Genomic DNA, 57,671 nt, shown 5'->3' on the forward strand with positions numbered 1-57,671 from the left:
CGTACAAGTGGCCCATCCCGGAGAAGTATCATTACAACACATGGATCGCGGAACGGACCAATCGTCTGCTGGAGAGCTGCAAGGAGGCGGACGAACCGTTCTTCCTCTGGTCGAGCTTCTTCGACCCGCACCCGGAATACCTGGCGCCTGAGCCGTGGGATACGATGTACGATCCGGACAAGCTGACCATTCCTTCCCTCGTTCCCGGGGAACACGACCGCAACCCGCCCCACTTCGGCCTTACGCAGGAGGACGATCCGGACTTCTCGTATCTCGCCGAGACGGGCTTCGGCATTCACGGCTACCGCTCCCACCACTATTACGAGTACGGAGCGAAGTTCCGCTTGACCGAAGACGACAAGAAGAAGCTGGTCGCCGTCTACTACGGCATGATCAGCCTCATGGACAAATATATCGGACGCATTCTGGACAAGCTCGACGCGCTCGGGCTGGCCGACGACACGCTTGTCGTCTTCACGACGGACCACGGCCACTTCTTCGGGCAGCACGGCCTGCAAGCCAAAGGCGGCTTCCACTACGAGGATCTAATCAAGCTGCCGTTCATCGTGCGCTACCCCGGCAAGGTTCCCGCGGGCGCCCGTTCGAGCGCCATCCAATCCCTGGTCGATCTCGCTCCGACCTTCCTGTCGTTCTGCGGCCTGCCGATTCCGCACGGGATGACCGGCGTCGACCAGCGGGACGTATGGCTTGGCAAGAAGGCGCGCGCCAGGCAGCACGCAATCTGCGAGTTCCGCCACGAGCCGACGACGATCCACCAGAAGACGTACGTGGACGAACGCTACAAAATCACCGTCTACTTCAATCAAACCTACGGAGAGCTGTTCGACCTGGAGCAGGACCCGGGCGAGCTGAACAATCTGTGGGACGCTCCGGAGCACGAGCGGCTGAAGGCGGAGCTGCTGCTGAAGTACATCTGGGCCGAGCTCGGCAAGGAGCCGCTGGCGATGCCTCGTATTCACCACGCTTGAGATTGCAGACAAAGAGGCTGCCCCCACGTTGGGACAGCCTCTTCCGGGTTTGGAGAATGGCTTTTGCGGTTTTATATGATTTTTCACATTCGGCGGCTCGGATCGGAGGCAATCGCGGCGTTTTATGCGGTTTTTAGCATATATCCGGCAACTCGAGCCGAAATTTTCTCCATGTACGCTATTTTTCGCATAGAATCGCCCAAACTGCCCGCTATCGCGCTGCGCGAATGTGAATTTTCATATAAATTCCCGTGCTCCGGCCCTCCGCCCTTATTCAAACTCGATTCGGACCGTCTTGATCTCGTACGGAGCCAGCTCGAGCCGCGGCAGCGAGGATTCGACCTTCTCGCCGATCGGGCGCTCCAGCAGGTCGGTCTCCCTCCAGGAGCGAATCGGCAGGTCGCTCGCCAGCGCCGCTTCGCCGCGGCCTCCCTTGTACTCGTGGAAGCGGACGATCAGCGCGTTCTCGTCCTCCGCCTTCTTCACCGCGTCGATCACGACGTCGCCGCAGGTCGCCCGGATCAGGGAGAACGCCGCAGGGCCAGCCGCCCCTTCCGTCGCGTAGGCCGGCTGGTTCAGCAGCGAAGCCGCCTGCACGGTGCCCGCTTCCGCCCAACCGCCGCGATGCGGATACAGTGCATACGTGAAGCGGTGCTCGCCCTTGTCCGCGTTCGGGTCCGGATACGTCGCCGACTTGAGGAGCGACAGCCGGATCACGTTGTTCTTGATGTCGTGGCCGTACTTGCAGTCGTTGAGCAAGCTGACGCCGTACCCGTGCTCCGACAGGTCCGCCCATTGGTGGCCGACCGTCTCGAAGCGCGCGTAGTCCCAGCTCGTGTTCCAGTGGGTCGGCCGCTTCACGTTGCCGAACTGGATGTCGTAGGTCGCCTCGGTCGCGCGGACGTTGACCGGGAAAGCGACCTTCAGCAGTTGCTGCCGCTCCTGCCAGTCGACTTCCGTCTCGAAGTCGATGCGGCGATGGTCGGCATACGCGATCATGCGCTGGCGCACGGTCGAATCCATATAGCGCCACCCGAACGTCACAACCGCCCGCAAAGCTCCCGCCTCCGCCGCTGTCTCGACCAGCACGTCTACCTCCCGCATTTTCTCCTGGTAGAAAATATCGATGTCCCAAGCCTCGAACATCTTCGGCTTATCCTCGAACACCTGGAGCACATTGCCTCGTTGTCCCGGAGCGAGCACCTCCCTCCCGGCTTCCCGGTCGAAGATGCGCGTCAACTGGCCGTTCTCGTTCCATTCGATCTCGTAATACGGCGTGGCAAGGCTGCGATTGCCGACGGTGAACGGCGATTCGGCCGACTTGGCCGAGTCCGATGCCGATGCCTGCTTGACGCTGCGGCGAATCGTCGCGAAGCCGAGCGAAGGAACGCCCTCGACGCGCACCCTCCGCACATCCCCGTCCCGCTCGAACGCAAGCTCTTGTCCGTCCGCATCGGTCCACGCCTCTTCCGCTCCCTCCGGAACGCCGTCGGATGGAAGCGAAGCCGATGGCACGTCGACCAGACCGCTGAACGGCCACGAAGACGGATTCCAGACGGTGTACGCATCGGCGCCGTCCGCTGCCTCCGCAACAAGCGCCTGCACCGCATCCGCACGCACCTGCTCGAGCTCCGTCCGCGCTTCCTCATACTCCGCCCGCGAATCTTCGTACACCTCCGGGATCGAAGAGCCGGGGATAATGTCGTGGAACTGGTTGCGCAGAATGGTTTTCCAGCTATGGTCCAGCGCAGCCTTCGGATAAGATGCCCAGTCTCCGGACAGCGCCGAGCGGAAGGCGGCGAGCCATTCCGCATCGCGGGAGAGCAGCTCCAGCTTGCGATTCATCCGCTTGTTGTGCGCCTGGCTCGTGTACGTTCCGCGGTGGTACTCAAGGTACAGCTCCCCGTCCCACGTATGGACGTAGCTGTCGGTGTCCGCGGCGGTCTCCTGAAGCTTCCCGAAGTACTCGTCCGCCCGGCCCGTGACGACACTCGGCAGCCCTGGCAGCCGGTCGAGCGCCCGCCGCATCTCCAGATGCTCGCGATTGACGCCGCCGCCCCCGTCCCCGTAGCCGTAAGACAGCAGCAGCTCCTTGTTCCAGCCCTTGTCGCGGTACGTATCCCAGATTCCCTTCACGCTGGCCGCGTCGATCTGCCCGTTGTACGTATACCACCAGTTCGAGCTGTCCTCCGGCGTCGTGACGAAGTGGGTCAGCACCTCGCTGCCGTCGATGCCGCGCCAGACGAACGTGTCGTGCGGCATCCGGTTGTACTGGTTCCAGCTTATCTTCGTCGTCATGAAGGTGCCAATGCCCGATTTGAGCAAAATCTGCGGAAGAGCCCAGCTATAGCCGAATACGTCGGGGAGCCAGAGGTACGTGCATTCCTGCCCGAATTCCTCCTTCAGGAACCGGGTTCCGTACAGCAGTTGGCGCACGAGCGACTCGCCGCTCGTCAGGTTGCAGTCCGCCTCCAGCCACATGCCGCCCGCCGCTTCCCAACGGCCTTCGCGGACGCGTTCCTTAAGCTGCGCGTAGAGGTCCGGGTAGTCCGTCTTCAGGTAGTCGTACAGCTGAGGCTGCGTCTGCAGGAAAACATACTCCGGATAAAGCTCCATCAGCCGAAGCACGGTGCTGAACGATCGCGCCGCCTTCTCGCGGGTGTGCTTCAGCCGCCACAGCCAGGCGACGTCGATATGGGTGTGCCCGATGCAGCGCACCGTGATCGACGACGTCTTCGGCATCGCCGCCACCGCGTCGTTCAGCGACTCCTCGGCCGCGGCGACCGACTCGTAGAACGCCGCCGACCCGGGCCGCGACCAGTCGATGAGCAAGTAGGCGCGGTCGAGAGCCTGCAGCAGGTCGCCTCGTTCCGGCGCGGTCGCGGCCAAGACGGCGGCCGTCTGCAGGATCGCCTTGGACAGGTAGAACAGCCGGTCCGCCGCTTCGTCCAGCCACGCGATCTCCGCGCGCTCCAGGCGATGCTCCTGGATCTTCGGCACGCCGCCTCCCTCAAGCCCCGACCAGAGCCGGAACTGCAGCTTGACGGAAGAACCCGCCGCCTCCGCAGGCAAGAAAACTTCCTTATGGTTCGAGTCGACGCCTTGGTAAGGAACGCCGTTCACGTAAATCAGCGACTCGAAGCTGTCGTTGTTGCCCGGGCCCGTCTTCCCGAAGTCGAACACGCCGACGATCCGGCGATCCGCCCACTCCGCAGGCAGCTCCGCTTCGGTCTCCAGCCACAGATAGCGGTCGCGCCCTTCCCATCGGTCCCGCAGCGCAAGCGTCCCCCAAGCCGCATCGTCCTCGGGCGGCCTTGTGCCAATCTCCCCGGCTTCGTCCTCGCGCGCGCGGAACTGCTTGATGACAAGCGCGTCGCGGTACCGGTACGCCTCCAATTCCTTCATTCTCGCTTCCAGCTTCTGTTCGGTCCAGAACATAAAGTTGCCTCCTTGGTCGGATAGGGATATAGTGTGTTGCTGCGTGTTGCGCGTTGCTGCGTGTTGCGCGTTGTGCGTTGGTGCGTGTTGTGCGTTGGTGCGTGTTGTGCGTTGGTGCGTGTTGTGTGTTGCTGCGTGTTGTGCGTTGGTGCGTGTTGTGTGTTGCTGCGTGTTGTGCGTTGTGTGTTGGTGCGTGTTGTGTGTTGTGTGTTGGTGCGTGCTTCGTGCTGCGGTTTGCGAGTTCTTTGGTGTGTGTTGAGTGCTGTGTGTCGCGTTCTCTGTGCTATGTGTTGCTGCGTGCTGCCTGATGAGGTTTGATAGTTATGTTTTGTGTCTTTGCCCGTGGTACATCATGCGTCCGGTGATTGGGGCTGTTTGCGCTTCATCTCATCGATAACACGTGTTATCATCCGAGAAAAAGCGCGTTTCCGCCCATACGTCCCGTCTCGCGCCGGGAGAGGCGGCCACGCAGCGATTTTATGTGATTTTTCACATTCGACCCCCCGCCAAACTACGCGATTTACCGAACGAATGTGATTTTTCGCATATATCGAGCACATAGAGGCGGTCATGCGGCGATTTTATGCGGTTTTTCACATACATTGCCCGCAAACCCGCGCGATTCGCCGAACGAATGTGGTTTTTCACATATATTCTGCGCACCGCTGCCTGATCGAGCCAATCGGAGCACCCCGCATTGTCCAACATCCCCGCCAGCCCGTTGCCATCGCCGCTTCACCCGAGTCGCCCCGAGCCACCCGAGCCACCCGCTCATCCGAGTCGCCCCGGCGCCCCCCGGTTCACACACTCTCCCCGGCGAAAAGCTCGGCCCGGAACAAAGCCTTCACACCACTCCGTTCCCCCGCCGCCGGATCGGGCCATTCCGCCCGCGACCCCGGCCGACTCGTCAGCATGGCGATCAGCCGCTCCGCCGCGTTCCTTCCCATCTCCGCATACGGAATCTCCATGCAGGCGATCGAGGGCAGCAGCTGGCGATTGATCCGCAGCGTATTGTCGAGCGCCATCAGCCGGAAGTCGCGTCCGGCCCGGAGTCCCCGCCGATCCGCCTCGCGCAGCAGGCCGTGCAGGCCGGTCGACCAATTGACGAGCAAGGCCGGCATCCCGCCGCCTCGCTGCAACCGGTCGTCCCAATAGCGGACGATCGCCGCCTCGTCTCCCTCGCGAATCGTCACGACGATCGGCTCGCCGCCGAATTCCTTCATCGCGCCCAAGTACGCCTCGCGGCGCTCTCGCTCGGCCCATTCTTCCTCGCCCGGCGCCGACCAGAACAGCAAGTAATCCGGGAGCGACGCCCCGCGGCTCTTCATCCAATCGAACGCCTCCAGCACGCTGGCCCGATAATCGACATTGACGGAAGGCACCGCTTCCTGCTCCGGATAGCCTTCGATGGACAGATAAGGCACCGCCGCCTCCCGGGTCGCCTCCGCCCATTCCTCGTCGTCTCTCCCGGCCGAATCGAGCGTCAGAATGCCGTCGATCCGCCGCTGCCGATACAGATTGAGCAGTCCGCCTCGCCCTCCGGCCGCCTTCGTCTCCTCGCCGTAAATCAAGACGTGGTAGCCGAGCTTGACGCACGCCTGCTGAATGCCCTCCAACGCCTGAAGGAACAAGGGGTTCGTCGTGCTCCCGCATACGGCGATGCAATGGCTGACTCCCGTCCTCATTCCGCGCGCCTGCGCATTCACCTCGTACCCAAGCTCGCGGATCGCCTCCAGCACCGCTTCTCTCGTCTCCGCCGACACCCCGATGCCCGGAGTTCCGTTCAAGACGGCCGAGACGACGCTGCGGGACACCCCGGCTCTGCGAGCCACGTCGAAGCTCGTCACTCGGTTTGTCGGCTTCAATCCGCCACCTCCCTTGTCCCTGCCCATCAAACTGTCCATTGAACTGCCCATAACCCGTATAACACTCAAGTTGATAACACGTGTAATATAACATGCAACCCCCTGTGTTGAAAAGAGGTTTTGGTGCTAATCCGTCCTGCCTTGCCGCATTCCCCCTCATCTGCGTAGTCTGGTTGCCTTCTTCCGCCCATCGCGCCGCTTCTCCGCCAATACGCGTAGTCTGGTTACCTTCTTCCGCCTGCCACGTCGCATTCCCGCCAATGTGAGCAGTTTAGTTGCCTTCTTCGGCTCGCCGTGCCGCATTCCCGCCCATGCAGCTCGCCGATCTTCTCGCGCTTACCCGCTCGACGCTCAATGCTTGATGCGCTGCGCCCGGCTGCGCCTCGCCGCCTACAGCATCCGCGACAGCTTCCGGTACTCCCGCGGCGAGATGCCCTCGCCGGAGGAGAAAATCCGGCTGAAGTAATGAAGGTCCGGGTAGCCGACGCGCTCTCCGATGACTTCGACGGACCAGTCCGTCTCCCGCAGCAGCCGCTTCGCCTCGCGGTGCCGGATCGCCTTCAGCAGCCGGCCGGGCGGCATTCCCGCCACCTGGCGGAACAGCTTGGCCGCGTAATCCTCGTTCAGCTTAAGCTCCCGGGCGATCCGCTCGCTCGGCCAGGCCGCGGCGGGCGCCTGCTCCATCCTCGCGATCAGCTTGCGGATGCGCTCGGCGTGCAGGGAGGCGTCCGCCCCCAGGCGGGAAGCCCCGGCCCGCGACAACGCAACGAGCACGTTCAGCATAAGCCCCCGGCAGACCGCCTCGCAGCCCTCCGATCGCATCGTGAACTCGAGGGCGATCCGGTCCATCCACGTCAGACACTCCGCCGGGCAATCGTAAACGACGCGGTTCGATAACGGAGGCGTTCCCCCCGCATCCGCCTCGCGGGCGAATCGATCCGGATTCGCCTCCCCTTCGTCCGAGACGACAATGTCGCTCTCGGAGGCCGCGCTTAGCCTGCCGTCGAAGTCGAAGTGAATGCCCAGGAAGGTCGCCTCCGCCGCCGACTCCGTCGCGAGAACCTCGTTGCGATGGGGCACGCCCGCAGGAAGGAATATCAACTGTCCTTCCGTCACGACGTGAACGGCTCCCAGCATCTCCGTCGACAGCGCGCCCTTGATCACGCAGATGATCTCGAAATCGTACAACCGGCGCTCCGCGAAGCGGCAAGGCTTCAAGGTTTGATATTGGGCATAGTGAATGCTCGGCGACCATTCCTTCCAAGCCATCGCTTGCCGTATAGGGAACAACAACTCGTTCACGCGGCATCCGTCCTCCTCGTCACCCGTCGGAATTCCATCTCTGTCTATTATATCGGAATCATCCAACTTTTCTCCACTTTCGCTAAATCCCCGGGCTGGGCCGGATCTTATAATCAGAGGTGAAGAACGAATCGGCAAGGAGGAGATCAGGTGAGAAAAGGAATCAACATTTGGTCGTTCCGCGAAGGAACGTCGATCGCAAGCGCGGTGCGCACGGCGGCGGCGGCGGGGTTCGACGGGATCGAGCTGTCGCTGAACGAGACGGGAGAGCTTGGCCTTGAGGCGACGGAGAAGGAGCTGCTCGGCATTCGCAGCCTGCTCGCCGAATCGGGGCTCGAGCTGGCCGGCCTCGCCACCGGGCTCTACTGGTCCTACTCGATGACGAGCGAATCCGAGACGACCCGGCAGAAGGCGATCGACGTCTGCAAGAAGCAGCTCGAGACGGCGGCGATTCTCGGAGCGGACGCCATTCTCGTCATTCCGGGCGCGGTCGGCGTCGACTTCATCCCCGGCAGCGAGGTGGTCGCCTATGACAAGGCGTACGAGCGGGCGCTCCAGGCCATCTCCTCGCTCGCTCCCGAAGCGGAGAGCGCAGGCGTCGCCATCGGCATCGAGAACGTCTGGAACAAGTTCCTGCTCTCGCCGCTGGAGATGCGCGGCTTCATCGACGCGGTCGGCTCGCCGGCGGTCGGCTCCTACCTGGACATCGGCAATATCGTGCACAGCGGCTATCCGGAGCATTGGGTCCGCATTCTGGGCCACCGGATCAAGAAGGTTCACTTCAAGGATTACCGCAGGGCGGCAGGCGGCCTGCACGGCTTCGTCGACCTGCTCGCGGGCGATGTCGATTACCCGGCCGTCGTGCAAGCGCTGAACGAGGTCGGCTATGACGGCTATGTCACCGCGGAGATGATTCCTCCGTACGCTCACCACTCCGAACAGATCGTCTACAACACCTCGGCGGCCATGGACGCCATTCTCGGAAGGAAGGGATTCTGATGCTTCGCGTCGGCTTGATCGGATTCGGTTTTATGGGGAGAATGCACTTCGACAATTACGAGCGGCTCATGGCGGAAGGCCAACCGGTCCAGCTTAAGGCCGTCTGCGACATCGCCATCGAGCAGTTGAAGAACGGTGCGGCGAATGGCAACATGGCCACGTCCAAGGACGTCTACGACCTGTCGGCGTACGCGCTGTACGAGAGCGTCGAAGACATGCTGGCAAACGAAGAGCTCGACATGATCGACATCACGCTGCCCACGTACCTGCATGCCGATCTCACTTGCTCCTTGTTGGCAAAAGGCTACCACGTGCTCTGCGAGAAACCGATGGCGAGAACCGAGGCGGATGCGCGGCGCATGGCCGAGGCGGCGGCACGCTCCGGACGGCGGCTGCTGATCGGGCAGTGCCTGCGCTTCTGGCCGGCCTACGAATACCTGAAGGAATGCGTGGCCGACAAGCGCTACGGCGAGACGACCGCCGGCTACTTCTACCGCGGCTCCGAACCGCCGAAGGGCTGGTTCCTGAACGGAGAGCTGAGCGGAGGCTGCATGCTCGACATGCATATTCACGACACGGACATGATCAACTGGCTGTTCGGCAAGCCGGAGCGCGTGTCCTCCCTCGGCCGCAAGGTGCTGCCCGGCAGCGGCTACGACGCCGTGTCGACCAACTACCGCTATCCGGACGGCAAGGTCATCAACGCTCAAGCGGATTGGACCTACAGCGGCGACCACGGCTTCGAGATGGGCTTCCGCGTGAACTTCGATAACGCCACCGTTGTCCTTGGCCCGAAGGGCTTCCGCGTCCATCCGGCCGACGCCCCGTCCTTCTCTCCCGAGCTCTCGGAGGACACCGGCTACTATCGGCAGCTTCGCAGCTTCATGGAAGCCGTTCTCGAGGACAAGGCGATCGACGCCTGCCTTCCGGAGAGCACGGCCGACTCGCTGGCGATCGTCGAAGCCGAGATTCGCTCGGCCGACTCCGGCGGCGAATGGATCGAATTGCCCTAATCGGAAAATCGGCCCTTGGCGAGCTTCGCCAAGGGCCGATGCATGCGGTGCGCGCTCACCGCGAACGGGCGAGCAGATACAGGAAGTACGGAGCGCCGAGCACGGCGACGACGATGCCGGCCGGGAGCTCCGAAGGCGCGACGATCCATCTCCCCGCCGTATCCGCGGCCAGCACCAGCAGCGAACCGAGCAGCGCGGCGGTCGGCAGCAGAATCTGGTGCCTGGAGCCGACCAACCGCTTGGCCATATGCGGCCCGAGCAAGCCGACGAAGCCGATGCCGCCGCTGACGGCGACGCACGACCCGGCCAGGGCGACCGCCGCCAGGAGCAGCTTGAATTGCTCCCTCGCCACGGTCACTCCGAGGCCTGCCGCCGTCTGCTCTCCCAGGCCGAGCACGTTCATCGTCTGCGCTTTGCAGATCACGAAGGGCAGCAGAACCGCAACCCAGGGAAGCAGAGCGAGCACGAACCTCCAATCCGTCCCCCAGATGCTGCCCGCCAGCCACGACGCGACAACCTGGAATTTCTCGGGGCTTAGCCGCAAGGTCAGCAGAATCATCGCCGAGCCGATTCCCGAAGCGACGCCGATTCCGTTAAACAGCAGGCGGGTCGGCGACAAGCCTTCATAGCGTTTGTAAGCGAGCGAGTAGATCAGCGCGGCGGTGAGCAGCGCCCCCGCCAGCGCCAAGGCCGGCAGCGCGAACACGTGCACGGCCTCCGTTCCCGGGTAGAACGAGATGAAGAGCATAACCGCAAGGCCCGCCCCGGCATTGATCCCGAGAATTCCCGGGTCCGCCAGCGCGTTGCGGGAGATTCCTTGCAGCACGCAGCCGGAGACGGACAAGCCCGCTCCGATCAGGACGGCAATAACGATTCGGGGCAAGCGGAACTCGTAGAGAATAAGCTCCTGCTTGGCGTTCCCTTCGCCGGCCAGCGTTCGCAGCACCTGCAGCGGGGACAGCCGGATCGAGCCCGTGTTCATGGCAAGCAGGAACACAACGAACACAAGCGCTCCGAGGACGACAAGCAGCGCGATGCTTCGGCGTTGCCTGCGGCGTTCCTCCGGAGATGGAGAGAGGGCTTGCATCTACAGCTCCCTCCTTTCCCGGCGGGCCAGATACAGGAAGAAGGGAACCCCGATCAGCGAGATCAGTGCGCCGACCGGCGTCTCGTACGGAATATGGACGGTCCGGGCCGCCAGATCCGCCAACACGACGAGCAGCCCGCCGAGGACGGCCGAGCACGGAATGATCCAGCGATAATCGACGCCGACCAGCTTGCGGGTCAGATGGGGAACAAGCAGGCCGATGAAGCCGACGGCTCCCGCGACCGACACGGCCGCGCCGGCCAGCACGAGCACGATCAGCATGCCGGCCAGCTTGACCCTTGTCGTTCGCAACCCCAGCCCCCGCGCAACGTCATCCCCCATACTCAGAAGCGTAATCGAACGGGAGAGAACAATCGCGCAGGCGAGCGCGGCGGCAAGCCAGGGCGCCATGATCTTAAGCTGCTGCCAGGTCGTCCCGGCCAGTCCGCCTCCGTAATACCGGGCGATGTCCTGCCCCACCCGATAATAGAGAGCGATGCCCTGGCTGAGCGCGCCGAGCAGGGCGCTGAAGGCCGCGCCGGCCAGTACGAGCCGGACGGGGGTCAAGCCGCCGCGGGCGATCGAGCCGATCCCGTAGACGACGCCCGCTCCCAGTCCCGCTCCCAGGAACGAATACAGGATCAGGGACGAATACGCCATTCCGGGGTAGAACGCGAAGATGACCGCCAGCACGAATTCGGCGCCCGCATTCAAGCCGAGCAGCCCCGAATCCGCCAGCGGATTGCGGGTCATCCCCTGCATAATCGCTCCCGCGACGGCGAAGCAGGCTCCCACAAGCGCGGCGCCGAGCACCCGGGGCAGCCGGAGCTGCCGGATGACCTGGTGCTCCGTCAGCTCCTTGTCGAAGCGGAAGATCGCTTCCCCTACGACCCGAAGCTTGATGTCGGCGGCGCCGAGCGAGACGGAGACTGCGATGCTGAACGCCAGCGCGGCAAGGCCAAGCGTCAGAATAACGCCGGCCGCCCGGTTCAAGAACCGGCCCGTTCCGTAATTATCCGCGCCAGCTCCTGCACCTGCAGCCGCAGGGAGATCGGATCGTTGCCCCAGAACAGGTCCGGATCGAGCTGGAACACGCGGTTGTTCTTGACGGCGTCGAGGGACTTCCATACGCCTTCGTCTTCGCCCCATACTTCGGAGATCATATCCCCTTGATCGAGGAAAATATAATCGCCCGCATAATCGCCGACCACCTCATAGGAGATCTGACGATACTCCTCCTTGCCGATCATCTCCGCCTTCTGCTTGGCCGGAGGGTTCAAGCCAAGCTGCTTGTAGATCGCTTCGCCGCCGCGATAGTTGCCATCCCCGTAGACGTAGAAGCCCTTGTCCACAACGAACACGCCCATCAGCGCGAATGTATCCTCCGGCTTCACGACGCCGCCGATCTGCTCGCGCGCCGTCTGCACGTCCTTATCGAAGTCCGCGAGCCACTGCTCCGCGGCGTCCTGCTTGCCGAAGATGTCGGCGAAGTAATTCACCGCATCGTGCACGTCCTTGAATTCCCCGTACGGAATCGCGATCGTCGGGGCGATCTTCTCGTATTGCTCGATGATTTTGGCGTCGGAAGCGGGGTTGATCCAGGTAATAATCAGATCGGGATCGAGGTCCAGCATCTTCTCCAGCGATCTCTCTCCGGTATTCTCGATCCCTTCAATCTGGTCCGCGATGACCTTGTTCTCCAGGTCCCACTGCGTCGATCCTACCGGCTTGATGCCCAGCAGCAGCAGGTTCGGCAAGTAGCCGTCGGTCACGACCCGCTGCGGGTTAACCGGAATCTCGACGTCTCCGGTGACCGTCTTGATGATGCGGGTGGACGATTCGCCGTTGGCCGAATCGGTGGCGGAGCCGTTCGCGGCGCTGCCCGCAGCGGAAGCCGTGGCCGCCGCAGCGGACTCGCCTGTGCCGGCGGATTCGGCTGCGTTATTGTTCGCCGCATTGTTGCCGCAAGCCGCCAGGAGCAGCGTGAATGTCAGGAGCAGAGCGAAGACGATTCGTTGTGCATGCTTGTTTTTCATAAGACCCTCCATTAATAATGATTCTCATTGTCGTAGGACAAAACCTATTATAATGGGGGTCTTCCGCAGGCGTCGACGTTCATCCGTTGGTTATCCAACCGGGAAAATTGTTGGGTCCGACGAGAGCCGCTGCCCTTCCGCAAGGAAATTCGCCAGAATATCGAGCTGCCGGTCCAGGGAGACGCCGTCATCCATCCAGAAATCCTTCAGACGGATCAGATGAATCGCCCTCCCCTCCCGGTAGAACCTCTGCCAGACGCCGCGCGACATCAGCTTGACTCTCGCCGCTTCCGTGTCGTCGTCCGGAACGATGACGAACATATGCGATGCGGCGTAGGCGGGCAGCTCCGGCTCCTGAACGAACAGATGCTTGCCGCGGGCGGTCCCTTCTTCCCGCACCCGCTCGGGAGGTGTCATCCCGAGCAGCTCGTACAGGCCGTATGCGGAGCGGACGGTGCGATACGGAATGAGCCAACTGTCGTTGTAGCTCAGCTCGTAGATGGCCGCCGTCTCGTGCGGCTTCACGAAGGCCGAGATCGCCCGTCTTGCCCTCTCGGCCTTGAGGCGAATGGCGGCGATCCAGCTCTCGGCTTCCCCGGTCCGTCCGAGCAACCGCCCGAGCGCCCGCACTTCCTCAAGCTTGTCCATCGCCCCCCAATCGAGCATCAGAACCGGCGCGATCTTCTCCAGCTCCCGAAGCGTCTCCGGGAAGTTGTAGAAGTACGTCGGCGCGACGATCACTTCCGGCTGCTGCGGCTTTAATGTCTCGATGGAATGCAGCTCCTCCATGACGGCCGTGCCGCATAAGTCTTCCCACAGCAAGGCGGACACCCGATGCGTGTCGCGCACAACCGCGACCGGCTTGACGCCCAGAGCCAGCGCCGCCCCGATGAATTGCATGGCCGCGACCCGCTCGGGCCGTCTGCCCCGCCGGAACTCGCTTGCCGAGAGGCCAACCGCCTTCTTGAACGACTTCGCCAGATAGGCGCCGTCCGAGAAGCCTGTCTTAAGCGCGATGTCCTGCAGCGTATCCTCCGTCCCGAGCAGCAGCCGCTTCGCCTCGTCCAGCCGAATCCGGTTGAGGTATTCGTTGAAGCCCCAGCCCGTCTCCTTGCGGAACAGCGAAGAGAAGTAGCTCGGGTTGAAGCCGCACAGCTCCGCCATCGAGGAGCGGGTAAGCGAAGCTCCGTAATGGAGGTGGATATGGGCAATCGCCTGTTCGATCGCGGGGTCCTTGGTGGGGAAGATGGCCGAGTAAATATTGACGACCAGCACGCTGTGCATCAGCTCGTCCAGCAGCAGATTCAGGCGCGGAGCGGCCTGAAGGGACACGGCGAGCCTCGTTTCTTCTATTAAATGAAGGAGAAGCGGCATCGCCTGGCGAGGGAACTCCATGACGCTTCCGCCTGGCGGCAGGGAATCGCGCCAGATCCGATACACCAAGCGGTCTTCCGCCTGCTCCGTCTGACGGTAGCTCTCGAACTGGACGACATGCAGCGGCCCGAAGCCCGCTTCGCCCTCCGCCTCGATCGTCCATTCCGTCTCCGAATCCCGAAGCAGAACAAACTTCCCCGCGCCCGCCCGGCGGACGGAATCCGCCGCTCGGACGACGATGTCCGACGACGGCACCAGCAGCGCCGGCGAGTCGAACCTGAACGAGACCGGCCCCTTCGTTCCGCTGTCCGCAATAATCCGCGCCTGTCTCAGTTGGTAGATGATAGGGTTCATGGCAGCATTCTCTCCCGGGCAGCATAATCATACATGATAATGATTCTCAATCAACTATAGAAAAAAACCGCCCCGCTGTCCAGCGAGCCCCCCGCCTTCTTGCGCACCGGCTTTTTCTCCGCGCAGTCTGCTCCGCTCCCCCACTCTTTCCACTCCCCCGCCTCCTCCGATCCTCCGATCCTCCGATCCCTCACTCCCTACCTCCTCCGATCCTCCGATCCTCCGATTCTCCGATCCCTCACTCCCCTACCTCCTCCGATCCTCCGATCCCCCGCGATGTCCTCCGCCCCCCGAGCCGGCCACTATTGCGATTTTATGCGATTTTTCACATTCATCAGCTTGGATCGGAGGCAATCGAAGCGTTTTATGCGGTTTTTAACATATATGCGGCGCCTCGATCCCGAAATTTCGCCATGAATGCGGTTTTTCGCATACATCCGGCATTTCGCCCCCGAATTTCCGCCATGTATGCGATTTTTCGCATAGAATCGTCCAACTTGCCCGCCACCGAGCCGCACGAATGCGAATTTTCACATAAAATCCGGCACCCGGCGCACAAAAGGCCGTCCCGAAGTCCGCGACTTCGGGAACAGCCCCGTTCCTTCTAATATAGATGTTCGGATGACGACCCTACACCGCCACATGCCGCTGCGAATACTCGTACAGCTTGCGATAGTGCCCGCCCTGCCGCAGCAATTGCTCGTGCGTGCCTTGCTCGACGATCTGCCCGGCGCTCATCACGATAATGCGGTCCGCTTGCCGGATCGTCGACAGCCGGTGCGCGATGACGATCGTTGTCCGGTTCTGCGAGACGATATGCAGCGCCCGCTGGATCAGTTGTTCCGTATGGGAGTCCAGATTGGCGCTCGCCTCGTCAAGGATAAGCACCTGCGGCTTGAACACGATAATTCTCGCGAACGAGACCAATTGGCGTTCCCCGGCGGACAAGCCGCTGCCTCTCTCCGACAACAGCGTATCGTACCCTCTCTCCAGCTTGCGGATCATCGCGTCCGCGCCGACGAACTCGCAAGCGGCGATCGCTTCCTCGCGGGAGATCGTCTCGTCGAACATGCGAATGTTGTCGATGATGCTTCCCGAATACAGGTACGGCTCCTGCTGAACGAGGCCGACCATCCGGTGCAGCTTGGCCTGCGGAATATCCCGCACGTCCGTCCCGTCGATGCGAATGCTGCCCTCGTTGACGTCGTAGAACCGGCACAGCAGGCTGATCAGCGAGCTCTTGCCCGCGCCGGTCGAGCCGACGACGCCGATCTGTTCGCCCGGAGCAATGTGCAGATTCAGGTTGCGAAGGATCGGAAGGCCTTCCTCGTACGAGAACGAGATATTGCGGAAGTCGATCTGCCCACGCGCCCGCGCAAACTCCAGCTCCCGCTCCCGCCTCGATTCCGTCCCGAATTCCGGCTTCGCCGCGTCCCCCTCCGCAGCCTCCTTGTCCTCCACATCCGGCTTGCTGTCCAGCACCGTCCAGATGCGCGAGATCGCGACCGTGGCGGATTGCAGCGTGTTCCACTGCTGGGTAATGGTGTTGATTGGTTGGAAAAACTGACGAATATACGTAATGAACGCATACAGCACGCCGAACTCCAGGTTTTTGCCGAGTACCGCCATGCCGCCGAGCCATGTCACGCAGGCAATCGACAGGTTGCTTAAAATATCGAACGTACGGCCGAACACAACGTTCGTTCGAATCTCTCGCAGGTTCGCCTTGAAGTACAGCCCATTCCGTTCGTCGAACTGCCGCTCCTGCTCCTTCTGCTGGTGGAAGACCTGAATCAGGCTCATTCCGGATAAATTTTCGGCCACGAAGGCTACCATTCTTGACAATCGGGTGCGGGCGAGCTGGTAGGTCGTGCGCATAAACGATCGGAAGGCGATCGCGATAAGCGAGATGACGGGCAGCAGAATCAGGCAGTACAGAGCCAGCGTTGTGTCGAGCTGGAACAGCATGACGAGAATAAACAGAAGCGTAAGGCCGTCGCGGAACAGGCTGAGCAGCACCTGGTTGAACAGTTGGTTCAACGCCTCGGTGTCGCTCGATACGTGCGTAATGAGGCTGCCGCTCGACATCCGGTCGAAGTAGCTCATCGATTGCTTCAGAATGTGGCCGAACAGCCGCTTGCGAATGCTCGAGACGATGTTCTGCCCGATGTGCTGCAGCAGGTTGTTCTGCACATACGCGAAGGCGAAGCTCGACAGCGACAAGCCCAAATAAATCGCGCAGATGACCAGCAGCCCGCCGTAATCGTTCCTCCCCGCGAGCAGATTGTCGTCGATCGCAATCTTCATCAGATAAGGCTGCAGCAGCTCGGACAGAATCGCGACAACCGTGCAGACAAGCACGCCGATAAATCCGAGCAGGTGCTCCCGGCAATACCCGGAGAGCGCCCGGAAGGCCGATACGTATTGCGGCTTCTGTTCCGGCAGGTTCAGGTCCGCCTTCTGATCCATCTGCCAATTATGAATGGCCTGCGGCGGACGCATGGGAATTCCCCTCCTCTTGAATGGCGTACAGCTCCGCATAGAGGCCGCCCTGCTTCAACAGCTCCGCGTGCGTTCCCCGCTGCGTAATGACGCCGCCGTCGAGCACAACGATCATGTCCGCGTGGCGGATGGCGCTGATGCGGTGCGCGATGATGATCGTCGTCCTCCCCTTCCGTTCTCTGCGAATCTCTTCGATAATATGTTGCTCCGTGACCGCATCGACCGCGCTGACGCTGTCGTCGAGAATGAGGATCGGCGCGTTCTTGATGATGCCGCGAGCGAGGCTGGTGCGCTGCCGTTGGCCGCCGGACAGCGTCAGCCCGCGTTCGCCGAGCCGCGTCTCGAACCGATCCGGCAGCTCCGCGATGTTGTCGTAGATCTGCGCGCTGCGGGCGGCGGCCTCCACGCTGTCCAGCGGCTCTTCGCGCCGATAGAAGGCGATGTTGTCCCGAATCGTCGTGCTGAACAGGAAGCCGTCCTGCGGCACGTAAGCGATGCCGCCGCGGAGGCTCTCGAGCGCAATCGCGCGCACGTCCGCATCCCCGTACCGAATCGTGCCGGGAGGCGGGTCGTACGTGCGAAGCAGCAGCTTCATCAGCGTTGTTTTGCCGCTGCCCGTTCGGCCGATGATGCCGAGCGTCTGCCCCGGGCGAACCGTCAGATGAATATTGCGGAGCGCGGGATGGGACGAAGGACCGTAAGCGAACGTCAGATTATCGATGCGGATGGCGGCATTCGTCAGCTCGACCGCTTGGGCGTCGTCCGCCTCGACGATATCCGAGCGCTGCGAGAGCAGCTCGTTCAGCCGCTCGAGCGACGCGCGCGCCCGCTGGATCGTGTTGATGACATTGCCGATTTGCTGCAGCGGGTTCATCAGCATCCGAACGTACAAGGTCAGCGCGACGAAGCTGCCCAGCGTGATCGTGCCCGCAATCGTCAGATACCCGCCGAACGCCAGCGCGGCAATAAGCGCAATCGTGCCGAGGAACGGAACGAGCGCCTGGAAGCACGAAGACACCCGCACAAGCCGGAGCTGCTTGGCGCGGATGCGGTCGACGGTGCGGCCGAACCGTTGCTCCATCACTTCCTCTGCCGCGAACTTCTTCGTGACGCGCACGCCGCCGAACTGCTCCTCCGCCGTCTCCGTCATCGTCCCGAGCGCCTCCTGCACCTCGAGCGACCGATTCCGGATCGCCGGTCCGAGGTAGACGACAATCGCCGGAATGAGCAGCAGCGGCAAGACGGAGGCGGCGATCAGATAATAGGGAATTCCGCCGACGATCATCATCGCCACGGCCGCGAGCAGCAGCATGGTCGCGTTGGCCGTCGAGTTGAAGCCCATCGAGATCGATTCCCGCACCGCCGTCACATCGTTCATGAAGTAGCTGAGCAGCTTGCCGACCCCGTTGCCCGCATAGAAGCGTTCGCTCATCTGCGTGAAGTGCCGGAACAGCCTCCCGCGGACCACGAACTCGAACTTGCGGCCGACGTACATGACCAGATACATCGCGCCGCCGTTAAACAGCACGGTTCCGATGCCGATCGCCAGCAGCAGCAGGCTGTAGTCGACGACAAGCGGTCGCGTCAGCTCGCCTGCCTGCAGCTTATCGGTGAATTGGCCAAGCACGCGGGGAAAATACACATTGATCAGGTTGGAAGTCAAGTGCAGCGATAATGAGAGAACGTAGATCGGCCACGTCTTGCGGAAAAAATCGGCCAATAGACGCTGAGACTTCAAGGTTATCCCTCCCGTTCCGTCGATAGATCAGATGGCCGGTCCCGGTTGGGGGAACTGCATCTCGTACAATTGGCTGTAGCGCCCCCGCCGCTGCAGCAGCTCGTCGTGCGAGCCGCTCTCCGCGATTCGGCCTTGCTCCAGCACGTAGATGCGATCCGCTTGCCGAATCGTCGACAGGCGATGGGCGATCACAAGGCAGGTGCGGCCTTTAAGCAGCAGCGCCAGAGCTTCCTGAATGTGCTGCTCCGATTCGGTGTCCAGCGAAGCGGTCGCTTCGTCGAGAATGACGATTCGCGGATTTTTTAATAATGCCCGCGCAATCGAGATTCGCTGCTTCTGGCCGCCGGACAGCCGGACGCCGCGCTCCCCGATCTGGGTGTCGTAGCCGCCCGGGAACGCCTCGATGAACGCAGCCGCATTCGCCGCCCTCGCCGCGGCAGCCACCTCCTCCTCCGTCGCGTTGGTATTGCCGTAACGGATGTTCTCGCCGATCGTCCCGTTAAACAGCACGATCTCCTGCGAGACGATGCCGATCTGTTCCCGCAGCGAAGCGATCGTGACGTCCTTCAGCGAATAGCCGTCGATCTCGATCTCTCCTGCCTGCGGATCGTAGAACCTCGGGATCAGGTGCGCAATCGTTGTTTTGCCCGAACCCGACGAACCGACAAGCGCGGTGACTTGCCCCGCTTCCAGCTCCAGATTAAATCGCGACAGCACCTCCGCCTCGCGCGAGTAGCCGAATTCCACGTCGCGGAAGACGATATGGCCCCGCACCGGCGGCAGCGTGTCGGCATTGTCCTTCTCCACGATGTCCGCCTTCGTGTTCATCACTTCCATGATGCGCTCGTGCGCCGCCGCCGATTGCTGGATCGTGTTGATGATGCGGCTGACATGACGGATCGGGTTCTGCAACAGCCGCAAGTAAGAGAGGAAGGCGACGATCGTGCCGATCGTCATCTCGCCGTTGATCGCCAGCCAGGCGCCGAATACGAGCACGATCGCGAGGCCGAGGAAGTTCAGCAAGTCGATGATCGGCTCGTAAGCCGCCCGCAGCCGAACGACCCGAATGTTGGCGTCCATATTCCTGCGCGCCCGCTCGGAGAAGCGCTCCGACTCGTAATCCTCGGCCGTGAACGACTTGATCAGCCGGATGCCGGTAAGCGAATTGTGCAGATGATCGCTCACGTCCGCCACCGACTCCTGCACCTTGCGGAAGGAAGAGCGCATCCGCCTGCCGAACAGCCTTGTCGTCAGAATCATAAACGGGAACGTGGCCAGCAGCAGCAGCGTCAGCCGCCAATCGATCCACAGCATATAAAGCGCGATGGCCCCGAAGGTGAAGAAGTCCGTGAACAACTGCATCATGCTCGAAGAGATCATCTGCTGCAGGATGCTGACGTCATTCGTCACGCGCGACATCAGATCTCCCGTGCGGTTACGGTCGAAGAAGCTGACGTCGAGGCTCTGCATATGCCGGTACAGATCGTTCCGGAACTTGTACAGCACCTTCTGCCCGATCGACGCCATCAGCGACGAGCTGACGTAATTCAATGCGCCGAGAGCGACGGCCGCACCGAGCACGCCGCCCCCGATATAGATCAATTCGCCGAGCCGCCGCTCCGGAATCAGACGGTCGATCGTATACTTCGTGAGCTGGGGAACGATAAATTCCAGCAAGGAGATGGCGATGACGCAGCCGATCGCCGCGGCAATGGCGGGCCACTCCCTGCGCGCATGCTCGTAGATTCGCCCGAACATGCCGGCGACGCTCGCCGGCTTGACCTTCTCGCCGGTTCCGAATCTCCCCATTCCCATCCCTCTGCCGGGACGGAACGCTCCGTTCGATGAATAATTGTCGCTCATTCCACCCCTGCTTTCCCGAATCGTGCTTCTTCTCCCTCCTATGTTCGCAGAGCAAATACCGCCCGGGGAGAAGCGAACGCCCAGGCGGTATGGGCAGCAGCATAGCGATAATGCGGCAGAAGGCTCGTTACCCGCGGGCGGCTGCCGTCTCCTGCAGCGACGGCAGGGCCGATGCGGCTTCGCCCGTAATCGCGTCGATCTCGGCCAGCTCCTCCGCGCTCAGCTTCTCGCCCGCCCGGGCGACGGATTCCGTCACATGCTCCGGACTCGAAGCGCCGAGAATCGCCGAGGTAACGGCTTGCTGGCTGAGCACCCAGGTGAGCGCGAGCTGGGCCAGCGTCCAGCCCTTGCGTTCGGCAATCGGCTTCAGCCCTTCCACGATGCGGAAGTTGCGCTCGTTCTCCAGCAGCGGCTTGATGCGCGCTTCGCCGGCCGCGCCGCGCGTTCCGGCCGGAGGCTCGGCGTTGAAGCGGTACTTGCCGGTCAGCAGGCCGCGGCCGAGCGGGCTGTAGACGATAACGCCCACGCCCTCCGACTTGGCGAACGGCAGCAGTTCCCGTTCGGCTTCGCGGGCGATAAGGCTGTACTCCGGCTGCACGCTCTCGTACCGGTGGAGGTTCAGCAGCGCGGAGATGCCGTGCGCTTTGGCAAGCTGCCAGGCGGCGAAGTTGGACGCGCCGATGTATCGCACCTTGCCCTGGCGAACGAGATCGTCCAGCGCGCGCAGCGATTCCTCCAGCGGCGTCTCGCTGTCGAACCGGTGCACCTGGTACAGATCGATGTAATCCGTCTTCAGTCGGCGAAGGCTGTCTTCGACCGCCCGAATGATGTGGTAGCGGCTCTGGCCTTGGTCGTTCGGACCGTTGCCGACACGGCCGTGAACCTTGGTGGCGAGAATGATATTGCGGCGCCGCGCCCCGAGCAGATTGCCCAGAATCGTCTCCGACTGGCCGCCCTCGAGCGGATTGCCGCGATCGCTTCCCTTGCCGTACACATCGGCCGTATCGAGCAGCGTAATTCCGGCGTCCAGCGCCGCATCCAGCACCTCCGCCGACTTCCGCTCGTCGATCCAACGCCCGAACGCCATCGTTCCGAGCGCAACCTCCGACACCTTCAGCCCCGTTCTTCCCAACCGTTTAATCGCAATACTCATGATCGATACACTCCTTTTTCCCCAATGTAGGATTAGATGGACGCAAAAAAACCGGCGAAGCGAGAATACACCGCATCTCCGGTTTACCGGTCGATCCATGATAATTAATCCATATAATCCCGATACATTAACAATGCTATCGTGTCATCGACTATAGCATGGGCGGATTCCCGTTGTCAATCGATTCCGTGTCGAATGGGATACTCAGCCGGCGCCGAACCGATTGACGATCCGTCCGGATTGACGCCCGGATTGACGATCCGGGCAAACGGTGATACATTAACGTTATTATTCCGCTAGGAATTTGTTTATATGGTCCACCAGACTTCTGGAGACGTGCGAACCGACGGCACGCTCCTTTTTTTTGTTGCTTGCTGCCGCCGATCCCCCTCCCCCAGCGTCACATCCCCTCTGCCGGCATTATGCCTCTTCTCCCGCTCGCTCAGAATCAGGGATGAGCATGGAAAACCCGGCAGCGGTCGGGGGCACGGCGATGGTCGACGGTTGGCGGTGGTCCGCATGGTCGACGGTTCGCGGTGGTCAAGCCGCTTCCAGGCGGTTGCGCTCCGTCGATCCGCGCCGCCAAGCAGCATGAACAGGAATGGAGGCAAGAGGTTCGGCAAGAAAAGGTTGGCGCATGAAGGCCGCATGATCCGCAAGGGCGGATTCCTGAGCCGACGGGAGAAGAGGCATAAGCATCCGGAAGGGGGATAGCATTCGTTCGGCAAGCAAACCAGCCCCCAATAAACCAGAAAAGAGGCAACGTCCAATGAGCTCCTCGCAAGACACAAAACAAGCGCACTTCAACGTCTTCCTGCGGGCCGCAGGACACCACGCCGCAGCGTGGCGGCATCCGAGCACAACGCCGGAGCTGACGTTCCAGTTCGACTATTACAAGCGGCTGGCGCTGACCGCCGAGCGCGGGCTGCTCGATTCCGTCTTCATGGCCGACGGCTATGTCGGCACCGGCCGGCGGCTGGAGCCGTTCACGCTGCTGTCCGCCCTTGCGGCGGTCACGACGAACCTCGGCCTGATCGGCACGGTCGGAACGACGTACAACGAGCCGTTCCACGTCGCCCGCAAGTTCGCTTCGCTCGACAGAATCAGCGGCGGCCGCTCCGGCTGGAACATCGTGACCGGCCACACCGACGAGACGGCATTTAACTTCGGCAAGCAATCGCATCTGGAGCATTCCGAACGTTATCGCTGGGCGGAGGAGTTCGTCGAAGTGACCAAGCAGTTGTGGGACAGCTGGGAGGAGGACGCGCTTGTCTTCGACAAGGCCAAGGGCATCCAGTTCGACGACAGCAAACTTCACGAGATTAATTACGAGGGCAAGGTATACAAGGTCAAAGGGCCGCTTAACATCCCCCGCCCGCCGCAGGGCTACCCGGTGCTCGTGCAGGCCGGCTCGTCGGAGAGCGGCAAGGAGCTGGCCGCGCAGACCGCGGAAGTGGTATTCACCGCACAGCCGACGCTTGCCGAAGGCAAGGCGTTCTATGCCGATGTCAAGGGAAGGCTCGCCCGCTACGGCCGCACCCCCGATCAGATTCTCATTCTGCCCGGCTTCAGCCCGATCATCGGCGACACCAGAGCGGAAGCTCAGGAACTTGAAGACGAGTTGAACTCGTTCCACGACATCGACCGCCATATCGCCGCGCTCTCCGAGCGGTTCGGCATCGACCTGACCGGTTATCCGCTCGACGCTCCGGTACCGGAGATTCTGAATCCCAAAGGAATTGAAGACGTGAACGGGAGCAAAAGCCGCCATCAGCTCATCCTTGACATGCTGCGCAGCGATGCCAATCTGACGCTGCGGCAAGTCGTCAACCGGCTGTCCGCCGCGCGCGGACACCTGACCTTCACCGGCACGCCGATCGAGGTGGCCGACGTCATCGAGCAATGGCTCGACGAGCAGGGCGCGGACGGATTTAATCTGATGCCGCCGATTTACCCGGAAGGACTGGATTCGTTTATCGACAAGGTTGTGCCCGAACTGCAGAACCGCGGCCGCTTCCGCACCGCATACGAAGGAGCGACGCTGCGCGAGAACCTCGGACTGGCCGTTCCCGCCAATCGCTTCTCCGCTTCGGCGGCATCCGGCATCGCCTCTGCGAATTAAATCCCCCCATGAACAGGAGAGTGCCGCCATGGCCAAAATCGCCCTTAATCTAACCGAACTGATCGGCAATACCCCGCTGCTGGAGCTGCGCAACTTCAACCGCGAGCTTAACGTCGGAGCGCGGCTGATCGCCAAGCTCGAGTACTTCAATCCGGCCGGCAGCGTCAAGGACCGGATCGGCTTCGCCATGATCCGCGACGCGGAGGAGCGGGGCCTTATCGACCGCTCGACGGTCATCATCGAACCGACCAGCGGCAACACCGGCATCGGGCTCGCCTTCTCCGCCGCGGCGCTCGGCTACAAGCTGATCATCGTCTTGCCGGAGACGTTCAGCGTCGAACGGCGCAAGCTGCTCCTGGCGCTGGGCGCCGAGCTGGTGCTTACCCCGGGGACGGAAGGCATCTCCGGCGCCATCGCCAAGGCCGAGCAGCTTGCCGCGCAGATCCCGAATTCGTTTATCCCGCAGCAGTTCAAGAATCCGGCCAACCCGGAGATTCACCGCCGAACGACCGCGGAGGAGATCTGGCGCGACACGGACGGCGAGATCGACATCTTCGTCGGCGGCGTCGGCACCGGGGGCACGATTACCGGCGTAGGCGAAGTGCTGAAGGCGCGCAAGCCGGAGACGAGAATCGTCGCCGTCGAGCCGGACGCGTCTCCCGTGCTGTCCGGCGGCGTCAAGGGGCCGCATAAGATTCAGGGCATCGGCCCGGGCTTCACGCCGGACAACTTCCATCGCCAGACCGTCGACGAGATTATCCGGGTGAGCGACCAGGACGCGCTGGAGACGACGAGGCTGCTCGCCAAGAACGAGGGGCTTGTCGTCGGCGTCTCCTCCGGCGCTGCCGCGTTCGCGGCCGTCCAAGTGGCGAACCGGCCGGAGAATGCCGGCCGAACGATTGTTGTCCTGCTGCCCGACACGGGAGAGCGCTATCTGTCCACGGAGCTGTACCCGGGCGAGATTATTTGAGGCGACGGGGGAGAAGCGACGGCGGCGTTCAGCCGCCGTGCGCCGCCTCCAGCCTCGCGATAACCGCCTGGGCGAACTGCCCGGTCGTGGCCGCGCCGCCCAGATCCGCCGTCGCGACGCCGGCGGCCAATGCGGCCGCGACCGCGCCGTCCAGCCGCCGACCGATCCCGGTCAGGCGGCTGTCCCCGTGCTTCGCGCCGAGCCAATCCGCCAGCATGGCTGCAGACAGCAGCATGCCGACTGGGTTGGCTTTGTCCTGCCCGGCGATATCCGGCGCGGAGCCGTGCGCCGCCTGCGCCATGGCGATGTCGTCCCCGGCGTTGATCGACGGCGACAAGCCCAGGCTGCCGGTCAATTCGCCGGCCAGATCGGACAGAATGTCGCCGAACAGATTCGTCGTGACGATCACGTCGAATTCCCCGGCGCTGCGCACAAGCCGGGCGGCGGCCGCGTCGACGTGATAATCGTTGACGCGCACATGCGGATACTGCTCCGCCACCTCAAGGCACGTCCGCAGGAACAGCCCGCTGCCGAGCTTGATTACGTTCGCCTTGTGCACGATCGATACGAGCCCGCGCCGCCGCTCGGCGGCCCGGAAGGCTGCGTGGGCGATCCGCTCCGCCGCCCGCCGGGTGAATACGCCGGCCGTCACGACGACGTCCGGCGTTACCTGCCATTCTCCCGAGCCCGCGACCAGGTTGCGGTCGGGATAGAACTCCTCCGTGTTCTCCCGGAAGATGACCAGATCGGCGTCCTTGGCCACGCCGCGCACGCCTTGCAGCGTGCGGCTCGGCCGAATGTTCGCGTACAGGTCGAACCGCTTCCGCAGCTCGCCGCTCGGATTCGTCGCCGCCCGATGCTCCGCCGGATAAGAGGCCGAATCGTGCGGCCCCATCAGCCAGCCGTGGCAGTTGCCCAGCTCGTCCTTCGTCCGCTGCGGCAGCGCCGAGCCATGCTCGCGAATGGCGCCAAGCCCCATCGGCAGCTCCACCGGGTCGAACAGCTCGACCCCGCCGGCCCGCTCCGCCGCCCGCAGCGCCCGCCACGCGGCCGCGACGATCTCCGGACCGATGCCGTCTCCGTACAGAACTCCAAGCCGATATTTGCCGCTTCCGCTCATTGCTTGTCCCCTCCCCTTCAATAGTCCCCGGCACATGCCGGCAAGACGGCAAGACCGGGCCATCCGGCGCCGGCCTTCCTGACGAGACTTGCCTTCATCTTGCTTCCTTAATCTCCCGCGAAATCTCCCGCGCCTTCTTGAATCTCCCTTGCGTCAAGGAGCGCCGAGCGTGCTGCGAAGCGATTCGGCCTTCTGGTTGATCGCCTCTTCCGCATTCCGCAATGCGGTGTTGACGTCGAGCCCGCCGATGGCAAGCCCCTCCGCCGCATCGGTCAGCGCACTCGATACGCCCAGATCGTAAGCGCTCGTATAGTGCTCCTGCAGCGGCTCGCCCACGAACACGTTCTGCACCTTCTTGCCTTGCAGCACCGGAATCTCCGTGCCGTACTCCGCTTCCAGAGCCGGGTTGACGACAGCCGGCACGCGGCCGTTGCGGGACAGAATAAGCTGACCCTCGTCGGACAGAATCTCGGCGATGACCTGGAACGCCTCGTCCTTATGCGGCGAGTTCTTGTTGATCGACAGCGAGTGCACCTGCGCTTCGCGCGTCACGCCAAGCTGGTCCTCGAAGTTCGGCACCGGCGCGATATCCCAGTTGAATTCGACGCCCTGCTGGCGCAGCTCCTCCAGCGGGCCGACCATGTTGGCGAGCCAGGAGGCGCGCATCGCAATCGTCTGGTCCTTCATGAATTGATCGCGGCCATAGTTCCAGAAGTTGTCGGGACCTACATAGCCGGGAATCTCCAGAATCTTCTTCTGCAGCTCGAACGTCCGCAGCCAGCCCGGATCGCTCGACAGCGTGGAATTGCCTTCCGTCCGGTCCGTAATCGACAGGCCGAGCCCCTTGGCCAGGCCGCTCAGGTTGTCGACAGCGAGGCCGACATAGTGAACGCCGTTGACCGTGCGCGTCAGCTTCTTCGCAATCTCGATCACGTCGTCCCAGGTCTGCTGCTCATCGGTCGGGTACGGCACGCCGAACTTGTCGAAAATATCCTTGTTGTAGTACAGCACGTGCTGGTTGGCGTTAAACGGAATGATCCAGATCTGGTCTCCCTTGCCCTTCGTAAGCTCCTGTGCGTAGTTCCACAGAATCGGCTTGATCCGCGACGTATCGAAGCCAAACTTCTCGATATACGGGCGCAGGTCCTCGTAGACGCCCGTCCGAATGATATTCGCGTGCGAGGAGGAGGAGGAATAAATAATGTCCGGCGTGTACGTGGACAGCACTTCTTCATTGGTCGTATTCGCGGCCGGCGTAATCCGTTCGATCGTCACGTTCGGATACTTGGCATGGATGGGATCGGCAATCAACGTATTGAATTCCACATCCGGGAACGTTCCGCTTGTGCTGTAGAACGTCAGGGTCAGCGGCTCGTCGCCCAGCTTCTTGTAGGAGGCCGGTTCCGCAGACGCGGCTGCCGATCCCGAGGCGGCTGCGGGCGAAGCCGACGCTCCGCTCCCGGAGTCCGAGCCGGCTGCCCCTTGCTTGTTGGTGTTCCCGCTGCCGCAGCCGGCGAGCAGGACAATCGCCAGCAGTGCGGCGATCGATAATTTGGCGGATTTCATGTTCATGTCACCTTTCCTTTGCTTGTTTATGACCATACTTGTTCATTGTTCCCGTGCCGTTCCAGCCGTCCGAATCAACAGTCGCGGCAGCTGTGCGCCGTCAACCGATGCATGGCGCTCACCTCCCTTCGCGATCCAAGCGGCCGCGACATGCCTATTCCACCAGTCCCGTTCGCTCGACGCCTTCGATGAACCAGCGCTGCGCGAAGAAGTAAACGATCAGCAGCGGGAAAATAATCAGGAACGACGACGCCATCTTGATCGCTTCTCCGTAGACCGTCATCACGCCCGCGCCTTCGTCGAGCTTCATCTCCGCGGCCTCCCGGGCAAGCGCGATCGACAGCGGCACATCGTGGGAGGTAAACATGAAGATCGACGGCAAGTAGAAGTCGTTCCAATTCCAGACGAAGGCGAACAGCACGACGACAACGATAACCGAACGCGACAACGGCAGCATGACGCGGAAGAACAGCTTGAACGCGCTCGCCCCGTCGATGCGCGCCGCTTCGTCCAGCTCCTTCGGCAGCGTAGAGAAGAACGAGCGGTAGATGATGACGAACATCGCCCCCTTGAGGCCGTGTCCGAACAGCGCCGGCAGAATCATCGGCCACACGGTATCCATCAGCCCGAGGCTCTTGAACATCATGATGGTCGGAAGAATGACGACCTGCGGCGGCATGATGAAGGTAAACAGCAGCATCGTGCCCCAGAATCGCTTCAACGGGAAGTCGAGCCGAGCGAACGCGTACCCCGCAACCGCACAGGAGAACACCTGGAGCGCGGAGACTCCTCCCGCGATCACGAAGCTGAGCAGCAGGCTTTTCCCATAGGACAAATAATCGATTGCCGTCTTGAGATGACCGAGGTAGAGCGACTTGGGCACCCAGATGACCGTCGGATCGAGAATGTTCTTCGCGTCCTTGATCATCGTTGTCGCCATGTACAGAATCGGCTTCAGGTAAATAAACGCGACATTGATCAGAATGATATAGATCACGGTCTTGAACACAATTCCCTGATCGATCTCGCGTCCGACGAGCCGGTACCTGATCCGCTGGAGCATCCGCAGACTCGCCGAAGCCGCCTTGCGCCAACGCTCCGGCGAAGCCGATCGGCCGACCGGCAATCGTTCCAGCAGCTCCCTCGCTGTCTTGGCCATAGCGTTCTCTCCCTTCTAGCGGCGCGTGCCGGACAACGCTCGATCCACCCGGCTGTACAGCAGCAGCGAGAGTCCGACGAACGCCAGAATGATAACGAAATAAATCCATGCCAACGCGCTTGAGCTTCCATAGTTGGCCGTGCTGACCTTGCTTACAATCGGATTCGACGGGAAGGTGAACAGATCGACGACCGTGTACAGAAGATTGAGGAAGATGTACGGCACCAGGCCCGGCAGCGTGATTTTCCAGAATGTATTCCAGGGGCTTGAGCCGTCGATGCGGGAAGCCTCGTACACCGAAGCGGATATCGTCTGACGGCCGGCAAGGAATATCAGGATTTGCACACCGGAATACCAGAGAATAAGCACAAACGAATTCATCACCGTCGTGATCGGCCCCGCCCATCCTCCGGGCACGTATTCCTGCAGATAGGAATCGATCTTGAGCGATTGCAGCACCGACAGCGAGCCTTCTCCCTGGCTGATGAACTCCTGCACAATCTGTCCCGACGAGAAAATGACCGGCAGGAAGAAGATGACGCGGAACAGCGTTCGTCCGGGGAACTTCAGATTCAGCAGAATCGCGACCAGCAGCGAGAAGACAAGAATGATCGGGATCATCACCAGCGCCTGCTTCAGGAACGGGAACAGTTCTTCGTACAGCAGGCTGCCGTTAAGCACCAGAATCTCCCGGTAGTTCCGGAAGCCGATAAAGGTATAGACCACCTTGTCGACCGTAATTTGCACCTGATAGAAGCTCATATATAACGAATAGCCGAGCGGAAAAGCGACAAAGGCGAGAAATCCGAATATCCATGGTGCGATAAAGAGGGTGCCGTCAATCTTCCGCTGCGTCGAAGCCTGCAGCCGTCTGCCCTTGCTCATGATGCCTCGCCTCCCGTAACCGCGACGAAATCCTGGGCGGGAACGTGAAGCCGCCCTTCGTCGTATGCTTGCTCGCCGTAGTTGACAATAATGCGGTAGCCGCCCTCATAGGTCGTCTCGCTGACCTGCGGAGCGAGCTTGCGATGACCGACGATCCGCTTGGCCTGCACCGGGGCGAGCGCCTCGTTCGCCTTGCGGTATTCCTCCGCCAGGGAAGGAAGCCAGTCCTCGGCGTTCATGCTGTAATACCACGCGGAGTAGACGTTCTTCAGGCGGTCCGACGGCGCCGCCGAGAGCACGTAAGACGGGTATGCGCCGTATTCGATCATCTGCAGGAAGTCCGTGTGCGACTCGTTGCGCAGATTCGACCATTGGGACGTGTAAGGGAGCAGGCCGTGAAGCACAATCTGGGCAAAAGGCACCGCGTCGTCCGTATACAGATCGTACGAATCCCCGGCGGCAAGCAGCGGAACATGGTCGATCAGATCGAATGCGTAGGCGTTCGCGCTCGACACGGCGACGGAGCCGAGCGTTGTCTTCGTCTGCTCAAGCACCTCCCGCTGGATGGCGATCGCATCGGCCCGGCTTCCTCCGTAGCGGCTGTTGTAGTCGGTGACGAGCTGCGAGCCGATGCCGCCTTCGAAGCGGATGCCGTCCGCGCCGAGCCGCGCGTACTTCTGCAGGTCGGAGGCGATCGTCTTGCGATAGAAGCCGGCGCTGACGCGCGTCGTGCCCTCGTACAGCTCCTGCACCTCCCCCGACAAGCTGCGCGCGCCGTCGCGGCGATACCAGTAGCCGTCTTCCCCGTTATTGTTGATCGTGTAATCGGCGGTCAGGTATACGGGAATTCCGTAAGCATGCGCGAACTCGATAAACGATCTCATCCCGTCGTCTCCGCCGATTCGGGAATCGACCGGGAAATATCCTCCCTGCTCGCTGTACCCGTCCTGCTGCCAGCCCGCATACTGCACAACGACCCGGCGTATGCCTTGATCGACGATGTTTTGCAGCAGCTTCTTGGCATCCGCGGTCGTCGTCGCCGTTACGTATTCGTCGATCAGAAGTCCCTTGCGCACGTCCGCTCCGATCAGATCCACATACAGCGGAATGTCGGCCGAATCGCCCGTCAGCCCCGTTACCTTCTGCTCGTCGACAAGGTAGCTGCGATAGACGCCCGCCATCCCGACGTAGTCGCTGTCTTCGCCGCCGAGCGGATAATAACGGACGGTTCGCCGCGGCAGTTCGAAGCGCTCCTTGCCGTAAGTGAAGAACCCGGCATCCGTCTTGCGGCTGACGCTCTGGAAGAACCGCTTGCGGTATTGCCATTCCGCCGCAATCCAGTTAAACGAACCGAGCGAGCCCGACGGCGCCGCGAAGACGGACGCGTATGCGGCTCCCTCCGTCACGATGGACACGAAGCCCCGATCGCCCGACTTGAGCCCGAATACCGGCAAGGCAATGCGCTGCCTGTTCGGATCGCTCTGATAGAAGGCGGGATCGCCGCCGTAGATATTGTAGTTATAGGTGGATTGCTCCAGGACGCGATCCTGCTTAAAGCGAATCAACGCGCCGGAGCCGTCGGGAACGAACAGATAGCCGTCCTGCCCTTCCGTCGTCTGTCCGCCGAACAGCGGATACAGCTTGACGTTCAGCAGGCTGTTGTCCCCTTCCCGCAGCCCGTCCTCCAGCAGCGTCGTCTCCACGTAATCGTCCTTCAGCGTCACCTCGAACGGAATCTTGAAGCCGCCCTTCGGCAGCACGAACGTGCCGGAGAAGCCGTCCTCCTTCGTCTCGAGATTGTCCACGTAGCCGCCTTCGTCCGCCAGCCCGACCGTCTTGGAGGCCGACTTGTAGTTGGACAGATTCGCATACTCCACGATGATCGGCGAGAGCAGGTTGTTCTTCCAGACGCCGCCGATCGTCTCCTGCGCCCACTCCTCCGGTTCGGGATAAGAGCGCCAGATCAGGCCGGTCGACTTGCTGACGACCTGGAAGTGCGCCGTTGCCGGGTCGACCAGAAGAGTCAGCTCCGCCGACTCCGCCGCCTTGCGGAAGCCCGCCTCCTGCGGAAGCTCGGGCTTGAACAGAACCGCGTCCGCCGGCACGGCGATCGGCTCGGCCGGCCCCGCCTCGGCGTGGCGGATCTGGGCAATGCGCCATCCCGACCAGGCGAGAATCAGCAGCAGCGCCGCCCCTGCCGCGAGGTAAGCGAGTTGTCGGCCGGTTAGTCGCTTCATCGGATCGCCACCTCCTGGTAAATCGAATAAAGAAAGTCGATCAATTCGCCGCTCAGGCTGAAGAAGATAAAGATCAGGACGCCGATCATCGCCATGGTCAGCAGCGAGAACAGCAAGTTAAGCAGCGCTTCTCCGACGTTGTAATTGTGAATGCCCTGCACCATCCAGAAGAACTGCAAGGCCGTCCATACGAGCATAACCAGATGCAGGAAGTCAAAGATGGACTTCTCGGACAGCGTCAGCGCATGGGAGAACAAGGTCAGCGGCAAGCCGATCGCGATGAGCGGGAGAAGCGCGTAAGAGCTGCCGTAGAACACATCCCGGAAGCGGCCTTCGCCTCTCATCAGCGAACCGACCAGATAGTTCGAGACGACCCAGCCCAGCCACAGCACTCCGAATTGCGCGAGCAGAGGCCCGAGATCGACGCCCGTGTAGAGGTCCCGGTTAAACGTGAAGCTCGTTCCCGCCTCAATGGCGGAGAACGCGGCCGCGACGGCGGCGAGCACGATCAGACTGCTCAGCAGCCCCGCCTTGCCCTGATAGCGAATCGCATGGTAGCCGTCAACCGGGTGCTTCACCAGCGTTCCGAGGTGCTGCAATTGCAAAGCGAGCTTGCGCTTCGGACGCAGCCGCTCCTGCAGAAGACGGCGCCATCTGCGGTTGCGCGTGAAGCGCCGGAACAACAGAACGGCCGCGGCAAGAGCCGCCGTCAGATTGATCCAGAACGCGAAGTGCCGCTGGAACCACACGAGCCGCACCTGCCAGAATGCGTCGGAATAGCCTTTGACCGTGCCCGACTTGCCGAACAGCTCCTGTGCCCGCGCATAGTCCTCGCGCTTGTAGGCTGCTTTGGCCAACCCGATAATCGCCGGCGTATAATAGGCGTTCTGACGATACACCTCCTGCCAGATCGGCTCGCTCTCCTCGTAGCGGCCGTCCCTTGTCAGCCGGTTGGCCCGATGAACAAGCGCCCCGAACTCCGTCGTCTCCAGTCGCTGGATCATCCCGTTGACGCCGTCAAGGATAAGCAGATTGCCGAACGAATCCGCCGCGACGGCCGAAGGGGCGTCGACGATGCCGAACTTGGATATCCCCTGCGGATGCTCTCCGTCCCAGAAGAACAGCAGGTTGCCATCGCCGTCATATTGACTGATCGTGCCGTTCAGCGCATCGATCGTCGTGAAGTTGCCGTCCCGATCGACGGATACGTCCTGCAATTGCACGCCGAGCACAACGGACGGCTTCGCCGCCGCGCTTGCGGTCGTCGTGACCGCGGATGCCTGCGAAGCCGCCGCTCTGCTGCCGCGGTCTTCGCCGAAGCTCTCCCCGAACTGAAGGTTGCCGGCCGAGAACTCTCCCCCGGTCTCCAACTGGTTCAGGCCGGCAATGTTGAATTTCTTGATCTGCTCTTCCCGGATGTCCTTGGTTACCGTATAGATGAAGCCGTCCCCGTCGATCGTCGTATTGACGATGGCGCCGGGGAGCTTGCTCAGCTCGCGCAGGTACATCTCCCGAGGATATACTGCCCGCTTGAAGGCGTCGAACAAGGAGAACGCGACCTCGTTGGCGCCGAAGAACGTCTCGAAGCGCCCCTCCGGATCGAGCATCAGGAGACCCTGGAATGCGCCGAGCGTCGTTATGTACAGGAATCCGCGCTTATCCACGACCAGCTTGGTCGGCTGGTACTTCAGCGATTCGGGCAGATAGCTCGAATTCGGCCGCGGGTATTCGCGAAGCAGGCGGCCCCGGGCGTCCAGCTTGACGACGCGCTGGTTGCCGGTGTCGGCCACATACATATTGCCGGCATCGTCGACGAACAGCCCGTTCGGCTGGCTGAGCGGACTCTCCGGCACCGCGAACGAGGCAAGCAGCCGCCCGGCGGAGCTCAGCTTCACGATCCGATTGTTGCCCGTATCCGCGACGTAGATGTTATCGTCCGCGTCGACGAACAGGTCCTGCGGAATGCTGAGAACGTCGGACGGCGGCTCCGTCCCTCCCTCTTCCTCTCCCGCTTCCGCGTCTCGTTCCGTTCCCGTCTCGCCGACAAGAGTCGGTCCAATCAGATCCCCCGGCCGATAGGCGGACTGAATCTGATAATATTGCCCGTACGAATCCTTGTAGTACGTCGAATACGGGGAGAAGGTATCCGCCGCGGCCCGCTCCGGCAGCGCCGCCGCCGACAAGGCGACAGCAGCGAGGAGCGTTGCCATGGCCCGTTGCCACTTCATCTTCTTCATTGCCGAACCCGCCCCCCGATTCACTTGATGCCGGAATGAACCATCGTATCGATGACTCTCCGCTGCAGGATGATAAAAAAGATAAGATTCGGCGCCAGCACAATAAGCGTAGCTACCGCCGCTGCGCCTTGGCGCGCGACATTGTTGGCCAGATTGCTCGTCAACGTCGACAGGAAGTACGGGAAGGTCTTCATATAGTCGTCCTGCATGAAGTAAGACGACGTCTCGAGATTGCTCCATGAATTCTGGAACGACAGAATCGCTACGGTAGCGACGGCAGGCATGCAGACCGGCACCGCGATCTTCAGGAACAGCCCGAATTCGGTCGCTCCGTCGATGCGCGCCGCCTCCAGCAGCGCGTTCGGAATTTGCTCCATGAACTGCTTAAGCAGGAACACCCCGACCGGGAGCGCCAACAGAGGCAGAATATGACCCGGATAGGTGTTCATCAGGCCGAGGCCGCTGACGACCAGATAACGCGGAATCTGCACCACCTCCGGCGCGAACATCAGCATCAGCACAATCGTTGCGAACAGGATTTTCCGGCCGGGGAAGGGCTGCTTGGCGAGAGCATACCCGCACATCGCGCTGATGATCGTCGTCAGCAGGACGGTCGCGGCGGAGATGAGGATGCTGTTGAACAGGTAACGGGAGATCGGAATAATCGAACCGGACGTAATTTGAGCCAGCTCGATAAAGTTCTGTGTCGTCGGACGCCTGACGATAAACTCCGGCGGATACACGAACAGCTCGTCGTAAGGCTTGAAGGCGTGACTGACGATAAACACGATCGGCAGCAGCATAAATACGGCGAACAGCAGCATGACGACGACGAACAACAGGCGCGGCAACGTGAAGCGCCGAATGGAATTCCGCAGAAGGACGTTCACGCCTCATTCTCCCCCGTCCCGAACAATCTCCAGCTCAGCCGATTGGATACGTACATCAGCAGCAGCAGGAATACCGAGATCGCCGCCGCGTAGCCCATCTCGTAACGGATGAATCCGAAATCCTGAATGTGGTTGACGATCAGGTTGCCTGCGTATTGCGGCGTCGGATTCACGCCGGACAATTCCACGCCGATGTTGCCGGCCCGCAGCGTAGTGACGATCGCCATCACGCAGCCGAACAGCATCTGCGGCTTCATCGACGGAATCGTCAAGTACCACAGCTCCTGAAGCCGGCTGCGCACGCCGTCGATTCGCCCCGCTTCGTAAAGCTGCGGGTCGACGTTCTGAATGCCGGCCAGCATCGCGAGGAAGCCGACCCCCATGCTGGCCCACAGCGAGACGACGATCATCGAACCCATAATCAGCTTCGGATCGGTTACCCATAGCTTGGGCACGTCGATCAAGCCGTTGTTCAGCAGGAAGCTGTTCAGATAGCCGATGCGATCGCCGGAGAGCAGCGGCAGCCAGATGATCGTCATCGCCGTGCCCGCGGTGAGCGATGGCGCATATACCGCCAGCGCCACCCACTTGCGCAGCCCCTTGCCGAGCAGCGAGATCAGCCATGCCAGCAAGAATCCGGCGACGTAGCCGCCGGGCCCGACGATAATCGCATACTTGAACGTATTGGGGAGCGCATATTGCAGGAACAGCAGATCCTGCGACAGCAGGTATTGGAAGTTGCTCCAGCCGATGAATCGCGGCGGCTCGATGCCGTTGTAGTAGGTGAAGCTTAATCCGACGGCCATCGCGACCGGAACGACGATAAACGCAATAAAGACGAGGGTAAACGGCGCAACGAACAGATAAGAGATGCGATAAGACCAGATTCTAGTCCACATGCGATTCGATTCCTTCCCACGGCTTGTCGACGACCGGAAGGCTCATCGTCTTGAGCCGATTGCCATTCTTGTCGACGTAACCGAATTCTTGCTGCTTGCGGAGAAGCTCCCGATTGACGTCGCGGATCGTCTGCTCCAGAGAAGCGCGGTAGTTGACTTTGCTAATGACGGTGCGCCCCCAGGCGTTGTTCAGCTCCCGGGTCAGGAAGTACCCTCCCGGCACGTTCGGGATGTCCTTGTACCAGCGCCATTGCTCCAGAATGACCTCGGCGTCTTCCCGCTTCCATGGAAGCTGCTTAAACGCTTCGACGTTGGCGGTGTTCCAGCGGAAGGCGATGCCGTTGATCGCCTCAAGATCCTCCCCGTATTGCTTCTGCACGTCTGCGGACGACCACCACTGGAGGAATTGCCAAGCCTCCTCCTTCTTCTCCGAGCGCTCGAAGATGACATCGGTCTGCTGGCCGCCGCCGGCCCACCGGGTAATTGTTCCGTCCGCCTGCTTGGTGCCGGGCATCGCGGCGATTGCCCAGCGGCCGTTAAGCTCGGGCGCAGCGGCCGCCAACTGGACGTACGTGTTGTAATTGGATATTCCGATCGGCATCGTGCCGTCGCGGAAGTGCTCGTAGAAGCTGGGCACCTCCTTCTCGACCGCATACGTCGTGAACAGGTCCGTCCATTGCTTGAACGCGCGGAATGCTTCCGGCGAATCCAGAGCCGTCTTCACCCCTCCATCCTCGTAGAAGTCAACGCCGCCGTTATAGAAGTATTGCGTGAACTGCGTCGGGTCCAGATAGAAGTTCAAGGCGTTCTGCTGCAGCGTCGGCAGCAGCGCGTACACGTCGTCCCAGGTTTGCGGAACGTCAAGGCCAAGCCGGTCGAGAATGTCCTTGCGATAGAACAGCACCTGGAACGACTGCGTCTCCGGCAAGGCGTAATAGCCTCCGTCGTAATAAAGCGGCAGCCACGAGCCCGGACCGTACTGCCCGTAGACGGACTCGAACCCGTCAAGCTGCGACAGATCCTGCAGGCTTCCTCTGATCGCGAGATCGACGGGCAAGTCCTGGGGCAGCCCGAGCGCCACGTCGGGCTGCACGCCCGCCGCGTTGGAGAGCAGCAGCAGCTCCTGATTGGCGATCAGGTTCACCTTGACCCGGATGCCGGTTGCAGGCGTAAATTCTTCGTCCGCCAATTGCTGCAATTGATCGACATAATCCCGCCCGCGCAGCACCCAGATGTTCAGCTTGGCTTCGTCCAGGTCCGCCACGCTGTCGCGAGTGTCGAACGAGTAGGCGAAGTTCTGCACGCCGCCCGTCAGCTTCCGCCACCACGACGCCTTCATCGCCGGGAATTTGGCCCGCTCCGGCGCGATATAGATCTCGTCGAGCTGCAGCCCTTGATCCAGCAGAGAGTCGGTGGAGGAGCTCAGCTTCTCGCGAATTGAGGCTATCTCTTCAAGATGGTAAGGAAGCTCCTCCGGCTTCTTGAGAATCGTGCGAATTTGCTTGGCGCCGGCTTGCAGCGCCTGGCTTACCGCATCCGATCCGCCGTTGACAAGCACGGAGTCGTCCGCAAGCCGGTCCATTCGCTCCTGCAGCTCCCGCAGCTCTCCCGGCAAGCTTGGGTAATCCCGCTCCGGCACCCACGTCCGGTTGCGATCGATAACGGCGCCCGCGAGCCCGCGCAAGTCCCAGCTTGCGGCATCGAGCTCGTCGGACAACGTCTGAATGCCCTCGAGCAGCGGCTGCACCGGCGCATGCGTGACGGCCAGCGAGATCGTATGGCTTCCCTTCTTCAAATAAACGAGGTACGGCTCGCCTTCATCGTCCTCGACAACCCTGCCCTTCCAGCTTGCGGTGTACGGGAAAGCGAAGGCCGCGAATTCTTGGAACGGAACGGCGCCGTCGATCCGAATGGTGCGGAACGAGGTCTTGCGCGACACCAGGTTCTGCTTCGTGCGGAAGGCGAACTTGTAGGCTCCGTCCTCCGGAACCTCGAACGTCCATACAATCTCCTGATTCTGTTCCACCCAACGGATTCCGCCGACCGTGTTGTAGGTAATTCTCCCTTCGTTGCGAGGGACGCTGCGCGGATCGCGATCCGAATACAGCTTGATGGCCGTATCGTTCTTGTAGGCGAAGTCTTCCGCCTGCAGCGTCTGCGCCTTCCCTTGCAAGCCATCGCCGGAATCGGGATAGGCGGCGGCAACCTCGGCATAAGCCGGCACCGGCTCGGCGGGGGTCAGGTCGATTCGTTCGATCGCAACCGGCTCGCTGCCGGTGAAGCGGAGAATGTGGCGGCCCTGCGTCAGAAGCCACTGCAACGGCTCGGAGTAGCCGCCGGACGAATCGAGCAAGGGAGCAACGCTCCAATCCGACACATCCTCGGAACGCGGGCGGATCTGGTCGCCGTCGGCATTCGTCAGAATCGGCCGGCTGTCCTTCCAGACGCGGTACAAGGCCGTCGACGAGGATTCCGCGAACGGACGCTCGCCGTCGACGTCAACCTCCCACAGGATCGGGGCTACGCCCTCGCCCGCAATCGGATCGTAAGCGACGCGAATCTCGTAGAGCGCCGTCTCCGGCACATTCACTTCATATTCGACCCAGCCTTTATCCGCGGCATGCCAGACGAGAACTCCCGACTTGCCGGCATATCCGCCCACCTTCAACTGCTTGGCATCCGATACGTTCAGCGGAAGCGCGGCAGCGATCGATACGGCGGTCGACGCCGGCGCGAAGCCTTGCTCCGCCCATTCTTCCTTGCGTTTGGCGTAGGACACCTCCCGCGTGATCAAGCCGGACGCTTCTCCTGCGCTCTGAACGGCGCCCGAATCGGCTGACGCTCCCGCAGCCTCCGCTTCCCCGGCGGACAAGGCCGCAGCCGGAGCTTGGAAGACAAGCGCCATAATCAGGAGCGCGGCATACGCTCGTTTCCTTAATCGACGGTTCACCCAGAAGCGATAGTTCACCTTGCCATCCCCCCTCTGTTAAGTTCTCTAGTCCGCGAACCGTTCGCCGGTGTCAGGGTGGAAAAACAGCGTCTTGAGCGAGTCGATGCCGAGGCGCACGCTGGCGCCGGGCTCGAAGCGAACGGAGGGGCTGACGCGGGCGGAGAGCAGTTGTTCCTGGCCGATGTCGAGGTAGATGAACCGGTCGGCGCCCATCAGCTCCGTGAACCGATACTTCCCGGTAATGACGGCGTCCGAGAACAGCGCTTCGAGGCTGATGTTCTCAGGGCGAATTCCGAGGAGCACGGTGCGGTCGACTCTCTCGTGCTTGCGCAGCAGCTCGGCGTTCGCCTCGTGAATTGCGATGCGCAGCCGGGAAGTGACGAATTCCAGATCCCCGCGCGCATTCGCCTGAATGCGCCCTTCGATCAGATTGATCTGCGGCGAGCCGATGAACCCGGCCACGAACGTGTTGCTCGGCAGCGAATAGATGCGCTCCGGCGTATCGATCTGCTGAATGATGCCGTCCCGCATGACGACGATTCGATCGGCCATCGTCATCGCCTCCGCCTGATCGTGCGTCACATAGATAAAGGTTGTCTTCAGATCCTGGTGCAGCTTGATGATCTCCATCCGCATCGTAACCCGCAGCTTGGCGTCCAGGTTCGACAGCGGTTCGTCCATCAGGAACAGCTTCGGATTGCGCACGATCGCCCGGCCGAGCGCCACGCGCTGCCGCTGGCCGCCCGAGAGCTGCCTGGGCTTGCGGGACAGGTAGGATTCGATCTCCAGAATGCGGGATGCCTTCTTCACGGCAAGCTCGATCTCGTACTTGGGCAGCTTGCGCATGCGCAGCCCGAACGCAATGTTCTCGAAGACGCTCAGGTTAGGGTACAGGGCGTAATTCTGGAACACCATGGAGATGTCCCGATCCTTCGGCGGCAGATGGTTGACCAGTTGATCGTCGATGTAGATTCCGCCCTCCGTAATCTCCTCCAGCCCGGCGATCATCCGCAGCATGGTTGACTTCCCGCAGCCGGACGGACCGACGAATACGATAAATTCCTTGTCGCGGATATCCAGATTAAAGTCCTTCACAACCGGATGCTTCTCCTTGCCGTAATGCTTGTAGACATGCTCAATTCGAATATTCGCCATAGAATTCCGCTGTCTCCCTTGTTCCCGCGACGTCAAAAAAAACGGAGACCTTCCGCAGGATTCTTAAGAATTCCTGCTGACTGTCTCCGTTGGAACGGTCGCTGTGCGATAATGTCGATAATACCGATTAACTTTGTTTGAATTAGGAATGGGCCTACTATATCAAGCCCTTTTCGGTTTTGTCAACCACGAAATGAAATTTGGCAATTGGTTCGCAAATGGATTGACGGAAGCAAAAAGTTGAGCTAATATTCGAGTAAACAGATGGGAAATATCGATAATCAGTCGAGATACCGGTCAACCGGATTCATGGCGACAAAGCCGCGAATCCGGTTTTTTGTCGTCTTCGCGAGCTAACATTCATTCAATCACATTCATTCAAGGAGAGATGTTCGAGATGGGACAACAACGCAAGCAAGCTCACTTTAACGTATTTCTGCGCGGCTCCGGCCATCATGCCGGCGCCTGGAAGCATCCGGACGCCGAGACCGGCACCGATCTGGACCTCGCTTATTATGCGAAGCTGGCGGGGATCGCGGAGCGCGGACTGTTCGATTCGCTGTTCATGGCGGACAACTATTCCGGGCTGGGGCGTCGGCTTGAACCGTTCACGCTGCTGTCCGCGCTGGCGGCGCAGACGAAGCACGTCGGCTTCATCGCCACGGTCGGCACCACATATAACGATCCGTACCACATTGCCCGCAAGTTCGCCTCGCTCGATCATATCAGCAAGGGGCGCGCCGCATGGAACATCGTCACCGGCCATTCGCAGGCGGATGCCGACAACTTCGGACGTCCGGGGCATCCCGAGCATTCCACGCGCTACGATATCGGCACCGAATTCGTGGAAGTGACCAAGCAGCTATGGGACAGTTGGGAAGAAGACGCGCTGATCTATGACCGCGACAACGAGCGACAGATCGATCATTCGAAGATTCACGAGATCAACTTCCAAGGCAAATACTTTAACGTCAAAGGCCCGCTCAACATTCCCCGGCCGCCGCAGGGATATCCCGTGCTCGTGCAGGCCGGCTCGTCGGAGAGCGGCAAGGAGCTTGCCGCCCGCTCGGCGGAGGTGATCTTCACCGCGCAGCAGACGCTCGGCGCGGCGAAGGAGTTCTATACCGACGTCAAATCCCGGCTGATCCGGTACGGCCGTACGCCGAACGAGCTGCTGATCATGCCGGGCTTAAGCCCGATTGTCGGCGACACCGAAGCGGAAGCGCGCGACTTGCAGGAGGAGCTCGATTCGCTTGTCGATTCCAGACATTCGCTGAAGCGGCTGTCCAACTATTTTACCGTCGACCTGTCCGAATACGATCTGGACGATCTCGTGCCGGTAGACAAGTCGAAGCCTTACGGCTTCTCGCAGAACGGCATCTCCAGCCGTCACGAAGCGGTCGTCGACGCGGCGATTCGCGATAAAATGACGATTCGCCAGTTCCTCAGCCGCAGCTATGCGGGTCACGGCCACGTCTCCTTCACCGGCTCCGTGCTGCAGGTTGCCGACTTCATCGAGACGTGGCTCGCCGAGAACGGCGCCGACGGCTTCAACATTCTGCCGCCGCTCTATCCGGTCGGCTTCGATGCGTTCGTCGACAAGGTCGTGCCCGAGCTGCAGAACCGCGGCTTGTTCCGCACGGAATACGAAGGAACGACACTGCGCGACCGGCTCGGGCTGGCGCGTCCGGCCAACCAGCACAAGCGGCTCTGGGCGCTCGGCCGGGAAGCCAACTAATCATTTGTCCGAAGGGCAAGGAGGATGCCGCATGGTGGCAAGCAGAGCGGAAGACATCGAATTCGGCTGGTACATGCCGACACGGGGCGACGGTCCGTATATCGGCGTCCAATCCGAGCGGGTCGTCGATACGGCATACCAGATCCGCGTCGCCCAGGCGGTAGAGAACGCCGGCTATACGTTCGGCCTGATCCCGACCGGCGGCACATGCGCCGATGCCTGGATTATGGGGGCGACGCTGGCGGCGCACACGCGCATCTTCAGGCCGTTGGTCGCGATGCGGCCGGGACTGATCGCCCCCGCGCTGGCCGCGCGGATGGGCGCGACACTCGACGAAGTGACGGGGGGACGCGCGCTCATCAACATCGTGACGGGAAGTTCGCCGGACGACATGCGGGCGATGGGCGACCCGTACGCCGACGACAAGGAAGCCCGCTACGAGCGGACGCTCGAATATATTCGCATCGTGCGCGAGCTGTGGGTCCGTTCGCAGGAGGCGGAAGGAAGGCAGTTCCTCGCGGGCGGCAATCTGGCTGCCGGGGGCGGAGACAAGCCCGCTCCGGCGCTGGATTACAAGGGCAAGTACTTCAGCCTTGAAGGGGGGAAAAGCTACCCGCCGCCGGTGCAGCGGCCGCATCCGCCGTTCTACTTCGGCGGCAGCTCGGCGGAAGCGCACCGGACGGCAGCGGCGATCGCGGATGTCTATCTCATGTGGGCGGAGCCGCTCGACTGGATCGCATCGCAGATTGCCGAGGTCGAGCAGCATCGCGAGGAGCTGAAGCGGTCGACCGGGGAGGATCGCCGCATCCGCTACGGACTCAGGGCGCAGCTTGTTATTCGCGACACGGAGGAAGAAGCGTGGGAAGCCGCGCGGCGCATCATCAGCCGGGCGTCTCCCGACACGTTGGAGACGTCGGAGCGGCAGTTCGCCTCCTCGTTGTCGACCGGCCAGCAGCGGCAGAATCAAGTTCGCGCGCTTGCCGCGGCGAACGACTACGTCATCGGCCCGAACTTCTGGGCCGGCTTGTCCGCCATCCGCGGCGGCGGCGCCATGGCGTTCGTCGGCACTCCCGATCAAGTCGCGGAGCGGCTGCTCGAATACGCGGATATCGGCGTTACGTCCTTCATTCTGTCCGGGTATCCGAACCTGGAGGAGGCGTCGCTCTCCGGTCCGGTCATTCCCGCGTTCTGGCGCAAGTACGAAGAGAGAAGCCGCTCGCGGCAGCCGGAGCCGGCGCAGCGGCAGCAGATCTGACCAACAGCTCCGACAAGCACAACCCACCAAGATCCCAGGAGGAACCTATGAGCCATTCCGATATTGTCTCCTTTATCAAGAGTCATCGTTCGATTCGCAAGTTCAAGCGCGAAGAGGTGACGGACGAGCAAGTGGCGCACATTCTCGCAGCCGCGCAATCCGCTCCGACCTCGTCGAACATTCAGGCCTACAGCGTCGTCGGCGTGCGCGATCCCGAGACCAAACGCCGTTTCGCGGAGCTGGCGGGAGGACAGCGGCATATCGAGGAGAGCGGCATCTTCCTTGTGTGGTGCGCCGATCTGAATCGGCTGCAATCCGCCATCCGGCTTGAGGAGCAGAACGGGGAGCTCGAGCTTCCCCAGAACCTGGAGACGTTCCTGCTCGCCTCGATCGATGCCACGCTTGCCGCGCAGAACGCCACGATAGCCGCCGAGGCGCTCGGCTTCGGCACCGTCTATATCGGAGGCATCCGCAACAATCCGCGCCTCGCATCCGAGCTGCTCGGGCTGCCGCGGCTCGTCTATCCGGTGTTCGGCCACTGCATCGGCGTTCCCGATCAGGAGCCGACGCCCCGGCCGCGCCTGCCCGTCGAAGCGGTCTACCATCGGGAGACGTACAGCGCGGAAGCGTTCGAGCCGAGCATTCGGCAGTATGACCGGGCGACCGGGAACTATTACGCGTGGCGCACCGGCGGCAGCAAGGATACTTACTGGTCGAAGGAGATGGCGTCCCGCTTCCGCAAGGAGCGGCTTCGCGGCCACTTGCACGGTTTTCTCGAAGAGCAGGGCTTCCGGCTCGATTAATCCAGCAATATAGGAGGTGGGCCCGGATGACCGATCTGATCATTATCGGCGCGGGCCCTTACGGCATCTCGTTGGCCGCGCATGCCCAGGCTGCCGGTCTGACTTATGTGCTGTTGGGCAAGCCGATGTCATTCTGGCAAGATCAAATGCCGCAGACGATGTTTATCCGCACGAATCCGCGTTACATCAGCCTGTCCGACAGCGAGGACCGCTGGACGATAACGCGTTACTGCGAAGCGACGAATACGCCTCTCGAATCGCCTTTTCCGCGCCCGGCCTTCGTCGACTACGGCTTCTGGTTCGCCCGGCAAGCCGGCATCGCGTTTACCGGACAATTCGCGGCCCGGGTGGAACGCTCGTCCGAGGGGTATACAGTGCGAACGGAATCGGGCGGCCGCCATTCGGCGCCCGCCGTCGTCGTCGCCACCGGCTTGCAGCACTTCAGCTACGTGCCGGATGAGCTTCGCGCCCTGCCGCCCGACCTGCTGACGCATACGTTCGGACAGACCGACTTCAGCCGCTACCGCGGCAAGTCGGTTGCCGTTATCGGCAGCGGCCAGAGCGCCTGGGAGGCGGCCGCGCTGCTGCATCTGGCCGGAAGCGACGCGGAGATTCTGTTCCGCCGCGAAGAGGTGCATTATGCCGGAGACGACAATGTCGCATCCGGCCTTCGCCTGATCGAGACCGCCGAGCAATTCTACCGTTGGCCGCTCGAGAGAAAGCTGGAGCGCTGGAACACTCCGCGCCGCGGAAGCGTGGCGCTGTTCCTGAAGCCCTACGTCGAGGGCAAGGTGCGCACGATCGGCGGGGTGGAGATCGTCGGCTCCGGCGCGCCCGGCGACGGCAAGGCGTATCTGGCGCTGTCGAACGGATCGACGCGCGCCTACGATCATGTCGTCAGCGCTACCGGGTACCGCGTCAATCTGGAGCGGCTGCCGTTCCTGCCGCGCGACCTGCTCGATCTTATCGTGCGGGAGCCGGCGCCGTTCCACGGGTTCCCGCTGCTCAGCGAGCAATTCGAGAGCAGCTTGCCCGGTCTCTACTTCGCCGGCCCGTCGGCCAGCCGCACGCACGGTCCGGCCTTCGGGTTCGTCGCCGGCCTTCGTCAGGCGTGCCGCTCGATTATTCCGCGAATTGTCGAGCTTCACGGTTCGCGAAGCGCAATCAACCGACAATCGCAGCCATAATGTCCGCCAGCGCCAATTCATTGCAGAGCAGGCCGGAATATTGCCAGATGCCCGACTCCACCTCGAACACTTGATTGTGCCGGACGGCCGGGAGACTCTTCCATAACGAATTGTTTTCCAACTTCGGGATGGTATGCCGCTCCGACTTGATCAGGAACACATAATCCGCACTTAAATCCGGCAGCTTCTCCAGCGATATCGTGTTCCACTCCTCCGCAGCCGGCGTCAAGGAATGCGGCTGCACGCCGAGCTCGTCGAACAGAACTTCGCCGCCTTGAACATGGCCCATCGTATAGACTCCTTGTCCGACATCACCACGATGGCGGCATTCCTGCCGCCGAGCTTCTGCCGCAGCTGCTCCTTCGCTCGCTCGATCTTCTCGTCGTACGCCCGAAGTCTCTCCTCCGCCGTCCGCTTCTTGCCGAGCAGCTCGCCGATCTGCGCAGCGTCTCGCGCCAGCTCTTGCCGATGTTGTCGATCCCATAGGTCGGCGCGATCTTGGCATATTGCTCGTACATGCCTTCCCCCGCCATGCATCGCATCGAAGATAAGCAGATACATGCACGCCGGCCGCCGATGTCGATGCGCCCTTCCCCTTTGGAGGCTCCGATCAGCGCATGCCTGTGCCGATCGGAGCCTCCTCGCCGGAGCGGCTCCTGCCCGTCCGACATGCGGCTCAGACCGGCCAAGCGGAAACAATGCGTGTTCATCTCTTTTTCCCCCGTCCACCTGCTGATAACGATTATCACTTAACATTACTAAGAAAAACGCCTAACGGGTCCTTTGAGTGCGAGCGTATCCGTTTGTACTCCTATCCATCGACTCCAGCGTCATGCAGCAAGGCGCTATCCCCCTTCTGGGCGCTTATGCCTCTTCTCCCCGCGGCTCCCTCTTGGAGCTTCGCCGCCCCCCCAACCGTTGCCGGCTCATCCCCACTCCTTCCCCTCCTGAACGAACGGGAGAGGAGACCTAATGCCGCCAGAGGGGGAAAAGGTGCGGGGGAGGAGGTGCCGCGTACCGGATGCATGGCAAGCGGATGCATGGCAAGTGGATGCATGGCAAGTGGATCTCTAGGCGTTGTGCGCGGCGCTCCTCTCCCGCTCCGTGAGCCCCTATCGTAAGGGGGGACAACCGTTCGGGTTGTCTTAGCGGTTTTTCGCATAAGGAAGACGGTCGAGACATCGCGCCCTGACCGTTCCACCCCACGCTGTTCGCACCTCCGGTCCGCCAGCTTTTGCCCTCTGAACCCCCGGCTGCTGCGATTTTATGCGGTTTTTCATATTCATCGGTTTGAATGAGCCGCTTTCTCGGTGTTTTATGTGATTTTTAGCATATATCCAGCAACGGAAGCCGGAATTTTCTCTATATACGCTATTTTTCACATAGAATCGTCCAACCTGCCCGTTATCGCGACGCTCGAATGTGAAATTTCACATACATTCCTCGTATCCGGAGAGTCCGGCGAGATGCCCGGTCCCCCCTCCCGCACGATTCAAAATGGGCTGTCCTATGTTAAAGAAAGCGCACAGCGTCCTCAACCCTAAACAACGGCCTTCGGCGGCCCGCTCAGCCCTCTCCCAGAATAATCTTCTTGCCGCCGAGCAGAGCCGCGTCCTCCTCTCCGTGGGTAGCCGCGAGAACAATACGGCGGTTGCGCATGCTCAGAATGTAGGCGATTACTCGCTGCTTCGTCTCCTTGTCGAGTCCGGTGAACGGCTCGTCCAACAGGATCATTTTCCCCGGGTAATTCATCGCCCTCGCCAACGCCACGCGCCGCTTCATGCCGCCGGACAGCTCGGACACCGGCTGCTCCATGCAGTCGGCCGGAAGAATCAGCTCCAGATTGCTCCGAATCGCGGCACGGCTCGCCCTCCCGGGGCATACGAGTGCCACATTCTCCACCGGCGTCAATTGTTCGCACAGTCGATTCTCCTGGAACATCGCCGCGATCTCCCCCGGCTTGATTCCGCGAATCGTTCCCGCGTCCTTCGTCTCGAGCCCGAGCATGATGCGAAGCAGCGTCGTCTTGCCCGTGCCGGAAGGGGCCATCAGGCAATAGATGCCGTCGTCCGCCAGGCGGAGGTCCAGAGAGCGGAGCACCCGATGGCCGCCGAATGCCTTGCACAACCCGTCGATCTCTACGCCCATGTCACTTCCCCCTCCCGATGCGGCTACCGAGCGGCTTGTTCAGCTTCGTCAATAGAAGCATGAACGCCTTCTCGAACACGATGCTCAGAACGATGACGATCACGGTCCACGCGAACAAATTCGCCGTCTGCAGATAGGACTTCGCCGCGTACATCTCCCGGCCGATCGAAGGCTTGGGCGTCCCGATCACCTCCGCCATAATTCCGGACTTCCAGCTCATGCCCAGCGACACTCGGGAGCTGCTCATCAGAAACGGCATAAAGGCCGGCCTGTAAATATACAAGAACCGCTTCCACGCCGCAAGCCGATAGACGGCCGCCATCTCCAGCATCTCCCGGTCCGCATTCCGGAAGCCGGCCAGCGTATTCGTATAGATGATCGGCAGCACGATCAGGAATGACAGATAGACCGTCAGCGCCTGGTTGCCCACCCAGATCAGCAGCATGATGACGAAGGAGATCATCGGCACGGTCTTGAGCGCAACCATCGCCGGCTCCAGGAACTCCTTCAGCAAGGCGAATCGGTACGCCCCCATCGCCAGCAGGAAGCCGGACGCGAACGACAGCAGGAAGCCTATCGCAATGCGGAGGAAGGACGCGGAGCTGATCGCCCAGAAGTCGTCCTTGCCGACTTGATCGACAAGCGCCGTGACGAGGTGCACCGGGCCGACAAGAATGATGCGGTTATGAACGAGCCGATCCGTCAGCTCCCACGCCGCCAGCCAGATAAGCACGATTCCAATCTTCTTCGGCCATTGGGCGGACGAACGCAGCAGCGGGCTGCCGATCGTGTGAATCTTCCCTATCTTCTTCATCTTCTCGAGCTCCATCGGCTACTCCTCCGGAGGGAGGTAATAGAAGTCGTCTCCCGGCATTTTCCCGCCGATGGCTTCCGGATTGAAGTCATACATAATCTGAAGGAATCCGGAGAGCGTATCCTTCATCTCCCGCCCCGTGATCGTGTGGATGCTGCTCTGCGGAATAGCTTCCTTGGCAATCTCCGGGTTCAGGAAGGTCTCGTACTTCTCCGTCCACGCCGCAGCCTCGTCCAGGTGCACCAAGGTGTAATCGGTCGATCGCTTGGCCATCTCCAGATATTCCGCAACGGCTTGCTCGTGCTCCTCCAGGAACGACTTGCGAACTACGGTCACGGTCGTGACGGATTGCGCATCGCTTCCCTTGTTCAACTCGTCCCAGGTCTCGGTCAGATCGATCGCCACCCTTAGCCCCGGCACCAGCAGCTTGGCGACTTCGACGAAGGGCTGGGGCAGCAGAGCAATGGCGTTCTCTTGCTCCTGCAGCAGGTTCAGAACCTCGAAGGGCGTGGGCCGGAAGGAGAAGTTCACATCGTTCGTCAACCCGGCCTGCTCCAGCACGTAATCGAAGGTGTATTCCGGAGGGCCGCCTTCGCCGATGGAATATACCGTCCGGCCTTGCAGATCGTTCAGAGAGGCGAGATTCGGGTCCGTCGTCAGCAGATACAACAGCCCCAGATTGCCGATGCTGATGACCTCTACGTCCTCGTTCATGTCCTCATTGTTGTAGAGAATGGCCGCTACGTTCGAGGGAAGAGTCGCAATATCGTAATCCCCTTGGTTCAGGGAGGCGGCGACGGCGGAATAGTCCACGCCCGCGACCTCGAAGCGATAGCGGTTGAAGGTCCTTCCTTCCTCCGCCTCGTTCATAAAATAACCGAGCCCCATCGACGGGGGACCCATGATCAGGCCAACGTTGACGTCGACGGGCTCAATGGCGCCCTCCGTCCGACTTGCCTGATTCGTCTGATCGGTCGTATTCGTCTGATTCGGCGCCGGATTCGACGCCGGATCCCCGGAAGCCCGCGGAGATGCTTGCTCCCCCTCGCAGCCGCTCAGCAGAACGGCGAACGCGGCGAACAGTCCGGCAAGAGCCAAAGTTCCTTTTCTCATCGTTATGACCTTCCTTGTTCGTTGCTATATAAGTTGAACGAATGAATTTAACCTGGCAAGTTACAATCGCACAGAACTGCGAGCCGGAAATTCCTGTACCGCCGCCAGAACGAGAGAGTAAGCTTGAAATTTCGACTATATTTCGCGGTCTGCAGCAAGAATGAGCGAATAAGCTCGAAATTTCGATTACATTTCGCGGTCCGCCGCCAGAACAGCCAGCTTCCAACTTCATCGCAATAGAACCTCACATACCATGCGCGAAGTATCGAAACGAGTCTGCTCGCTATAATCTTTGGTTCCATGTATATAATTAGGAATCGTTCCCATTATGAAGCTTGCGTCTTCTGATCCACAGCCCGATAACAGCCGCGCCGACGACGACCGCAGCAGCCGCTGCTGCGAGATACGGCGCCAGGTTCCGCTTATCGCCGGGGGCTTCGGCCGCTGTCGGCGCTTCAGCCAAGGCATCTGCACCGGCTTCGGCTGGCGCTTCGGACGGCTCCGCTGCCTGTTGCTCCCCCGTCCCTGCCGATGCCATCGCGGTGCCGGCTGCCGAGGCGTCCATCATGGTTAACTGCACGGTCGGCATCGTGCCGCCGTCCTTGGTGGCCACGCCGGACAGATTCAGCTCGAAGGTGGCGGGCCACGTGTGGTCCTTATCCAGCCCCGAGATGGACATCGCCAGATCGCCCATCTGGATGTCCGCCGTCGCCCTCCGGGTAACGACCGTCTTGCTGCCGCCGAGCTTCCCCATATCCACGGTAATCTCCGCAATCGCGCCGTCCTCGTTCGTCTTCACATCGGCCAGCTCGAGGCCCGCGATGCTTCTGACGGTCATCACTTTATCCTGAATCGTCACCGGGATGGTTACCAAGGCGGCCCCGTCTTCAGCTACCGTCAGCACGGCGTTGTTCTCCACAGGATTGTACGGGGGGAAAACACCGTTCGTAATGTGCGGGTTCAGCGGAAGACCGGTATCCGCCTTGTTGAACCAGATGTTGGCGCTGACCGTGTAGGTGCCGGCAGCCAGCTCCCGATCGTTCACCGCCTCCTCGTCCGCTCCGCCCAGCTTCGTCCCGCTCTTCCGGGAGCCGATGAACTTCGCATAAGCAGCGGCCAATGCCTCCGCCGCCTTGTCCGCTGTCGTCTGATCGGCGGCGGCAAGCGAAGACTTCGCGCTCTTCAGCGCGCTGTTCAAGGCGCTGACGGCGCTTGGCGTCACCCAGACGCCCGCGGTGTCGACCTCGCTTCCGTCCTCGGAGACGACGGCGTCGGCCAGCGCCTTGTCCACGGTCCCGATGACCGCGCTCAGCTTGTCGTAATTCACTTCGGCGGACAGCTCGGACGCGGCAGGCTTCGATGATTCGGCGGAACTCGAAGATTGCGCCGGGTTGGAAGACGCAGCAGGCTTCGAAGGCTCGGCGGGCTTCGAAGACTCTGCAGGCTTCGAGGGTTCGGCAGGCTTCGAAGGCGCAACGGCGGCCTCGCCCTCGGTGTCCCCGAAGGATACGCCGGACAAATCCACCTCCAGCGTCAGCGGCACGGTCCAGTCGACGCCGAGCAGCGTCGGGAACTCGGTGCACTCCGTGAAGACATAGATGCCGCTGCGATCTTGCAGCTCTACCGTAAGCTTCGTGATCCGGCCTTTGCGCGAGACGGAACCGTCCAGGGTCGCATAGGATTCGCTGTCCCGCACGGACTTCGCGATCTCCGCATTGCTGCTCCCTCCGATTCTCTGCAGCGTGAATACGGGGTTCGGAATCGTTACGTCCAGCGTCATCGTCCCGTCCGAAGCAATGGTCAGCGATGCGTTGTCCGCAACCGGAGCGGTGGGAGCGACGGCATCGTATCCGCCGATTCCCAAGGGATTGTTCCCGTTGGTGAGGTAGGCGGTCACCCCCGGCAATTGCGTATTCAATTCGCCCGGAACATAGAGGTTAGCCGTCACCTTATACGTCTTGGAGGCGGCAGCGGCGATGCCGGCCGGCTGAATTGCCGCCAAGCAGACAGCCAGGGCAATCGCCAGCAGCAACATCGAGCTTTGTTTTATCATCCGTCTTGTCATCGACTCTTCGTTTCCTTTCCATCGTCCGTTCGGCCGCCGAGGATAAGGCCTACTGCCCCTTGCGGCTGTTCCGCAAGGGGCAGTAAGTCCGGCCGACATGCCGGGTAATCGGTTATTGTTCGGTGGACTGTGCCGGCTCAGCCGACTGGGCTTCCATGAAGCTCATCAGAATCTTCGCCGTCTGCGAGCGCGTGGCCTGACCCTGCGGATCGAGAATCCCGTTGCCCTTGCCGGACAACATGCCCTTCTCCACCGCCCATGCCAGCGCTTCGGCAGCGTAGCCGCTCGCCCGATCGCGGTCCGCGAAGCCGTTCAGCCCGTCGGAGCCGGACGGAGAGCCGGCATAGCGCCACAGTATCACGGCAAGCTGCTCGCGGGTAATCGGATCGTCGGCCCCGAAGGAGCCGTCGCTGTAGCCGTTCGCAAGCCCCTGCTCGCCGGCCCAGGCAGCCGCCTCGGCATAATACTTGCCGGAGGCGACGTCGGTGAAGGAATGGCTTCCGGCGGAGGCGGCAGGCAAGCCCGCCATCCGGTGCAGCATCGTGACGATCATCCCCCGGCTCGTGCTGTCATTCGGGCTGAAGCCGTCGCTTGTGCCCTGCATCCATTCGCGTGCCGACATGTACTGGACAGCGTCCGCATACCAGCTGTCGGCGGCTACGTCCGTGAAGCTCTTGCCGTTGTCCACAAGCTTGTACGTCACATTCTTCTCCGCCGTGAAGCTAATCGTGCCGTCGTTATACTTGGTTCCCGCCACGACTTGCGTCGTGCCGTCTTCCTTGACCATCACGACAACCGTGCCCGGCGTGACCTTGGAAGCCGGAACCGAGACCAGGAGGCTGGCGACGGAGTCGCTGCCGAGCGAGGTCAACGTGAAGGACGCGGCGGTGTCCAACCGGTTCGTCACAACAACGCTAGGCATCGGCAGAGGCAGTGCCGCACCGGCCTTGATACCGGCAGCTTCCTGTTCGGACAAGACAATCGTCGTCGTGCTCTTGCCGCCGGCGCTTACGGAAGTCTCGGAGGTGGAGCCGTTCTTCGTCTTCATCGAGATCAAGACGCTGCCGTCGCTCTGCGTAACCTTGGTAATAACGGTTCCGTCTGCGGTTGTCGTCTCTTCCGTGCCCTCTTCGCCTTCCGGCTCGCCTGCCAAGTCGCCCACGTCGACATTGCCTGCGGACGGCAGACCGGAGTCGCCTCCCTCGAAGTTCACGCTAAGGGTCAGCGGCACGAACCATTCAATACCGAGCAAGGTCGGATACTCGACACTATCCGAGAATACATAAGTGCCGGAATTGTCCAGAAGCTCTACCGTAACCTGCGTGATGCGCCCGGTGTAGCTGCCGTAAGCCGCCGAATCCCGTTTGGTCGCCACGACTCTGGCATTGCTGCTGCCGTCAAGCTTCTGCAGGGTGAACACGGGATTCGGAATGTTCAGCACCAGGGTCATCTTGCCATCCGTGTCGGTCGTCAATTGCGCATTGTTGGCGACCGGAGTCGTCGGAGCTTGCTTCGGATAACCGCCGATCCCTTGCGGATTGCTGCCATTGGTCAGATAGGCGGTAATGCCGGGAAGCTGCGTGTTCAGACTTCCGGGAACGTACAGATTGGCGGTAACCGTCTTGGTAACGGGCCCGGAGCCATTGCCTCCCGTGCCGCCGGTTGACTGGGCAGCGATCGTCCACGGAATGGACAACGGCGCCGTCGTTCCGTCCGACCACATATAGCCGGCGGTCAGAGTGGCGACAGCGGTGTAGTCGCCGGCTTCCGTCGCCTTGTTGCCGGTCAGCGTATAACCGACGCCCTCCGCCACGCCGGTCTGCTCGGAGCCGTTGGCGGTAAGCCCAGTGACGGCGGCCGGCTGCTCGGCGACAAGGTTCTTCACCGCGACCACATAGCTGATCGGTCTTGTCGTTGTCGCTTGCACCCCGCGCTGGCCCCAATACAGGGAGAACATGCGGGCTACTCCCTCCTCCGCGCTCAGGCTTCTCGGCATAAGATCGATGGTCGCCACGCCGTTCTGAATAACCGCACCGAGCTCCAGCGCCTTTGCCGCCGCACCGTCGCTCGTAATCAGATAGAAGCGGCTGTCTTTGTCGGCCGCAGGAACAATGGCCTGGATAAAGGCATCCATCTGGCCACGCCAGACCTGCCAGCTCGCGCCCGAATCCGGCTTGCTGGCTTCCATCATATCGATCACACCAAGCAGAACGGTATTCACAATTGCGATCCGATAGGTTTTCTCGACAACAGGATTAAGCAGATCGGTTTGTTCGGATTCCTCGGTTTGTTCGGATGCCGTTAGCCCCTGAAGCGCCGTCGCGAAGGAATCCCCCTCGGTCTCTTGGCTCGCCAGCATACTGAACAGAGATTTGGTCCGTTCGGAGAACATCCCCAGGGTCTTCCCTTCTTGCGGGATATCGCTGTCGATCGAATAGGCTTTGAGCGTAATTCCCGATTCGGCGTCAATGGCTGTGGCCTGAACCCACGCCGGAATGGAGTTCTTGTCGACGACAGCGAACTGCCCCAAGGACGACACTCCCTCGAATGATAAGGAGTTCTCGCCTGCCGTGGCCGAGAGTTTGGTCGCGCTGCCGTTCGCGACAGCGCTAACCTCTCCGTTCGTCACGCCATCCCCCAGAGGAAGCGTAACCGCGAGAGCCTCGCTCCAGGAGAAGGCAATCTCTTGCCCCTCTGCGGTCAGCAGCCGGATGTCATACAGCTTAAAAGCCGGCTCGTCCACATATTCCTTCGTGAGAGCAGCTCTGGCGGCTTCGTACGAATCGCCTTCCGTCAGCTCCGTCACGGACAGCTTGGCGGCGCCCAGCGTTCCTGCCAATTGGCTGTCCGTCGTCTGCAGCGTAACGGCCGCGCCTGTCGCTTCATCCGTGAACGTGGTCGATTCGCCGTCGCCGTCAAGCATCCGGGTCGCGCTGGAGAAGTCGACGCCGAGGTGAACGGGCATCGTCTTCTCCATCTCGAGAATCGTCGGATACTCCAAGGCGTTCGTGAAGGCGTATTCTTCGTTCAGATTGTCTACCGCAACAACCAACTGCATGATTCGGCCGGTATACGGTCCCCAGATTCCGGCCGTTGCCCCCTCATCCGCGCCGTAGGTGGAATCGACAATGTGAACGTCCTCGCCGTCTTCGATATGCTGCAAGGAGAATATCCCGTTCTTGACGTCGATGGTAAGGGTCAGATCACCATACTCATCGACCGTCATGATCGCATTGTTCTCCATCGCCTTGACCGGAGGCAGGTCCGGATTGGTCAGATATGCGGTAACGCCGGGCAGCACCTCGTTGTTCTCGCCCTTGACATACAGGTTCGCCGTGATGCGGTAGGTCCCCGCCGCGAAGTCGCTGAACCGATTGACCGTTACGCCGGAGGAATTCAAGATAACGAGGTTGTCCAGGTTCTTCGTTTGGAACGTGTAATCATAAATCGTGCCGCTGCCTGCGTTCGCAGTCGCCAGCTTGGTCAGCTTGCCGTCCGCATAAGTGAACACAAACGGCGTCGTCTGGTACGTCTTCGCGGTAACGACGCTCTCGGCATCGCTTGGCCATGCGACTTCCTCGTTCTGGTCATTCAGCAGCACGGCGTCATAGACGGCGAAGTTCAAGGTGCCGCTGTACTTGGCCCCGAGCAATTTCCGGATGGCTTGCGTCTGTCCCGCATCGGTATCCATCCGCATGTCCAGCGTTCCCGTCTCCGGCAACGCTCCCGCCGTCGAGGAGGTAACCGCAGCCGTGAACATGCCGCTCGCATCGGAGTACGTGCGGGTGTACGCGTTGATCTTCTCCGTCAAACCGGATGAGCTTAACAGAACGATTCCGCTTAAGCCGTCTGTCCGGAACGAATAATTGGCCGCGCCGGCGGAGCCTGCATCGCTCTTCGCCGCCGTCAGCTTCGTGAGCGAGCCGTTGGCATACTGATATATATACGGGTCTCCCGCAATTGTCGCTAATCGCACGGTAACCGTTGCCTGCGCCTGCTCGGGCAACGGAATTTCGTTCACTCCGCTGTGCAATGCCAGATCGTGAACCGAGAAGTTTAACGTACCGTTATACCTCGCTTGAAGCAATTGCTGAATGTCGGCCCATTCCTGCGAGTTGTTTTCCACATTCGATACTTGAACGCTCCCCGAACTCGGAAGCTCCGCAGAGGACCCCGTTACTGCGACGGAGAAGTACTCCAGCCCGTCCTCGTATGCCCGGGTGACCGTCTTGGGCGTAAATTTATCGTTCGCGATGATGATCGTGCTGTCCAGACTGGACAAAGTAAAGTCGGCTTGGAAAATCATGCCCAAATTCAGAAAATCGATGATGTTGACGCCCGGCACGGCGGCCAGCGTCCCCGAATGACTGGCGAAGACGGATGCGTTCCCCGTACCGCTCACGACTTCGTAATTCGAATAAGCAATCGTCGTTCCCTCCGGCAGCTCCGTCACCGTCTGGCCGTCGAGTGTCAGCGCCCACGAGATCAGCTCGAAGTCGCCGCTCAGCGTGTAATCCTGTTCGAACAGCGCCTTGGCCGCCAGATAGTTCGAATCCGCAGTTGATGCAATCGTTCCAACCAACGCATCGTCGGCTGCCGCTGCGAGCTTGGCCCCGAATACCGCATCCGTCGTGCTTATGGTCGCCGCGATCGCCCGGCCGGCTACCGGTTGGAAGCTCTTGCTGTACGTTTGCGTCTCGGTCGGATCAGCCGCCAGCGCCGATAGCGGCGAGAGCCCAAGCAGCATGGCGAATGCCAGCAGCGCCGCCGTGCATTGAGCAACGAATCTGTTCATTGTCCTCTATTCTCCCATCCCAAAATGTAATATGCGGTATAAGAGGCGGGTCAGAGAGGGATGCTCCTTCCCGCCCCGCCAGACATGCCAAAACAAAAGTTACGGAACGTTGGTCCAGTCTACATCCAGCTTAAGGTTAAAATACTTGTCCCCGGGGCTTAAGAAGTAGCCGGAGTATTCATGCGAACCGGTGAAGGAGACCGATGCGGTGCCCTCTTCGATCGTCATCGTCAGGTTGGTGATTCTTCCGTTCGTGTTGCTGCCGTAGGTGCTCGTGTTGCGCGTCTCGACAATATTGGAGATGCCCGAGTTCGCCTGCGGAGTGCCGAGATCGATCAGAGCGAACGTGTTGTTCGCAATCGGAACCGACAAGGTATAAGTGCCGTCGCCGTTGTCCGTAATCGTGGCATTGTTGGATACCGGACTGGTCGGCAACACGAACGAATTCGTCAGATAAGCGTTAACGCCCAGAATTTCGTTGTTCGCCGCCGGCACATACAGATTGGACGTAACCGTATAGCTGGTCGACTCCGCGGAAGCGCCGACTGCCGAATAGATCAGAACCATGGCCATAGCCAAGCTCAAAGCAAACAACCTTTTGATTTTTCTCATCATTCTCACCTGTTCCTTTCGATTCTCCTGATTTGCTCTCTTGCCGAGAGTTGATACCGTAACTCCGCCTCCTTGTCTCTGCGAAGATCAAGGTACTTCTGCTGGCCTCGCCATCTCGCTATCACCTCCTTTAATGAAAGGTAAGGAACAAAAGCTCTAATCGACAATGATATTCATTATCATAAGCGATTCGATCCCGCCATCCTTGTGACGGATATCACACCTTGCGGCGGCGAAGGGAGCGCCACTCGGGAGCATCCGGCACGACATCCCCTCTCCCGCATCACATCCCCTTGTATGCCGGCATTATGCCTCTTCTCCCGCTCGTTCAGGATGGGAATGAACAGGGAACACCAGACGTCCGATCCGCCGATCCGCGCCGCCAAGCAGCATGAACAGGAACGCAGGCAAGAGAGGCTGTAAAAAAAGTTGGCGTGCGAAGGCCATCATCCGTAAGAGGAGGTTCCTGAGTCGGCGGGAGAAGAGGCATAAGCGGCCAGAAGGGGGACAGCGCCCGCGCCTGCATCGCAACGAGGATCGCGAGCGCGCGGCCGTTCAACGCAACAAGCCCCGCGGCGGGACATTGTGTCCTCAGCCGCGAGGCTTGTGCGTTGCCGTTTATTGTATTGGAGCAGTCGGGCTTGGCCCAAAAATCAGTCGAGCAGCTCGGATGCCTTCAGCAGTCGGCGGACCGCAACCGCGATCTCGGCTCTCGTCACGAGAGCCTTCGGCGCAAGCCGATCGGCCTTCTGCCCGGTAAAGAGGCCCGTCTTCACGGCGCTTGCCATGTCGCTTCTCGCCCACGCAGAGGAAGCGGACACGTCGGCGAACGCGGCGAGAATGTCGGCAGCTTCCGCTTGCCCTACCGTCGCTCCGTGCCCGGTCAGCCGCAAGGCCTTCGCCAGAATGACCATCGCTTGCTCGCGGGTTGTCTTGTCGTTCGGGCCGAAGCGGCCGTTGCCGTAGCCGCCGATGAGCCCGTAGCTGTTCGCCGTGTGCACGGCCTGATAGTACCAAGCCTTCTCGGAGACGTCGCTGAAAGCCGTGCCGCCCGCTGCCGCCGGCGCCAGGCCGAGCGCCTTCACGAGAATGGCCGCGAACTCTGCGCGCGTCATGTCGAGCGACGGCTGGAACAAGCCTTCGCCGGTGCCGGAGACGATCAGCCTGGAGGCCAGATCGTCGATCGCCTCCGCCGCCCAGTGGCCGTTCGTGTCCTTAAACGACGAATCGCGGTCGAT

At 61.3% G+C, this 57,671-nt stretch carries 40 protein-coding genes (2 of these 40 running past the window's edge); 9 read left to right on the top strand and 31 right to left on the bottom strand.

Features of this window, described 5'->3' with window-relative positions; genetic code table 11:
- Window positions 1–989 carry the 3' portion of a sulfatase family protein gene (locus E6C55_RS05345; protein ID WP_136368760.1) on the top strand. Its footprint begins 550 nt before the window's first position, so the window shows 989 of its 1,539 coding nt (coding positions 551–1,539); the start codon falls outside the window, past its left edge; the stop codon is at window positions 987–989.
- Between the two features lie 270 nt (window positions 990–1,259).
- Here E6C55_RS05345 and E6C55_RS05350 read toward each other — a convergent pair whose 3' ends face one another.
- From E6C55_RS05350 to E6C55_RS05360, 3 genes are all read right to left on the bottom strand, one after another.
- On the bottom strand, window positions 1,260–4,427 hold the full coding sequence (locus E6C55_RS05350) for an alpha-mannosidase (protein WP_136368761.1): 3,168 nt from the start codon (window positions 4,425–4,427) through the stop codon (window positions 1,260–1,262).
- An 800-nt stretch (window positions 4,428–5,227) separates the two neighbouring features.
- Entirely contained in the window at window positions 5,228–6,292 is a 1,065-nt protein-coding gene (locus tag E6C55_RS05355) for a LacI family DNA-binding transcriptional regulator (RefSeq protein ID WP_168735470.1), read from the bottom strand.
- 390 nt (window positions 6,293–6,682) lie between these two features.
- Entirely contained in the window at window positions 6,683–7,594 is a 912-nt protein-coding gene (locus E6C55_RS05360; RefSeq protein ID WP_230986550.1) for an AraC family transcriptional regulator, read from the bottom strand.
- A gap of 150 nt (window positions 7,595–7,744) precedes the next feature.
- On the opposite strand from E6C55_RS05360, the gene E6C55_RS05365 reads away from it, so the two are divergent.
- Together E6C55_RS05365 and E6C55_RS05370 are read left to right on the top strand one after the other, a co-directional pair.
- Complete coding sequence (locus tag E6C55_RS05365; protein ID WP_136368763.1) at window positions 7,745–8,593, top strand: sugar phosphate isomerase/epimerase family protein; 849 nt, start codon at window positions 7,745–7,747, stop codon at window positions 8,591–8,593.
- Window positions 8,593–9,606, top strand: coding sequence for a Gfo/Idh/MocA family protein (locus tag E6C55_RS05370; protein WP_136368764.1), 1,014 nt, complete (start codon window positions 8,593–8,595; stop codon window positions 9,604–9,606). The genes E6C55_RS05365 and E6C55_RS05370 overlap by 1 nt, the downstream gene beginning before the upstream one ends.
- 55 nt (window positions 9,607–9,661) lie before the next feature.
- Here the strand turns inward: E6C55_RS05370 and E6C55_RS05375 are convergent, their stop codons facing one another.
- The 9 genes from E6C55_RS05375 to E6C55_RS05410 all read right to left on the bottom strand — a co-directional run bounded on the left by E6C55_RS05375 (window position 9,662) and on the right by E6C55_RS05410 (window position 21,713).
- On the bottom strand, window positions 9,662–10,693 hold the full coding sequence (locus E6C55_RS05375) for a FecCD family ABC transporter permease (RefSeq protein ID WP_136368765.1): 1,032 nt from the start codon (window positions 10,691–10,693) through the stop codon (window positions 9,662–9,664).
- Entirely contained in the window at window positions 10,694–11,686 is a 993-nt protein-coding gene (locus E6C55_RS05380) for a FecCD family ABC transporter permease (protein ID WP_230986551.1), read from the bottom strand.
- Entirely contained in the window at window positions 11,683–12,729 is a 1,047-nt protein-coding gene (locus E6C55_RS34555; RefSeq protein WP_230986552.1) for an ABC transporter substrate-binding protein, read from the bottom strand. The genes E6C55_RS05380 and E6C55_RS34555 overlap by 4 nt, the downstream gene beginning before the upstream one ends.
- A gap of 90 nt (window positions 12,730–12,819) precedes the next feature.
- A complete protein-coding gene (locus E6C55_RS05390) occupies window positions 12,820–14,457 on the bottom strand; it encodes a helix-turn-helix domain-containing protein (protein ID WP_136368768.1) in 1,638 nt (545 codons plus the stop codon).
- Between the two features lie 50 nt (window positions 14,458–14,507).
- A complete protein-coding gene (locus E6C55_RS33670) occupies window positions 14,508–14,651 on the bottom strand; it encodes a hypothetical protein (RefSeq protein ID WP_168735471.1) in 144 nt (47 codons plus the stop codon).
- A gap of 436 nt (window positions 14,652–15,087) precedes the next feature.
- Window positions 15,088–16,926 carry an ABC transporter ATP-binding protein gene (locus E6C55_RS05395; RefSeq protein ID WP_407923687.1) on the bottom strand — a complete coding sequence of 613 codons (1,839 nt, stop codon included), beginning with the start codon at window positions 16,924–16,926 and terminating at the stop codon, window positions 15,088–15,090.
- Window positions 16,927–16,933: 7 nt separating this feature from the next.
- On the bottom strand, window positions 16,934–18,697 hold the full coding sequence (locus E6C55_RS05400; protein ID WP_136368770.1) for an ABC transporter ATP-binding protein: 1,764 nt from the start codon (window positions 18,695–18,697) through the stop codon (window positions 16,934–16,936).
- 27 nt (window positions 18,698–18,724) lie between these two features.
- Complete coding sequence (locus E6C55_RS05405) at window positions 18,725–20,560, bottom strand: ABC transporter ATP-binding protein (RefSeq protein ID WP_136368771.1); 1,836 nt, start codon at window positions 20,558–20,560, stop codon at window positions 18,725–18,727.
- 127 nt (window positions 20,561–20,687) lie between these two features.
- Window positions 20,688–21,713, bottom strand: coding sequence for an aldo/keto reductase (locus E6C55_RS05410; protein WP_136368772.1), 1,026 nt, complete (start codon window positions 21,711–21,713; stop codon window positions 20,688–20,690).
- A gap of 769 nt (window positions 21,714–22,482) precedes the next feature.
- Between E6C55_RS05410 and E6C55_RS05415 the strand changes: the two genes are divergently transcribed.
- Entirely contained in the window at window positions 22,483–23,835 is a 1,353-nt protein-coding gene (locus tag E6C55_RS05415; RefSeq protein ID WP_136368773.1) for an LLM class flavin-dependent oxidoreductase, read from the top strand.
- 28 nt (window positions 23,836–23,863) lie between these two features.
- Window positions 23,864–24,805 carry a cysteine synthase A gene (gene cysK, locus E6C55_RS05420; RefSeq protein ID WP_136368774.1) on the top strand — a complete coding sequence of 314 codons (942 nt, stop codon included), beginning with the start codon at window positions 23,864–23,866 and terminating at the stop codon, window positions 24,803–24,805.
- Window positions 24,806–24,833: 28 nt separating this feature from the next.
- Here cysK and E6C55_RS05425 read toward each other — a convergent pair whose 3' ends face one another.
- The 10 genes from E6C55_RS05425 to E6C55_RS05470 all read right to left on the bottom strand — a co-directional run bounded on the left by E6C55_RS05425 (window position 24,834) and on the right by E6C55_RS05470 (window position 39,903).
- Complete coding sequence (locus E6C55_RS05425; RefSeq protein WP_136368775.1) at window positions 24,834–25,925, bottom strand: isocitrate/isopropylmalate dehydrogenase family protein; 1,092 nt, start codon at window positions 25,923–25,925, stop codon at window positions 24,834–24,836.
- Window positions 25,926–26,078: 153 nt separating this feature from the next.
- Window positions 26,079–27,497, bottom strand: coding sequence for an ABC transporter substrate-binding protein (locus E6C55_RS05430; RefSeq protein ID WP_168735472.1), 1,419 nt, complete (start codon window positions 27,495–27,497; stop codon window positions 26,079–26,081).
- 148 nt (window positions 27,498–27,645) lie between these two features.
- The gene (locus tag E6C55_RS05435; protein WP_211093526.1) at window positions 27,646–28,650 is read right to left on the bottom strand and encodes a carbohydrate ABC transporter permease; all 1,005 of its coding nucleotides are present in this window, start codon (window positions 28,648–28,650) and stop codon (window positions 27,646–27,648) included.
- 15 nt (window positions 28,651–28,665) lie between these two features.
- The gene (locus tag E6C55_RS05440; protein WP_136368777.1) at window positions 28,666–29,535 is read right to left on the bottom strand and encodes a carbohydrate ABC transporter permease; all 870 of its coding nucleotides are present in this window, start codon (window positions 29,533–29,535) and stop codon (window positions 28,666–28,668) included.
- Window positions 29,532–31,772: a DUF5696 domain-containing protein gene (locus E6C55_RS05445; RefSeq protein WP_136368778.1), complete on the bottom strand. Its 2,241-nt coding sequence runs from the start codon at window positions 31,770–31,772 to the stop codon at window positions 29,532–29,534. The genes E6C55_RS05440 and E6C55_RS05445 overlap by 4 nt, the downstream gene beginning before the upstream one ends.
- On the bottom strand, window positions 31,769–34,009 hold the full coding sequence (locus E6C55_RS05450) for a YIP1 family protein (protein WP_136368779.1): 2,241 nt from the start codon (window positions 34,007–34,009) through the stop codon (window positions 31,769–31,771). The genes E6C55_RS05445 and E6C55_RS05450 overlap by 4 nt, the downstream gene beginning before the upstream one ends.
- Before the next feature lie 20 nt (window positions 34,010–34,029).
- A complete protein-coding gene (locus E6C55_RS05455) occupies window positions 34,030–34,899 on the bottom strand; it encodes a carbohydrate ABC transporter permease (protein ID WP_230986553.1) in 870 nt (289 codons plus the stop codon).
- Window positions 34,896–35,798, bottom strand: a complete 903-nt coding sequence (locus E6C55_RS05460) for a carbohydrate ABC transporter permease (RefSeq protein ID WP_136368780.1) — start codon at window positions 35,796–35,798, stop codon at window positions 34,896–34,898. Before E6C55_RS05460 ends, E6C55_RS05455 begins: the two co-directional genes overlap by 4 nt.
- Window positions 35,788–38,766 carry an extracellular solute-binding protein gene (locus E6C55_RS05465; protein ID WP_230986554.1) on the bottom strand — a complete coding sequence of 993 codons (2,979 nt, stop codon included), beginning with the start codon at window positions 38,764–38,766 and terminating at the stop codon, window positions 35,788–35,790. The genes E6C55_RS05460 and E6C55_RS05465 overlap by 11 nt, the downstream gene beginning before the upstream one ends.
- A gap of 27 nt (window positions 38,767–38,793) precedes the next feature.
- A complete protein-coding gene (locus tag E6C55_RS05470; RefSeq protein WP_136368781.1) occupies window positions 38,794–39,903 on the bottom strand; it encodes an ABC transporter ATP-binding protein in 1,110 nt (369 codons plus the stop codon).
- Between the two features lie 397 nt (window positions 39,904–40,300).
- On the opposite strand from E6C55_RS05470, the gene E6C55_RS05475 reads away from it, so the two are divergent.
- The 4 genes from E6C55_RS05475 to E6C55_RS05490 are packed head-to-tail and all read left to right on the top strand — an operon-like array spanning window position 40,301 to window position 44,886.
- Window positions 40,301–41,641 (top strand): LLM class flavin-dependent oxidoreductase, encoded by a 1,341-nt coding sequence (locus E6C55_RS05475; RefSeq protein ID WP_136368782.1) that lies wholly within the window; start codon window positions 40,301–40,303, stop codon window positions 41,639–41,641.
- 31 nt (window positions 41,642–41,672) lie between these two features.
- Window positions 41,673–42,896 (top strand): LLM class flavin-dependent oxidoreductase, encoded by a 1,224-nt coding sequence (locus E6C55_RS05480; protein WP_136368783.1) that lies wholly within the window; start codon window positions 41,673–41,675, stop codon window positions 42,894–42,896.
- 47 nt (window positions 42,897–42,943) lie between these two features.
- Complete coding sequence (locus E6C55_RS05485) at window positions 42,944–43,699, top strand: NADPH-dependent oxidoreductase (RefSeq protein ID WP_136368784.1); 756 nt, start codon at window positions 42,944–42,946, stop codon at window positions 43,697–43,699.
- 26 nt (window positions 43,700–43,725) lie between these two features.
- Window positions 43,726–44,886, top strand: a complete 1,161-nt coding sequence (locus tag E6C55_RS05490; RefSeq protein ID WP_136368785.1) for an NAD(P)-binding domain-containing protein — start codon at window positions 43,726–43,728, stop codon at window positions 44,884–44,886.
- Here the strand turns inward: E6C55_RS05490 and E6C55_RS33675 are convergent.
- From E6C55_RS33675 to E6C55_RS05530, 9 genes are all read right to left on the bottom strand, one after another.
- Window positions 44,864–45,175, bottom strand: coding sequence for a TroA family protein (locus E6C55_RS33675; RefSeq protein ID WP_168735473.1), 312 nt, complete (start codon window positions 45,173–45,175; stop codon window positions 44,864–44,866). The genes E6C55_RS05490 and E6C55_RS33675 overlap by 23 nt on opposite strands.
- A 22-nt stretch (window positions 45,176–45,197) precedes the next feature.
- Window positions 45,198–45,596, bottom strand: a complete 399-nt coding sequence (locus E6C55_RS33680) for a hypothetical protein (protein WP_168735474.1) — start codon at window positions 45,594–45,596, stop codon at window positions 45,198–45,200.
- 856 nt (window positions 45,597–46,452) lie between these two features.
- Entirely contained in the window at window positions 46,453–47,034 is a 582-nt protein-coding gene (locus tag E6C55_RS05500) for an ABC transporter ATP-binding protein (protein WP_136368787.1), read from the bottom strand.
- 1 nt (window position 47,035) lies between these two features.
- Complete coding sequence (locus E6C55_RS05505) at window positions 47,036–47,863, bottom strand: ABC transporter permease (protein WP_211093527.1); 828 nt, start codon at window positions 47,861–47,863, stop codon at window positions 47,036–47,038.
- A gap of 3 nt (window positions 47,864–47,866) precedes the next feature.
- Window positions 47,867–48,961 carry an ABC transporter substrate-binding protein gene (locus E6C55_RS05510; RefSeq protein ID WP_136368788.1) on the bottom strand — a complete coding sequence of 365 codons (1,095 nt, stop codon included), beginning with the start codon at window positions 48,959–48,961 and terminating at the stop codon, window positions 47,867–47,869.
- A gap of 310 nt (window positions 48,962–49,271) precedes the next feature.
- Window positions 49,272–51,026 (bottom strand): hypothetical protein, encoded by a 1,755-nt coding sequence (locus E6C55_RS05515; protein WP_136368789.1) that lies wholly within the window; start codon window positions 51,024–51,026, stop codon window positions 49,272–49,274.
- 112 nt (window positions 51,027–51,138) lie between these two features.
- Window positions 51,139–55,821: an S-layer homology domain-containing protein gene (locus tag E6C55_RS05520; RefSeq protein WP_136368790.1), complete on the bottom strand. Its 4,683-nt coding sequence runs from the start codon at window positions 55,819–55,821 to the stop codon at window positions 51,139–51,141.
- Window positions 55,822–55,920: 99 nt separating this feature from the next.
- Window positions 55,921–56,406: a hypothetical protein gene (locus tag E6C55_RS05525; RefSeq protein ID WP_136368791.1), complete on the bottom strand. Its 486-nt coding sequence runs from the start codon at window positions 56,404–56,406 to the stop codon at window positions 55,921–55,923.
- 680 nt (window positions 56,407–57,086) lie between these two features.
- Window positions 57,087–57,671 carry the 3' portion of an S-layer homology domain-containing protein gene (locus E6C55_RS05530; protein ID WP_136368792.1) on the bottom strand. The gene runs 7,083 nt beyond the window's last position, so only the last 585 of its 7,668 coding nucleotides appear in the window; its start codon lies off the right edge, out of view — the gene reads right to left on this strand; the stop codon is at window positions 57,087–57,089.

It is taken from the genome of Cohnella fermenti (genome assembly GCF_004801405.1).
Taxonomy (GTDB): Bacteria; Bacillota; Bacilli; order Paenibacillales; family Paenibacillaceae; genus Cohnella; species Cohnella fermenti.

What these genes read in the sequence shown, in the direction of transcription:
- E6C55_RS05460 (WP_136368780.1), bottom strand. Translation starts at nt 35,798, where the DNA reads ATGTGGACTAGAATCTGGTCTTATCGCATCTCTTATCTGTTCGTTGCG.
- E6C55_RS05490 (WP_136368785.1), top strand. Translation starts at nt 43,726, where the DNA reads ATGACCGATCTGATCATTATCGGCGCGGGCCCTTACGGCATCTCGTTG.
- E6C55_RS05435 (WP_211093526.1), bottom strand. Translation starts at nt 28,650, where the DNA reads ATGGCCAAGACAGCGAGGGAGCTGCTGGAACGATTGCCGGTCGGCCGA.
- cysK (WP_136368774.1), top strand. Translation starts at nt 23,864, where the DNA reads ATGGCCAAAATCGCCCTTAATCTAACCGAACTGATCGGCAATACCCCG.
- E6C55_RS05430 (WP_168735472.1), bottom strand. Translation starts at nt 27,497, where the DNA reads ATGAACATGAAATCCGCCAAATTATCGATCGCCGCACTGCTGGCGATT.
- E6C55_RS05505 (WP_211093527.1), bottom strand. Translation starts at nt 47,863, where the DNA reads ATGGAGCTCGAGAAGATGAAGAAGATAGGGAAGATTCACACGATCGGC.
- E6C55_RS05390 (WP_136368768.1), bottom strand. Translation starts at nt 14,457, where the DNA reads ATGAACCCTATCATCTACCAACTGAGACAGGCGCGGATTATTGCGGAC.
- E6C55_RS05450 (WP_136368779.1), bottom strand. Translation starts at nt 34,009, where the DNA reads ATGAAGAAGATGAAGTGGCAACGGGCCATGGCAACGCTCCTCGCTGCT.
- E6C55_RS05410 (WP_136368772.1), bottom strand. Translation starts at nt 21,713, where the DNA reads ATGAGTATTGCGATTAAACGGTTGGGAAGAACGGGGCTGAAGGTGTCG.
- E6C55_RS34555 (WP_230986552.1), bottom strand. Translation starts at nt 12,729, where the DNA reads ATGAAAAACAAGCATGCACAACGAATCGTCTTCGCTCTGCTCCTGACA.
- E6C55_RS05480 (WP_136368783.1), top strand. Translation starts at nt 41,673, where the DNA reads ATGGTGGCAAGCAGAGCGGAAGACATCGAATTCGGCTGGTACATGCCG.
- E6C55_RS05425 (WP_136368775.1), bottom strand. Translation starts at nt 25,925, where the DNA reads ATGAGCGGAAGCGGCAAATATCGGCTTGGAGTTCTGTACGGAGACGGC.
- E6C55_RS05370 (WP_136368764.1), top strand. Translation starts at nt 8,593, where the DNA reads ATGCTTCGCGTCGGCTTGATCGGATTCGGTTTTATGGGGAGAATGCAC.
- E6C55_RS33675 (WP_168735473.1), bottom strand. Translation starts at nt 45,175, where the DNA reads ATGGGCCATGTTCAAGGCGGCGAAGTTCTGTTCGACGAGCTCGGCGTG.
- E6C55_RS05395 (WP_407923687.1), bottom strand. Translation starts at nt 16,926, where the DNA reads ATGGATCAGAAGGCGGACCTGAACCTGCCGGAACAGAAGCCGCAATAC.
- E6C55_RS05500 (WP_136368787.1), bottom strand. Translation starts at nt 47,034, where the DNA reads ATGGGCGTAGAGATCGACGGGTTGTGCAAGGCATTCGGCGGCCATCGG.
- E6C55_RS05405 (WP_136368771.1), bottom strand. Translation starts at nt 20,560, where the DNA reads ATGAGCGACAATTATTCATCGAACGGAGCGTTCCGTCCCGGCAGAGGG.
- E6C55_RS05515 (WP_136368789.1), bottom strand. Translation starts at nt 51,026, where the DNA reads ATGACAAGACGGATGATAAAACAAAGCTCGATGTTGCTGCTGGCGATT.
- E6C55_RS05485 (WP_136368784.1), top strand. Translation starts at nt 42,944, where the DNA reads ATGAGCCATTCCGATATTGTCTCCTTTATCAAGAGTCATCGTTCGATT.
- E6C55_RS05375 (WP_136368765.1), bottom strand. Translation starts at nt 10,693, where the DNA reads ATGCAAGCCCTCTCTCCATCTCCGGAGGAACGCCGCAGGCAACGCCGA.
- E6C55_RS33680 (WP_168735474.1), bottom strand. Translation starts at nt 45,596, where the DNA reads ATGAACACGCATTGTTTCCGCTTGGCCGGTCTGAGCCGCATGTCGGAC.
- E6C55_RS05440 (WP_136368777.1), bottom strand. Translation starts at nt 29,535, where the DNA reads ATGAGCAAGGGCAGACGGCTGCAGGCTTCGACGCAGCGGAAGATTGAC.
- E6C55_RS05350 (WP_136368761.1), bottom strand. Translation starts at nt 4,427, where the DNA reads ATGTTCTGGACCGAACAGAAGCTGGAAGCGAGAATGAAGGAATTGGAG.
- E6C55_RS05475 (WP_136368782.1), top strand. Translation starts at nt 40,301, where the DNA reads ATGGGACAACAACGCAAGCAAGCTCACTTTAACGTATTTCTGCGCGGC.
- E6C55_RS05520 (WP_136368790.1), bottom strand. Translation starts at nt 55,821, where the DNA reads ATGAACAGATTCGTTGCTCAATGCACGGCGGCGCTGCTGGCATTCGCC.
- E6C55_RS05415 (WP_136368773.1), top strand. Translation starts at nt 22,483, where the DNA reads ATGAGCTCCTCGCAAGACACAAAACAAGCGCACTTCAACGTCTTCCTG.
- E6C55_RS05510 (WP_136368788.1), bottom strand. Translation starts at nt 48,961, where the DNA reads ATGAGAAAAGGAACTTTGGCTCTTGCCGGACTGTTCGCCGCGTTCGCC.
- E6C55_RS05445 (WP_136368778.1), bottom strand. Translation starts at nt 31,772, where the DNA reads ATGAAGCGACTAACCGGCCGACAACTCGCTTACCTCGCGGCAGGGGCG.
- E6C55_RS05470 (WP_136368781.1), bottom strand. Translation starts at nt 39,903, where the DNA reads ATGGCGAATATTCGAATTGAGCATGTCTACAAGCATTACGGCAAGGAG.